Here is a 57,671-nt window from a genome sequence, read left to right as displayed (position 1 = left end):
CCAGTGGTGCCCTCGTCCACGAGAAGACCGGTGACGTCGACACCGTGGCCGGCGAGTTCCTCGCGCAGGGCAGGGCCGGCGGCGTCGGAGCCCACGCGTCCGACGAAGCGCGCATCCGCCCCGGCATGGGCCGCAGCCGCGGCCTGATTGGCACCCTTGCCGCCCAACCGGTAGCTGAGTGAGCGGGTATAAAGGGTCTCCCCCGGCTCGGGGAAGCGGTCCACGGTGACCGTGACATCCTGGTTGATGGAGCCGATTACAACTACACGTGCGGACATGTTGCCTCTTCCTTGTCAGTCCTGCGGCCCGAAAGCGGGCAGTACGCCCTTGGTGAGCAGGTAGCAGCCGTACGGCCGGGTCTCCTGGGTGTGAACCACGGCGGAGGCGGAGCGGGCGGCCTCGTAGAAGTCGAAACGTTCCATGGAGGCGCCGGAGATCTCGCGCCCCTCGAGTTCGGTGGCCACGGCAAGAACCTCGCGGGTGACCTCGCGCAGTTCGGTGTCCCCCGCACCGATCATGTAGCGCACGGGCGCTTCGACGAAGGTGTCGAGCGGCATGAGCTCGACCACCAGTCGCACCGCCTCCGGGCTGTTCAGGGACGGCATGGGGATGACCGGCCGGCCGGTGGCGTAGGCGGGGTAGTTGGAGTCGACGACGGCGATGACGTCGCCATGGCCCATACGGGCCAGCACGCCCAGCAGTTCGGGCGTCATGAGGGGGTTGATTCCTTTGAGCACGATTCTCTCCTTTGAGGGTATTGCCGATGGTGCTAGATCACCATAACCGGCTCTTCCGGTTTGAGGGCGCGAGGCGTGATCGCCCCGGGTAGGGTCCGCCGTACAGCAGCAGTCCCCTCCCCGCGTTCACCATAGGCCTCGAATTCAGCCCTTCACCGCGCCGGAGAAGGCGCCGGAGACGAAGTAGCGCTGGAACAGCAGGTAGACGATCAGCACCGGGATCGCCGTCATGATGATGAAGGCGTTCAGCGGGCCGTAGTCAGTGCCGTGCTGGGCGGAGAAATTCTGCACAGCCAACGGGATGGTAGCCATCGAACCAGATTGCAGGATCGTGGACGCCATGGCGTACTCGTTCCACGTGGATACGAAATCCAGGACAAACAGCGCGGCCAGCGTCGGCTTGATCAGCGGGCAGCAGATCTGCCAAAAGATGCGGAAGGTGGAGGCGCCGTCGAGCCGGGCGGATTCCTCGATCTCATCGGGTATAGCCCGGAAGGAGCCGTAGAGCATGAATACCTGATAAGGCACCCCGAAGGCGAGGTACGGCAGAATTAGGCCCACATAAGTGTCCAGTAGGTCCGCCTTCAGCAGCAGCTGGAACATGGGACCGAGGGCAACCTGGATGGGCACCATGGAGCCGACGGCGAAGACGGCGACGATCCACTTGGCCCGCCGCATGTGGATGCGGGCCAACGCATAGGCAGCGAGCGCTGCTAGCAGCAGGCCCAAGGGCACTTTGATGACCGAGACCAGCAGACTGTTACTGCCGCTGATCCACAAGTCGCCGGTGTCCACAGCGTCGGCGTAGTTGCTCCAGAGCCACTGCGAGGGCAAGCCGAGCGTAGATCCACTCGCCAGATCCGCCCGACTCTTGAAGGACGTGAGCAGCATGACGGCGAAGGGCACCAGCCAGAACGCCGCCGTGACGAGTAGTGCGACCCACAGGCCGATGGTGACCCAGTCGCGCGGGGGCCGGTTCGGCGCGGCAGCAGTCGCGCCGTCGTCGGGACCGGCAGTGGTGCGAGCAACGGGAATGGCAGTCATGTCAGTCCTCTCCTCTCATGGACCAGGCCAGGTAGGGGACCACCAGGCACAGCGAGAGAATCAGTAGGACGGTGGCGACGGCGCCGCCGGCCCCGAAGTTGTGGTTGGAGAAGGACTGCTGGTAGGACCACAGGGCCAGGACCTGGCTGGACTGCGCCGGCCCGCCCCCGGTCATGCCGACGACCAGGTCGTAGACCTTCAGCGAGTTGATGATGGTCAGGATGACGACGACGATCGTCGTCGGCCGCAGCGCCGGCCAGGTTACGTTGCGGAAGACCTGCCAACGACCGGCGCCGTCCACCTTGGCGGCATCCACGAGTTCTGCCGGTACCGACTGCAGTCCGGCGAGGAAGAGCACCATATTGAAGCCGACTCCCTGCCACACCGAGGCAACGAAGATGGAGTACAAGGCGGTACGCGGATCGCCCAACCATTCATGCGCCAGGCCGCCCAGGCCGATCGCCTCGAAGGCCTGGTTGATGACGCCCATGGTGGGGTTGTAGATCCACCGCCAGATGGCCGCCACTGTGATCGAGGCGAAGACACTCGGGATGTAGAAGATCGAGCGGAAAGCGTTACGCCCCCAGATGCGCTGATTGAGCGCAAGGGCCATCAGCAGGGAAAGCACCATGGGAATCGCGACGGAGAGCACCACCCAGATCATGGAGTTCCTCAGGGCGGTCCAGAAGACGGTGTCCTGGGTAAGCAGGTACCGGTAGTTCTTGAGTCCGACGAACTCCTGCGGGGCGGTGGCGTAGCCGGACCAGGAGAAGAAGGACAACCGTACCGAGTCGATCATCGGATACAGCAGGAAAATGCCGTACAAGAAAACCGCCGGCGCCAAATAGGGTAGGGAACGCAGCACACGGTGCTGCTTGATGGCCCGTGGAGGCGCGGAGGCCGTTTGAAGTGTTGCCATGGGGAGTTCTTTCGCTGAGGTTGTTGCACGGATCGGACCTGATCGGGCCCGACCATTCGCGCGGTACAGGCCCGATCAGGAGTTGGCGTCAATGAACTTCTGCATGGCGGGTCCCGCATCCTCGGGCAACATGTCACCTATGAGGACAGCGTTCTGGATGCGCCAGTATTCGGTCGTCTCGTCCAGGCTGAGGGCCTGGTCGAAGTTGTTGTACATCTCTTCGGAGGAGTCCAGGATCGGCGGCCAAAGCGCGTCGAGCGGATTGTCCTCCGAGACCTCGACGTCCTTGTTCACACTCACCGCAGCCCAAGCCCCGCCGCTACCGCTCATCTGCTCGGCCGAGGTGACAAAGTCGAGGAAGGACGCGGCCAGGTCGGCCTTTTCGGTGTTGGCGTTGATGTAGAAGCCCTCGCCGAATCCGTACAAGCGGCCGGTGCCGGTGGGGAAGGGGAAGATACCCACCTCTTCGGGATCCATGCCGTTATCCACGCACTGGGCATCGAACCAGGTGCCCTCCAGGGCCATGGCGGCCTGCCCGTTCCAGAACAGGAGGCTGGAATCGTCGTTGGAGATGGACATGTAGCCGTTGTTGAAGTAGTTGTCCGCCCAGGTCTTTAGTTCGGCAAAGGCCTCGGTAACACCAGCCTCGGTGTCCCAGCCCGTCTTGTCGGTGACCAGAGTCCGGGCGATGTCGGCGCCGCACTTGGTCTCTATCAGAGAGTCGAGCAGGCGCATAACGTGCCAGTTCACGGTACCACCGAACTCGATCGGCGTAATGCCAGCAGCCTTAAGAGCCTCACAGGCGGCGATGAGTTCATCGTAGGTAGTCGGCTCGGCGGTGATGCCAGCCTGCTCGAAGAGGGTTTTGTTGTAGTACAGGCCCTGCGCCTGCAAGGTCCAGGGCACGCCGTGGTAGCCGCCGTACTGGGTGATGCCCGCGAGAGAGGCCGCGGTGAAGCGGTCCTCCCAGCCGTACTGCGCGTAGTAGTCGGTCAGGTCCAGGCTCATGCCGGCATCAACGAGGTCACCGCCGAGTCCCGGGCCCTCCCAGTACCAGTAAATGTCCGGCCCAGCTTTGGTACCGGAGACCTGCCGCATGGACTCCTTCAAGTCATCCGTGGAGTGAGTCTCATAGTTGACCGTGATGTCGTTGGCCTCCTTGAAGGCAGCTACCAGTCGGTCTATGTCCTGCTTCTGTGAGTCCTCGAGCGCGCCCAGCCAGAGGGTGAGCGAGTCCGTACCGCCTCCCGACGATCCTCCTCCCTGGCGGCCGCAGGCGGCGAGAGCGCCGGTGGCGAGGAGGGCGGCGCTAAGGCCGAGGGCGTGGCGGCGGGTGAGCGTTGCTTTCATGATGTCCCCTTGACGGTGGGGCCGCCGTGCGGCGTCAGTGCTACACGACAGCGCGAAACGAATGCTCATTCAACAGTGAATGAATGCTGTTAAGCATAACACCCACGCCGCACCTGTCAAGGCCTCGCACACTCCAAACGGATACCGAATCCCCAACTCTTCCGTTTATACCCGGCAGGCGGAACTGCCGGTGGTCGATGCGCGCACAATCAGTTCCGGTTGCGGGACACCGACGTCGGCCTCCTCCCCGCCGGCACGGGACACGGCCCGACGCAGAGCGGCCTCCCCGATCCGCTCGAAGTCGATGCGCGCGGTCGTGAGTGGCGGATCCATGAACTGTGCATCGGGCATGTCGTCGAATCCCGCGATGGCGTAGTCGCGGGGCGCCAGGACGCCCCGCTGCCGCAGCTCGCTGATGAACCCCAGGGCGATAGTGTCACTTCCAGCGAACACGGCGGAAAACGATCCCACCTCAGCCCGCCGAGCACACTCGGCCCCGGAGGCGGCATCCCACTCCCGACTCTCCAGCACCGGCAGTCCCTCTAGGCCGGCCGCTTTCATTTCCGCCTCGTAGGCACGCCGACGGGCAAGCGCCTGTGCCCGGTCGGACGGCCCCGATACGTGCAATATCCGGCGATGCCCCAACGCGATCAGGTGCCGCATCACCGCGCAGGAGGCCTCATAGGAGTATGCACCGACGGCGTCGACGTCCCTGTCCGGCAATTCGGCCAGGGTCACCACCGGGACCGCGCCGTTGACGTAGTCAATGATCCGCTTGATGCTGCCGTAAGGGGAGCCCACAATAAGGGCATCCACGCGCATGGACAGTAACGTGTCCACCTCCGTCAGGAGAGCGGACCAAGACTCGGCACTCGCGGCGGGATCGCTCTCCATGTGGGAGATCATCACCGCCTGGCTGGCCTCCCGGGCCGCCCGCGTCAGGCCGCTCATGATCCCGGCATTACCGTAATTGAGCGGGCCGAGCAGCACCAGCCCGATCAGATTGGTGCGTTCGGCCTTCATCTGGAGCGGTAGGCGATTGCGCACGTATCCCAAAGCACTCACCGCGGCTTCCACGCGCTCCCGCGCGTCGGCGGAAACGTATCCGCCGTTGAAATAGCGCGAGACGGTCTGCGCGGAGACCCCGGCGGCACGGCCAACGTCGACCATGCTTGGGCGTCTGCCTGCCGCGCGAGCCATGCTGTTTGAGTTCCTCTCTCGGGTGCACCCGGCCGCACCGAGTCACGCCATAACCCGTATCTACTACACGCTCAGGATAACCAGCCCCTCGACCGCTCACCGCGACCCGCCATCGTCCAGGTCGCACTTCAGTCGCGCTGCCGTGAGGAGGGCGAATGATCCCGGCTGGGTATCCAGGCGCCTCAACCGCGCGGCACCCGTACGACGACGGCGTCACTCGCGCCGAGCGATTCTGCTCCTCTCAGCACAGTCTCACCGAGCATCCCGGCCACATCGACGGCCGTCCCGAGGTCGCGGTTCCCACGGTTCGTGAGCGTCCAGTAGTCGGCCGCATCGCCGCGGCGGACGGAAGCGATCGCCTGACCGCGCAGCGATTCGGGCAGATCCGGCTCGATCCCCGCTTCGGCGAGCAACTCCTCAACCAACCCGGCCAGGCCCTCGCCCTCCAGGCGCGTGGACACATAGGTCGCCGAGCCCGCACCCACCGTGCGCCGCGTGACGGCGGGTGTGCCCGGCTCAATGCCGCGGGCCCGCTCATAGCGACGCAGCACCCGGACGTCGGGATCAACAGTGTCCACCCGCTCGGTCCACATGCGCCCGATCGCGCCGCCGGACAGAGTCGCATGGTCGCCGTCGAGCAGGGGGCCGAACTCCTCCACGCGGATGCCCAGCAGCTCGCGCAGCGCGCCGGGGTAGCCGCCGAGGATGACGTGATCGTGCTCGTCCACCGTCCCGGAGAAGTAGGTGGTCACCAGGTGGCTGCCGCCCGCGACGATGGCGCACAGGCGCTCGGCCAGATCGGCGGGCATGACGTGCAGCAATGGCGCGACGACAAGGTCATAGCCCTCCAGGTCGTTGCGCGCTGTGACGACGTCGACCCGTAGCCCCGCTGCGACCAGCGCCCGGTACCAGTCCAGCGCCTGGCCGCGGTAGTCCAGGCGCGTGTGCGGCAGGAACTCCTGCGTCAGCGACCACCAGGACTCGTAGTCGAAGACGACCGCGGCGCGGGCGGGCAGCGCGGGACTGCCGGTTACCTCGGCCAGATCCTCCAGGCTCTTGCCCAGGGCGACGACGTCGCGGAACAGGCGCGAGTCCTCACCGGCGTGTGGGAGCAGGGCGGCGTGATACTTCTCGGCACCCGCGCGCGAGGCCCGCCACTGGAAGAAGCAGATGGCATCGGCGCCGTGGCCCAGGTGTGTCAAGGAGTCGCGCATCAGTTCGCCGGGCAGTTTGGACGGATTGACAGGCCGCCAGTTAACCGCCGAAGTTGAGTGCTCCATGAGCCACCAGGGCCGTCCCTGCATGATGGCGGAGGTGAGCGAGGCGGAGAAGGCGAGCTCATCGATGCCGCCGGGGCGCGGGTCCAGGTAGTGGTCGTTGGAGACAAAGTCGACGGCGTCAACCCAGCCGGATAGTCCATGGCGGCGGTGTCGCCCATGACCATGAAGTTGGTGGTGATGGGGATGTCTGGAGTGATCGCGCGCAACACCGCGCTCTCGGCGCGCAGGTAGTCGCGCAGCGCGTCGGAGGAGAAGCGCCGGAAGTCGAGCAGTTGGCTGGGGTTCGGCTCGGAGGCTGCCAGGCGGGGCGGAAGGATCTCCTCCCACTGATAGTAGGTCTGCGACCAGAAGGCCGTCCCCCAGGCGTCATTGAGCGCTTCCAGGGTGGTATAGCGCTCGCGCAACCAGGTGCGGAAAGCAGCGGCGGCATCCTCGGAGTAGTCGTAGGCATTGTGGCAGCCGAGCTCGTTGCTCACATGCCAGGCGATCAGCGCGGGATGGTCGCCATACCGCTCGGCCATGCGGCGCGTCAGTTCCAAGGCATAGCGGCGGAAGACGGGTGAGGTGGGGCGCGGCGGCACGTCGGAGGCAGGACCTGTGCCCCGCCCGCCGGTGCGCCGCCCCGGGGCGGGTCAGGAGACCGCGAAGCCCTGCTGGTTGCCGTAGGTGATGCAGGCCTGCTGCCAGGCGGACAGGCCGTCGGCGATGGAGGTGGTGCCCTTGGACTCGTAGGCCTTGCCGACCGAGTCGTTGAAGATCGAGTTGGCGTAGGCCTGGAAGGGCAGGAATGACCAGCCCTCGGTGACGGCTTCGGCGGATTCGGCGAAGACCTCATTGGCCTTCTGCCCGCCGAAGTAGTCAAATTGGGTGCCCAGGAACTCCTCGCTGGTCAGGTCTGCGGTGGTGGCCGGGAAAGCGCCGTTGGCGATACGGCTGGCGACTCCGGCCCCGGCGTTGGCGTACTCGATGAAGTGGTAGGCCAGCGCCTGCTTGTCGCTGGCGGCGGTCACCGCCAGCGAGGAGCCGCCCATCTCCGAGGAGGCGGTCTCCCCCGCTTCCCAGGACGGCAGCGGCGCCACCCGCCACTTGCCGGCTCCGGCCTCGACGCCGCCGACGAATGATGCCGGCATCCAGGCTCCCATGGCGAGGGAGGCGATGGTGCCGTCCCCCAGGCCCCGGTACCACTCGTCGGACCAGTCGGCGCAGGGGTACAGCAGCTCCTCCTTGATGAGGGTGGTCCACAGCTCGGCGTACTTCTGGGAGGCCTCCTCGCTGAAGTCAATGCCAACTGTGGTGCCGTCCACCGTGTAGGGGCGCGCCCCAGCCTGCCACAGCAGGGAGAGCGTCTTGACCGCGTCGCCAATGTCGTTGGCGATGTACTGCTTAGGATTGGCGGCATGGATGGCGCGGGCGGCGTCGAGGTACTCGTCCCAGGTGGTGGGGACCTCGACGCCGGCCGCGTCGAATACCTCCTTGTTGTAGAACAGCGCCATCGGCCCGGAGTCCATGGGCAGGCCGAAGATGCCATCAGCGGAGGCGACCGACGACCAGGGGCCGGAGGAGTAGGAGTCGGCCAGGTCGGCGGCGCCAAACTGGGTCAGGTCCGCGAGCGACTCAGACAGGGAGAACTGCGGCAGAGCGTAGTACTCGATCTGGCGATGTCGGGGATGCCGGACCCGGCGGAGATGGCGTTTTGCAGCGCCGTGTACTCCTCGACATTGGTGCCGGCGTTGACCAGCTCGACCTTCACATTTGGGAAGTCATGCTGGTACTCGGCGACGACGTCGGTGAGCGTAGGTTCCCAGGACCACACGAGCAGCTCCCCGCCGGCCGCGGCGGCGTCCGCCGCGGCCGAGGGGTCGACTTCCGCGGTACCACCCGTGTCCGAGTCGGAGCCGGAGCAGGCTGCGAGGGTGAGGGCTAGGGCAGAGGCCCCCAGAGCGGACAAGGCGCTGCGGCGGGTCAGATCAACGGACATGGTGCAACCTTTCCTCTTGATTCGAGCGGAGCGTCGGTAGTGGGGCGCGCGACGCGGTCAGGAGACCGTGAAGCCCTGCTGGTTTCCGTACGTGATGCAGGCCTCCTGCCAGGAGGCGAGGCCCTCGGCGATCGTGGTGGAGCCGCCCGTCGTGTAAGCCTTGCCCACGTGGTCGTTGAAGATCGAGTTCGCGTAGACCTGGAAGGGTAGGTAGGTCCAACCGGGCAGCACATCCTTGGCGGCCTGGGACAGGACCTCGTTGGCCTTCTGGCCCCCGAAGTACTCGAACTCCTTGCTCAGGAACTCCTCGGAGTCGAGCTCGGCCGTCGTGGAGGGGAAGGCCCCGCCGTCGATGCGGATCTGGATGCCGTCCTGGGCGGAACAGAACTCGACGAAGGAGTAGGCCAGAGCCTGCTTGTCGGAGGCGGCCATGACCGCCAGGGAGGAGCCGCCGTTCTCGGCGCAGGCGGGGGTGTCGGCGTCCCACCGGGGTGGGGGGCCACCCGCCACTTGCCAGAGGCGTTCGGCACGGAGGAGGTGAAGTTGCCGGGCATCCAGGCGCCGGTGACCAGCGTGGCGATGGTGCCGTCGCCCAGGGCCTGGAACCACTCGTCGGTCCACCCGGAGATCGGCGCGAGCAGCCCCTCCTTGATCATGGTGGTCTGGAGTTCGGAGTACTTCTCGGCCTCATCCGAGGAGAAGTCGATGGTGACGTTGGTGCCGTCAACCGTGTAGGGCTGGACTCCCGCCTGCCACAGGCCGGAGAGGGTCGCGCCCGTTACCGGAGACGTCGACCAACACGGATCCCGAGTGCGACATGTCGTAGTGGGCCGTAGGAGCAGGAACCCCATCGGCAGCCACCGCGGTCGCAGCATATGCGATGTTTGCGCAAACAGCAAGGCCGCCCGTACGTTCTCCGCATGCTGCCTCCCCAGCCTCGCCGAGCTGACGCGACTCGACACGCCGAGTACTGGATCACCGCCGGCCCACCCGGGATGCCGGGAGACCCTCCGGGGCCGTCGTCCGGCCCGCGCGCCATACAGACACGCTCAGATACGAAAGGTGGTCGGCAGCTGCTCGAGCTGCCGACCACCCCGTAGTCATCCCGGTGACGAACTCGCCACTCCGTTACACGGCACTGCGGCGCTTGCCGACGATGTCCACCGCGACGGCGAGCACCAGCACCAGACCCTTGATGGCCTGCTGCCAGGCGGAGTCCACGGCCATGATGGACAGCCCCATGTTGAGCACGCCCATGATCAACGCACCGATGATGGCACCCGATACGCGCCCCACGCCGCCGGAGACTGCGGCCCCGCCGATGTAGGCCGCTGCGATGGCGTCCATCTCATACAGGTTGCCAGCGGTGGAGACCGCAGCGCCGGCGCGAGAGGTGGTGACGATGGCCGCCAGCGAGGCGAGGAAGCCCATGTTGACGAAGACCAGGAAGTCCACACGCTTGACGTTCACGCCGGACAGTCGGGCGGCCTTCAGGTTGCCGCCGACGGCGTAGATGTGGCGTCCGAACACGCTCTTGTTCATGACGAAGGAGTAGATGAGGATGACCGCGCCGACGATCACCAGGACGATCGGCGTGCCGCCGGCCGAGTACGCGAGCAGCATGGTGAAAAAGCCGATCGCGGCAGCGAATACCACCAGGCGCAGCGCCACCACGCCGGCGGAATCCACCGCCCGACCCGCGGCGCGATTGCGGCGCCGCGAGCGCAGCTGGGTGAACACCAGGCCGGCGATGGCGAGCAGGCCGATGAGGATGGTGACGCGTCATAGTTCTTGAAGTACCCCAGCCAGGCTGGCAGCGAGCCGTTGGCAATGCTGACGAAGGGCGCGGGCAGCCCGGACACGGTGCGCTGTACCAGCACCACGGTGAGCCCGCGGAAGATGAGCATGCTGCCCAGGGTCACGATGAAAGCGGGGATCTCCATGATCGCCACCCAGAAGCCCTGCCAGCAACCGATGAGCAAGCCGATCACGATCGCCACCAGCACCGCGAGCGGCCAGGGCACGCCGGAGTTGACCACCAGCAGCCCGATGACGCCGCCCACGAAGCCGACGATCGAGCCGACCGACAGGTCGATGTGCCGGGCGATGATGATCATGACCATGCCGACCGCCAGGATCATCACATAGGCGTTCTGCTGGATCAGGCTGGCGACGTTGTTGGGTGCCAGCAGCAGCCCACCGGTCAGGATCTGGAAGAAGATGATGATGGCGACCAGAGCGGCCAGAATGCCGTACTGACGCAGGTTACGTCCCAGGGATTCGCGCAGCTTGGTGCCGGTTGAGCTCATTTGGTTCACTTCTCCGTCCCTTCCTGATCCATGTGCGGCGCGGGCTCCTGCCCGCCGGCGTCCTTCTCGATGGTCATGAGCTTCATAAGGTTCTCCTGGGTGGCCTCGGCGCGAGGCAGCTGCCCCGTGATCCGGCCTTGGCTCATCGTGTAAATGCGGTCGCATATCCCCAGGAGCTCGGGCAGCTCCGAGGAGATGACGAGAATGGCCTTGCCGGAGTCGGCCAGATTGTTGATGATCTGGTAGATCTCGTATTTGGCGCCGACGTCGATGCCGCGGGTGGGTTCGTCGAGTATGAGTACGTCGGGGTCTGAGAACATCCACTTGGCCAGGACGACCTTCTGCTGGTTTCCGCCGGAGAGGGAGCCGACCGGGGTGGTCAGCGAGGTCGTCTTGGTGCGCAGTTCGCGCCGGTAGCGTTCAGCCACCTCCGCCTCTGCAGCGTCGTCGACGATGCCGCGGGAAGAGACCTTGTCCAGGGCTACCGCCGTGGTGTTGGTCTTGACGTCCTGGATCAAGTTCAGGCCGAGTACCTTGCGATCCTCGGTGACGTAGGCCAGGCCGTTGTCGATGGCCTGCCGCACGGTGGCGGTGGAGATCTCCTTGCCGTCCTTGTAGACCTGACCGGAGATGTCGGTGCCCCAGGAACGCCCGAACAGGCTCATGGCCAGTTCGGTGCGCCCGGCCCCCATCAGCCCGGCGAGTCCGACGATTTCTCCGCGGCGCAGGGTCAGGGCGGCGTCGTCGACGACCGCGCGGGAGGTGTCGATGGGATGGTGCGCGGTCCAGTGCTCAATCCTGAGCACCTCCTCCCCTACCTGCGAGGTGTGCTCGGGGAAGCGACTGGACAGCTCGCGTCCCACCATGAGGCGGATGATCTCGTCCTCGTCAATCGCGCCTTCGCCGTGCAATGGGGCGGTGCCGACGGTGCGGCCGTCACGGATGATGGTGGTGCGGTCGGCGATGCCGGCCACCTCCGCCAACTTATGGGAGATCATCACCATGGTGATGCCGCGCTCGCGCAGCCCTCGCATTAGGTCGAGCAGGTGGGCGGAGTCGTCGTCGTTGAGGGCGGCGGTGGGCTCGTCCAGGATGAGCAGGCGCACATCCTTGGACAGGGCCTTGGCTATCTCCACCAGCTGCTGCTGGCCCACACCGAGGTCCGCAACACGGGTCTGCGGGCGGATGTTCAGGCCAACCTCCCGCAGCAGTTCGGCGGCCGCCTCGTTGGTGGCGTCCCAGTCGATGATGCCGCGGGTGGCCTTCTCATTGCCCATGAAGATGTTCTCGGCCACGGACAGATAGGGGCTCAGCGCGAGTTCCTGGTGGATGATGACGATGCCGACGGCCTCGGAGTCGCGGATAGAGCGGAACTCGCGGACCTGACCGTCGTAGACGATGTCGCCGTCGTAGGTGCCCCGGGGCCAGACCCCGGAGAGCACATTCATCAGCGTGGACTTTCCGGCGCCGTTCTCACCGCAGATGGCCAGGATCTCGCCGCGGCGGACCTCCAGATTGACGTCATCCAGCGCTTTGAACGCGCCGAAGGCCTTGGTGATGTGCCGCATTTCGAGGATGGCGTCCGCGGACGGCGGCGCTTCCTGGGCGAGCGCGGAGGCACGCGGGCTCTCGGACTCAGTAGCCATTACAGCCCCACCTCGCAGCGGTGTAGTAGCCGGAGTCGACCAAGACCTCGCGGACGTTGTCGGCGTCGACAGTCACCGGGTCGAGCAGATAGGACGGCACCACCAGTTGGCCGTTGTCGTAGGACTCGGTGTCATTGACCTCTACTTCCTGTCCCCGGGCGATCTGGTCGACCATGGTGGCGCAGCGCTCCCCCAGCAGGCGGGTGTCCTTGAAAACCGTCATGGCCTGGCGGCCCTTCACGATGTTGGACACGTTGGCCTGGTCGGCGTCCTGCCCGGTAAGAACGGGCCAGTTGTCGTCGTTGTAGCCGGCCGACGCCAAGGCCTGTCCGATTCCCAGGGCGATGGCATCGTTGGGAGAAAGGATGACGTCGACGCGCTTGGCGGTGGAGTAGAAGGAGTTGAGCCGGTTCTCCATCTCCGCCTGAGCAGTGGTGTTGGACCAGGCCTGGATGCCGATGGACTGCCAGTCGTCCACGCTCGAGGGCAGCTTGCCCGAGGGGCACACGAGCTTGCCGGACTCGATGTAGGGACTCAGCACATCCCAGGCACCTTCGAAGAAGAAGCGGGCGTTGTTGTCGTCCGGAGAGCCGGCGAAGGGCTCGAAGTTGAAGGGGCTGGACGCGTTCTCCAGGTCGAGAGCGTCGACGATGTACTGCCCCTGCATGGCCCCCACGTTGTAGTTGTCGAAGGTGACGTAGTAGTCGACTGCCTTGGTGTCCCGGATGAGGCGGTCGTAGGCGATGACCTTGATCCCGAGGCTGGCAGCGCTCTGGAGTACCGGCCCGAGCGCGGAGCCGTCGATCGCGCCGACGACGATCACCGCCGGCGACTTATTCAGCATAGTCTGGATCTGGGAGTTCTGCTGCTCGACCTTGTTGTCGGCAAACTGCAGCTCGACGGAGTAGCCGAGCTCCTCGAGCAGCCGTTTGAGGTTCTCGCCGTCGCGACTCCAGCGCTCCAGGTTCTTGGTCGGCATGGAGACGCCGATCAGCGCTCCTTCGCCGCCGCTGACGTCGCCGTAGTAGTCGGCCGTTCGCTCCGCGGTACACGCCGCCAGCAGCGCTGCCGCCGCGGCGGACCCTCCCACAATAAACGATCTGCGCGACAAATCATGCATTGAGGCCTCCTCGCCTCGGATCAGGTTGGCGAACCTTGCGGTCCATTTAGTTGCACGCTAGCACTTATACGGAGTCGCGACAACCCGCCGAGCAGCACCGAGGTCGCTCACGCCCCGGGAGCAGCCGAGACGTTGAGCCGCACCGGTACCAGACCCGACGCGCTTGCGTGTGGTGTGTCGGCGTGTGAGACTTTGTAACATCCTGATGACGAGCGCTTGCCCCTTTAGGAGTCACTGATGCGTCGTTTCCGTACGGGTTCATTCGGACTGCGTAGTGTTGCTGCAGGCGTTGTGGTGCTGCTGCTGGCTTGTGGGCCTCTGGTGGCGTGTTTGTCGGGTTCGGATGAGGGCAGTCTGGATATCCCTACTTATGACCCGGAGGCCTGGGCGTCGGCAGAGGCATCGGAGTCGGCTGCTGCTGCCGAGGCGTCAGCGTCGGCGGCAGCCTCGGTGGAGGCCGCAGGCATAGTCACTGCGGAGTCGCTGTCCACTGAGCGGCATGTGATCACGTCGATCCCGGAGGATCTGGATGAGAATCAGACCGAGATCCTCAAGGCGTTCGTCCACTATGACGAGGTGACCTGGAACGTCTGGTTCACCCGCACTGGCATCGAGGATGCCGAACCCCTCATGACCGCCGAGGCATACCAAAGACTTAAGAACAACGTGGACCAGACTGTCGCCGGACACACCGACGGTACGGTGAGAGTCGCGGTGACCTCGGTGTATCTGACGCCCCTCTACGATTCGCCGCCTAGCCTCGGGGTTTCGTGGTTGAGGGGCTGAGGCAGGGGTGAAGGTGTCGTTTCGCCTGGAATAATGCGGGTTGCTGAGATCCGTCATGTTTCAGGGGAAGGACACCTTCGAGGTGAAGACTACAGCAGGGTTGTACCCGTTGGTGGACGTCGAGACCGGCCGGGTCAACGCGCTCGCTCATGGTGGTGGAGTGCTGCTGACCGAGACGGTGCGCGCCTGCGGGCTGGACGTGCTGCTGTCACAGGCTCTGGCGCCGTAGTCCAAGCCGCTGGCGCGCCATGACCCGGCTAAGGTCGTCCTCGACCTGGCGCTGTCGCTGGCGGTCGGCGGCGACTGCCTGGCCGACGTCTCGCTCCTGCACGCCGAGCCGCAGGTGTTCGGGCCCGTGGCGTCGGCGCCGACGGCCGCTATCAGCGCCCAGCGGCCGCTGGTCATCGATATCGACGCCACCTTGGTCACCGCCCACTCTGACAAGGACGGGGCGGCACCGACCTTCAAGAATGGCTTCGGGTTCCACCCCTTGACCGCGTGGATCGACCATGGCCTCCAAGGGGCCGGCGAGAACGCCGCGATCATGTGCGGCCCGGAAACGCGGGATCGAATACCGCCGCCGACCATGAGGCTGTCATCGCCGCGGTGCTGGCCCTGGTGGGCCTGGGACCCAGCCCCGGACGCAAGGTGCTCGTGCGCATCGACGCCGCTGGTGGGACCAAGGCCACCCTGGCCGCCCTGGAGCGCAGACGGGTGTCCTACAGCGTCGGATTCACCCTGCCCAGTGACATGTCGCGGATCTACAGGCTGATCCCCGCCCAGGCTTGGACCCCTGCCTACAACGCCGACGGGGACCCCCGCGAGGCGGCGGACGTGGCAGAGCTGACGGACCTGCTCGACCTGGACGGGTGGGCCAAGGCCATGCGTGTCATCGTGCGCCGCGAAAGACCGCACCCCGGCGCCCAGCTCAGGTTCGACGACGTCGACGGCTACCGGCTGACCGCCTTCGCGACCAACACCAGGACCGGCCAGCTCGCCGACCTGGAGGCACGCCACCGTCAGCGCGCCAGATGCGAGGACCGTATCCGCTGCGCCAAGGACACCGGGCTCGATCACATGCCACTGCAGGCCTTCACGGCCAACCGCATCTGGTGCCAGGTCGCGGCCCTGGCCTGCGACGTTCTCTGAAACATCAAGGCTAGCCGCAGCCCCGAACCCTCCAGCCCCAAAACTCATCCCATCGGCTCATCCCATTGACGGACATTTCAACGCCCCATTGACGGGCGAAGCACACTGCATATACGCTAGTCAATACACGCGATGAAGCGTAACACGAAAGGACCCACCCTGATGACAACAAAGCATCCTAGCAGAAGAATTAGTGTCGCCTGCCTCGCGGCCGCCATATTCTTCACAATGTCAACCAATGTCGGAGCGATCGAACAGTCACCGGAACAGGTGACAGAAGATCTAGTTGCCGAAGCACTCGCAAACGTCAAGGACCATGATACGACCCTCATTTCCCAGCCGATCAACTCACAAGGAACTGGAATAACCAGTTTGGGCGGCGGAACGATTGATGTACCTGTAGACGGAAATGAAGGAATCACCTTCATCGACGAGGACGGCACATCGATTAACATCCAGCTCCCCGACATCGCAGACGCGGAAGGCGCCGAAGTTCTTAGCGATGGCACGGTGGTGTTCCCCGACGAGGGAGCCGCAAACTCCGTAATCATAACAGACCGCGGAGTTCAGATGCTCACTACGATCAATGACAGCGACGCCCCTACGCGATACTCGTACGACATCGACCTTCAATCCGACCAACACATTGAGCTCATTGATGGCGGTGCGGTTGTTGTCGACGAAGATGGGACAGCGGTCCTTGCTGCGGGCTCGGCATGGGCAACCGACGCCGAGGGGAAGAATATCCCCACCTGGTACGAGATTGATGGGAACACGCTCACGCAGGTGATCGACCATACATCCATAGAGGACACCGTTTACCCGATCGTAGCAGATCCGATCTGGCTTGCACCCTGGATGGTCAAGTGTCTTGTCGGCATCGGAATAGCAGGCCCGCAGATTACTGCGATCGCCTCAATGGGAAACCCAGCATCAATTCTCACAGCCTTCGGACGAGGAGCATTTGCCTGCGTAGTCGGGAGGTGAATCGAGATGATATTCATGCGACCGCGAGCCGCGGATCTTGCCTCCAGAATCCGAGTTATCGATGCGCAAATCGCTTCACACCCACTCGGCTCTGATCGAGTGCGTGCGGCCCACCGCATCATTGAGGAGTGCAATCGCGATGAGGATAGTGCGAGTCGCGAACTGGAGCGGATGGGCTTACCGAGTTTGCAAGAGCTCGGCTTACTCCAGGTCCGGCACACATTGAGTTGGTGGCGCCTTCACCGCAAGCGCAAGATACTGATCCGCCGTCTGGCGCGTCTGCACGGTTGACCCGCACGCGAGTTGCTTTCAACCATTGCGTTTTCACGTCTTGATACTTGAGGCCCGGTTGTACTCCGCATTCCTGCGCGACTACAACCGGGCCTTTTGCAACCCTCACCAGATCCGCACGCGATTCACCCCCGGCACCAGACCGGCCAGCGGCCCGGCCGGGTAGGCGGCATTATGCTCCTTGACCCGGCCAACCAGGTCGACGTCGGCGAAGGCCTCGGTGCCGTCGGGGTTCTCCCAAGCGGCATCCGGATACCAGGCCCGCCCCAAGTCCCGTCCGGCGATCGTCGTCGAGGCGGCCGCGGCAAAGGCCTCCGACAGCTCAATCACCAGTTCCAGGCCACCACCGTCGGCGTCCTCGATCACGACATTCACCTCTCCGAGGTGGACCGGCCGCGTCTCCCGCGTATAGGCGGGAGCGCCATTGCCGTAGACGTTGTCGCGCACGTGCACCGGCAGTTCCACGCCCTCGAAGCGCTCGTGGTCACCCTTGGAGGGGTCATTGACCTGCGCCAGATAGGCCTCCACCCCGTGGGGATGCGCATCGAACAGGGCGGTGCCGTCGCTGATCTTCCGGTGCGCGGGCGGATTCACGAAGCGGCCTCGCCCACGATGGACAGGAACAGGTTAGCGATGTAGCGGTCATCTCCGCCCCGGATGGCCGCATAGCCGGCGACCTGCGTCGAATGCGGCAGGTGATAGGGGGTGGGGCGCTCGATAATGGGCTGGTTGGCGACCACGCCGAGCAGCAGATTGTTGACATACGCCCCGCCCTGGGAATGCCCCTCCAGCGAGACCGGCGAGGCGAAGACGTTGTGGTCCACGAGGTAAGGGCCGTGGCTGACCTCAATGAACAAGTCGCGGGTGTTGCGGCGGTACACATTGCGCATCACGCGCGTGCCCTGTGCCTGCCAGTCCAGCCAGGTGCCCAATGTGCAGTCCTCGATCAGGTTGTGGCGCAGGACGGTGTCGATGGCGGCGTGGAGTTTGATGCCGGCGATCTCGTAGCCGTAGAACTCGCGCTTGGTGGCGATGTGGTGGATGTGATTGTCCTCGATCACGGAGAACACACAACCCAGGTGCCCGACGATGCCGGTCTGCCCGCAGTCATGAATGTGGTTGCGGCGCACCACGTGCGAGCCGATCAGCTCCTTGGACCAGCCCACCCGGCGGGCGGCGAACACCGCCTCCAGTTGGTACTGGTAGCCGGGCTTGTCCAGGCGCTCGGCCGCCCAGTTCGCCCCGGAGGAGTTCTCCTTGCCCAGGGAGATGGCGGAGCACTTGGCGTCGTGGATGTCGCAGTCCTCGATCACCCAGCCTTGGCCCAGTTGGGGCCGATCAGCCCCGGCTGGTCCGCCGTCGGCGGCGCCCACGGGGTGGCCGCCTGCGCTAGTTCCAGGCCGCGCACGGTGATGTAGTTGATATGGTGCGCCTCCGGGTAGAACACGCTACGCCGTACGTTGATCTCTACCAGCGACTGATTGGGGTCCGCCGCCCCGAAGTTCGCCCACACGGTGGTGGTCTCCTCCCCCACCTCGGCATACCACACGCGCCGCGTCCAGTCCGGATCGCGCACGGGCTCGGGCGTGCCGGTCCACTGATCCACGTCTTGCGTGCGCCGCGGCGGGGCGTCCACCTGCTCGCGGCTGGTCACCTCGAACAGGCTGCGCCCGTTCAGGTACACCTCCCCCAGATGCTTGCGCGGGGCCTGCCGGGAGGCGTAGACGATCCAGTCGCCCTCGATCTGCTCGGCGAAGGGGTTGAAGTCGCCGAACAGAGCGCACGGCAGTTCCACCCGCCAGACGCCGTCGCCCTCGTGCTCCCAACCAGTAACGATCTCGGAGCCCTTGATGACCGGATGTTCGCCGGGGGCGGCGGCGAAGGTGATGCACCGGTCGCCGTCGAGTCCCGTGCGCGGGGGCCGCACCCACTCCCGGTAGGTGCCCTCATGGATAAGCACGGTGTCGCCGGGCATGGCGGCGCGGGCGGCACGGTTGATGGTGCGGAAGGGGGCGGCGGCGTCGCCGGGGGCGGTGTCGCAACCGGCGGGGGATACGTGGAAGGTGGTGGGCATGTGGCGCTCGTTTCTGTGATTCTGGATGGCGGCTGGTCACGCTCAGCGCTGGGGGTGGACCATGCTCTTGAAGGTGGTGGGGGCGGGCTTGTCCCGCAGCGGTATTTCAGCGTCGGCCAGCCCGTAATGATCGGTGGCCAGGGTGTCGAGGTCGACCTTCCCGGAGGCGACCAGCTCGATGGCGGTGGGCCAGGTGTTGTTGTAGCGGAAGATGCCGGTGACGTTGACCTCGTGGCTGGTTATGTATGCCACCGGCAGGAGCATGTCGTCATCCCCCATGCCGATGATGATCGCGGAACCGCCCGCCTCAACACGTTTGATGCCGTCGACGACGGCCGCGGTCACGCCGGTCGCGTCGAAGAAGGCTGTGAAACTGCGCCCGTCGAGCGCGGCGTCGCCGGGGGCGCAGGCCTCGGTCGCGCCCAGCTGCACCGCGGCATTACGGCGCTGTTCCACGGGGTCGGTGACAACGACGGCGGCGGCGCCGTAGGCCCGGGCGACCTGAGCGACGATGGCGCCGATGGGGCCGGCACCCGCGATGAGCACGCTGTCACCCACACCGATGCGGGCCTTGCGCACCGCGGCGATGCCGACGCTCAGGGGCTCGAGCAGGGCGGCGGCGTCGAAGGACATGTCCTCCGGGACGGTGTGGGCGAAGTCGTCCTGAATCAGGGCGTACTCGGCGAAGCTGCCGTCGATGGGCGGGGTGGCGTAGAACTCGATGTGCGGACACAGGTTGTACTCCCCGCGCTTGCAGTACTTGCACACACGGCAGCAGCGCTGCGGCTCGATGGAAACGCGCTGGCCACCCGGGCGGGATCAACGTCGTCGCCGACGGCCACGATCGTGCCTGCGGACTCGTGCCCCAGAATCATGGGGGCGTTGACGACGAAGTCACCGATCCTGCCGTGCTGGTAGTAGTGGACGTCGGAGCCGCATACGCCCACGGACTCGATGCGGACGAGTACCTGATCCGGGTCCGGGGAGGGCACCGGCCGCTCCTCTAGGACCACGACGCCGCGCTCCCTCAGGACGGATGCGCGCATGGTTTCCGGCAAAACGGTTGGCTGCAAGGCCTGGGACATGTCTTCCTCTTTTCTACTGGGCGGTTGTTTCAGGTTGTGGTTATTTGCCGACCCCGGCGGTCAGACCGGCCACCATCTGCCGGCGCCCGAAGGCGTAGGCAACGATGAGCGGCAGGGCGGAGAGCACGACGGCGGCGAGGATGGCGGGCGTGTTGGAGGAGAAGGCCCCCTGGAAGTTCCACAGCGAGAGCGGCAGTACCCGCTTATCGGCGCTCTGGGTGAGCACCAGAGGAAAGAGGAAGCCGTTCCAGACGTTGAGGCGTCGTAGATGGCCACGGTTACCAGTGCGGGCCGGCACATGGGTGCTGCCAGGCGCCAGAGCATCTGCCAGTCGGTGGCGCCGTCGACCCTCATCGATTCGAACAGCTCCCGGGGCACGTCGCGCAGGAAGTTGGTCAGGATGAGCACCGAGATGGGGATGGCGAAGGCGACCGAGGGCAGGATGAGCGCCCACAGGGTGTCATACAGACCCAACTGCACGATCAGGTAGTAGACGGGCACGATCGTCGCCTGGATCGGGATGGCGATGCCCAGCAGGAACAGGGAGAAGATCCGGCTGGAGAAGGCGGTGCGGCTGCGCACGATCACGTAGGCGGCCATGAATGCGACCACCAGGATCACGGCGACGGTCGCCACGGTGACGATGACCGAGTTGAGGAAGTAGGTCCAGAAGTCATTGGCGAAGACCTGGATGTAGGCCGCCAGGGTCGGATTGCGTGGCAGCGACAGCGGGTTCTCGACGTAGTAGTCGGCCTGGGTGCGCAGGCTCGTGACAATGATGTAGTAGATAGGGACGACGGCGATCAGCAGCCAGATCCAGCCGAACAGACCACCGATCAGGTTGGGGCGGGTGCCCCCACGGAAGGCTTTCATCACACGGCCCCTTCCATGTCGCTCTCCATCTTCGAGCTGCCGGACACGTGGTTGAGCAGCCAGGCGATGAGCAGTCCCACGACGACGAGAATCACGCCGATCACGCTGGCCCCACCCATGTTGTAGGAGCGGAACCCGGTCAGGTACATGTCCAGGGGCAGCACGCGAGTGGCATTTCCCGGACCGCCTGCGGTCATCACGAAGATCAGGTCGAAGTAGGTCAGGGAGCCGGTGATCATCAGGGTGGAGGAGGTGATGATCGTGTTCCGCAACTGCGGCAGGGTGATGTAGAAGAAGTTCTGCACCCTGCCGGCACCGTCGATCATGGCCGCCTCGTAGATGCTGGCCGGGATCTGGCGCGCCGCCCCCTGATAGAGCAGGGAGTGGAAGGGGACGAAGCACCAGGCGATGACCACCATAATCGTGGGCAAAGCCAGGCGCGGATTGCCCAGGAAGTCCTGCGACAGGAACTCCAGGCCGAAGGCCCGCGACATGCCGAAGTTGGGGTCAAGGAGCGCGGTGAAGGCGATGCCCACCGCGGTGGCGCTGAACAGGAGCGGCAGGAAGTACAACACCGCCAGCACGGCGCGGTAGCGCTGCTGTCCGGCCATGAAGACTCCCAGCAGCAGGCTGATCGGAGTCTGGATGACCCAACACATGACCGTCATGATCAGGGTCAAAACGATCGCATGCTGGGTAGTGGCGTTGCCGAGCATTCGGGACCAGTTGCTCGTGCCTGCGAAGGACAGCGAGCCCAGGCCGTCCCAGTTCATGAAGGACAGCACGAATACGCCGATCAATGGTACGAGGGCGAAGCAGCCGAAGAAGATCAGTGCGGGCGCGGCGTACCAAGCGAGGGGCCCGCGCCTGCACCGCGGCCGGACGCCCGCCGGCGGGCAATGGGATTAGCCATGATTGATCCTGTGAGACATGTGTGCGGCTCCCCCGGCTCTCACAGGGTCGCGTTCATATTGGCGACGAACTGCTCGGGCGTTGTCTGCAGCAGGAATATCTGAGAGAGGTTGGTCAGCAGTTCCTGCGCCGCCGCCGAGGACAGCGCCTGGTCCCAGGACTGGGTGAAACTCCCGGCGTTCTTGACCATGTCATAGCCGTAAGCGAGATACTCGGCATGCTCGGAGGCGGCAATGGCATCGTCGGCGTCGAGAGCCGCCGGAATGGTGCCGGCCGCCACGAGCGCCGCGATGTATTCGTCGTTGTAAAGCTCCTCGTTCAGATAGTCGATGGCGATCTGCTGGACCTCTTCCGAACCGCCCGCGGCAACCGACCAGTAGTTGGCGGGGTTGCCAACGATGTTGGACAGATCACCGGTGCCGCCCGCGACCGAGGGGAAGTCCATGTAGCCGAGGTTGCCGGCGCCCATGAAGTCCGGGGCGTCGGTGAGGAAGTTCGCATAGACCCAGGAGCCCTGCAGGATCATCGCCGCCTTGCCGGTGTGAATCAGGGCGAGGTCGGCGCCGGAGTCGGCGTCTACAGAGCCGTAGGAGTCTCCGAAGCCGCCGGCCCTGACCAATTCCTGAATCTTCTCAAGCGCCCCGGTAATGGCCGGGTCCGACCAGGCGTCCGACTCCCCGGCGACGATCCTGGCGAAGGGCTCGGGGCCGCCGATGCGGTCCGTCAGGTATTCGATCCACATCAGGTAGGGCCACTGGGAGGAGCCCGCCTCCGCGAAGGGGATGTATCCGGCGGCGGTGAATTCGGGAACGAGGGCCAGCAGCTCATCCCAGGTGGTCGGCGGTTCGGCATCGATAGCCTCGAAGGCGGGCTTGGCGTAGTAGAGCATGACCGGCTGGGCGTTGTTGTTCGGCAGCGCATAGACCTTGTCATCGATCTTGCCGGGATCCAGTAGCGAGGGAACAATGCGTTCCTGCGCCGCGGTGGTGGTGTCGGTCAGCTCGATGACCTGCTCGTTGGCGACGTAGTCGGCCAAGGTTCCGCCCGCCCAGTTGTAAAGCAACGTTGGGGCATTGCCGGCGCCGACGGCGGTGCGGATCTTCTCCTTGTATGCGTCGTTGGCGAACCACTCGGTGGCGATCGGCTGATCAGTGTGGGCTGCATTCCAGCGTTCGAAGGACTCGCGGAAGGTCTGTTCCGGACCGCCGGTCAGGACCCAGGCGGTGGCGCCGTTTCCGGCAGAGGCAGTGGATCCGGGGCGGTTGCCGCATGCGGCGAGAGCCGCGGCAACGCCTGCCACTACCAGGCCACCGGTCATCTGCCTACGAGTGATCTTGCTCTGATGCATGGTTGCTCCTCTCGGGCCGAGTCGGCGCGGCGACAGTGCCGCACGACAGAAGTGGACAACAGCGTCCGCTCACGAAAACGTTTTCGTTTGTTTCACCGACAAACCGATCGTACGTCACCCTGATCGCGCCAAACAAGGCCAATTCGCGTCGCATTAAATCACGACTTGGTAACACTGGCGTCGGTGATGGCTAGCGAATGTGAAAATAAACGAAAACAACGGTTCACTCCGAAGAAGGCACCCATGACTCGCCCCCGCTCCTCCGGACCCACGCAGGCCGCCGTCGCCGCCCGCGCGGGAGTATCCGTGGCCACCGTCTCCAAGGCACTGCGCGCGGATCCTGTCATCTCCACGCCGACCCGTACGGCTGTGCTGGCCGCCGCGCGCGAGCTCGGCTATCGCACCCCAATCACCGCCTTGCCGGGCACCCCCGCCGACAATGCCACCCGCCCAGTCACGGCCGTCTTCGACACCGTGGATACCCAGTACGCCGCCTACGTGCTGCGGGGTCTGCTCGAGGAGGCCGAGCTCGACGGGGTCTGGCTGCGCGTTCGCCATATCGGCTCGTCAATGGACCAGCTCGATCAGGCGCACCTGCGCACGTGGGAGCGCAGCGTGCTGGAGGTGATGCCGTCCTCCTACGGCGTCGTGCTGGTAACCACCGGCGTGACCTCGGCAATGGTGGAGGCCTCCGGAGAGCAGCAAATCCCCCTGGTAGCCATTGACCCGGCCACCGCGGTTCCCGAGGGAACCTCCTCGATCGGCGCGACCAACCACCGCGGCGGACAGCAGGCCGTGGCACACCTGCTCGACCTCGGGCACCGCCGCATCGGCATCATCACCGGACCAACGGGATCCATACCCGCGAACGAACGGGTCGCCGGATACCGCAGCGCCCTAGCGACCGCCGGCATCGCCCCGGAACCCGAGCTGGTGCGCACCGGACGCTTCGACTACGACTCCGGCCTGGTCCACGGCGGGCACCTGCTGGACCTGGATGCACCGCCCACCGCCGTCATCGCCTGCTGCGACGCCGCCGCGGTCGGCGTCATCGAGGCGGCACGGCGCCGGGGTCTGCGCGTGCCCGAGAACCTGTCGGTGGTGGGCTTCGACGACACCCTCACCGCCACGGTCTGCTCCCCCAGGCTGACCACCGTTCACCAACCCCTGGTCGACATCGGCGCCGAAGCCATGCGCACGGTCATCCGCCTGGCCACCTCGCGTGGCTCCCGGGCCCTGTCCCCCATCGAGCTGGCCACCAGCCTCGTGGTGCGCGACTCAACCGCACCACCCCTGCACCCCTAATCGGCTTGTCAGAAAGGCAGTCCCAGCCTACACAGTAGGTGCGACAGGAGTCCGAGGTAACCGCGCGCCACTCCAGCTGAAGTACGACGGGAGGGCGCGATGGCGTCCCAGCGCACCCTCCCGCGGCGCCGACGGGTAGCGTCCCCCGACCGGCGCATCCCGTGGCCGGGTCGTACCGCCCCGGTTACGGGAGTATCAGGCCGTGCGGCGTCTCGCCCACAGCGCCGTCGCTCCGGTGAGCAGTAACAAGGCTGCAGCTGGCAGCGCCAGGAGTTCGGCACCGGTGCGCGCCAGCGGACCCCCACCGGCCTTCGGCGACGGCGCCGCGCCCACCACCGGGGTTGCACTTGCCGCCCCCGAAGGCGAGGGCAGACCGGCTGCGCTGGGCGCAGCCGAAGTCGCAGGTTCTGTAGCGGTGGCCGAGGGCTCCGCGGTGGACGTCGGCTCCTGTGTCGGTTCAGGCACGGTGCACTCCTGCGGCGTCGCCGGAATCTCCTGGCCGACGGCGGCGGCGTAGGCCCACTTACCGCGGTAGTACGGATCGAACAGCAACGGGTCGCCCTCGTAGAACCGCCACGACCCGGAGTCGACCAGCCCCCACAGTGTCACCGAGAACAGGTCCCGCTTGGCATCCTGCTCCGCGAAGATCTCGAACAGCCGCTGGTAGAAGCGCCCCTGGTCCAGCAGGGTCTGAGTGTCCACGGGCGTGCCGGTGCGAGTGGGGACGTCGAGCTCGGTGACCGCCTGCACCAGCGGCAGGTCGTCAAAGGCACTCATGGCCGCACCGAAGCCCTCGACGTCGTCGTCCAGCCAGGCGTGGAACTGGTGCCCGACGCCGTCGATGGGGACGCCGCGCGCCAGCAGCCGCTCAATGAGGGCGTGGTAGCGCCCGGTCTTGGAGGAGGCGTCGGTGCCGTACTGGGTGTTGTACTCGTTGATGAACAGCGTCACCGGATGCTCGGCGCCGGGGGCGGCGTAGGTGGTGTTGAAGGCCTCGTTGGCATAGATGAAGGCGTCGTCAATGAACTCCTCCCCCAGGACCTGGTACCAGTAGGAGTCGCGCAGCCCGCCGGTCTCGGGAGAGGGACTGTCCGCGATCACCTCGTTGACGACGTCGAAGGCCACCAGCGGGTTGGTGTCCGAGCCGAACCGACCGTACTTGTCGGACAGATACTTGGCCACATTGTTGATGTGGGTGCGCATCCGCTCGCGCAGCTCGGCGCGATCGGCCTCGGAGTCAGCCGACAGGAAGGTGCCGTCCTCGTGCTGGAACAGCCAGTCCGGGGTCTGGGAGTGCCAGACGAGTACGTGCCCGTACACCCTGCCGCCGTTCGCCTGTGCCCAGTCCATGACGGCATCGGCCTCGGCGTTCTCGGCGACGAAGCTGTGGTCGCTGTTGTACCAGGCCTCCGGCTTCATGAAGTTCTCCGGGGTGACCTGGTTGAAGTGCCGGTCGAGCAGCTCCAGGGACTCGCCCTGCAGCGTGTTTGCGGTCACCGCCACTCCCACCGGATAGGGCAGGGCGTCGATCAGGGAGGTGGAGTCGTCAACCGGGCCGCGTCCACAGGCGAAGGCGGTGATGGCGGCATCGTCAACGTAGAAGGACGCGGTGGGATCCTCCAGCTCGATGTAGATGGTCCCGTCGACACCCTCGGGAGGCGAGTAACTTCCGGTGAGCTGCACCCACTCATCGGAGTTCACTGCCGTCAGCGGGGTGATCTCGATGTACTGTCCGTCGCTCTGGGCGGCGGTGAGCTTAGCGCGGGTGGGGGCTGTCCCGTCCGGGAGGCGCACCCAGGCGGTGACTTCATAGGGCTGCCCCGCCTCCATGTAGTCCCCGATGGAGATCTCCACGCCGTGCCAGGCCTGGGTGCGGCCGGTTACATACAGGCTGTTCCACGGGCTGCGGCGGACCTCGTTGGTGGTTGTGGTGGTCACACCATCACCGCGTGGAGTCCAGGGCATATCGGGCTGACTGGACTCGAAGTTGGAGTAGCTGACCGCATAGGGCTGGGGTTCTGCCGGAGTTTCGACGGCGACCGCCCCCACCGTCAGTCCCGCGGTGGCGACGGCGGCCGCAGCAACCGCCCCAAGCAGGCGGGTTCGGCGGGCACGCCGGGTTGTCGTTATGCGCATGCGCTTGCCTTTGCTGTTGGCCTCTCTGCACGGACGAATGAAGACAACGCGGCCTTGACCCCATGTGGTGGTACGAACCGACATGGGCCCGCGCGTATGACACTCCGGGCAGGGAGGATGGCTAGGAAGGATGCCGGCCGACGCTGGCCCGCAGACATGACACTACACAAGCCGAAATACGACAGCAATGGTTTCGTTGTGTTTCGCTACGAATGCCTGAGTGACGGCCTGTTGTTCCCCATCGCGTCTTTACGGGAAGATCGTGCGCCCAGCGGCATCTGGAATCCCGCTATGGCGCAGGAAGTAGGTGCATACCTGATCCCGCCACTCGACGGCGTTGCACTCCTGGACCTGCCAGCGGCGGTCGACGTCCGCGCGGATGGCCTCGGGCACTTGTTCCCGCACCGTCTCCCAGTCCCGTCGCATGGCGCGCACCTGCTCGACTCCTTGGAAGTGGGTGTCATAGATCCGCTGTATCAGCGTCACCCCCGAGTGCGGCAGCACCTGGTCGTAGCGCAGGTGGTGGAAGAAGAGCAGCAGCCGCTCCGGACAATCCTCCAGTGACCGGTAGCGGGCCGCGAGCGCCGGCGGGTACTGCTCGGTGTAGCCCGAACCCGTGGGCGTGCGGTCAACACCGACGCCATCGCGGTCGGCGAAGTGGTAGGTGCCCCACGGGGAATACTCATAGCCATCGACGCTGGGGCCGTAGTGGCTGCCGGGAGTCACCATGAAGCCGACGCCGAGGGGGGCGGTGTAATTCTCGTACGCCTCCCGTGAGTTCAGCAGGATCCGTACCAATGCGTCATGCAGCGCTGCGTCTCCGGCGAAGGAGGCGGCAGCCCAATCCCGAGCGATGCATGCCGGGTCAGTATGCAGGTCCCACGCCAGCCGTCCGTAGCCGTAGAGGTTGGCCTGGGAGAAGGTGTTGCCGGTCCAGTTCCAGTCCCGCCCCACCCCGGCGACGGCAACGATCGCCGAACCGGATCGCCCCGCCAGGTCCTGGCCCAGGTCTGTACCACCGTCACCGGCGACGTCCAGATCCAGCACTTCTCTCCAGGCAGTGGGCAGGAAATAGGTGTCCCACTGGTGCCCGGTGTACTCCTGAGCTATCTGCAGTTCTAGAGCGGCCCTGGTGTGTCTGAGACCGAGCAGCAGTGGCGAGACCGGTTCGCGCACCTGAAAGTCGAGTGGGCCGTTCTTGATCTGCAGCAGGACATTATCGGCGAAGCTTCCGTCCAGGGGCATGAAGTGGTCGTAGGCCGCCCGGGCCCGGTCCAGGGTGCGGTCGCGCCAGTCCTGCCGGTGGTTGTACACGAAGCAGCGCCACATGACCACCCCTCCGTGAGGCGCGAGCACTTCTGCCAGCATATTGGCGCCGTCGGCATGATCACGCCCGTAGTTGAAGGGACCCGGGCGTCCCTCGGAATCGGCCTTGACCACGTACCCGCCCAGGTCGGGCACGGCGCTGTATACGTGCCCGGTGGTTTCCTGCCACCAGTGCCGTACACGCTCGTCCAATGGGTCGCAGGTATCCAGGCTCCCAGGGTCATGGGGGCGGCGAAGTCGACGGCGATGAAGGTGGTGACATGGCGACGGCGGAGTATATCGGCGATGGTCTGCACCAGGTCGAGGCGCTCGGTGAGCAGGGTCGCCTCGGTGGCGTGAACGTTGACGTTGTTCAGGCACACGGCGTTGACGCCTATGGACGCCAATAGCAGCGCATAGTCGTCGATTCGCTCCGCATCGGGTGCCAGGCCGCCAGCCTGAAAGAACACCGAGTCGCCCGCGTACCCGCGTTCGACGGTGCCCATGACTGGATGCGCTACGAGGTTGTCCCAGTGGTCGAGCATGCGCAGCGCCAGGTCAGGAGTACTGGTCGCCGCATCCCGCCCCGCCAGCATGGCCTCGGGGCCGAGTACGAGCAGCCGTAGCACCCCGTACAGGGCACCGGCTCCGTCGGCACCGACAACGGCGAGGCCGCCTGTTGCATCGCGGACGATGGTGTACCCCTCGGGTCCGGGGGGAGCGTCGGCCACGGCGGCGTGCGCTGGCCGACGCAGCGGGAGCGGGAGCCGATCCAGCTGGTCGACGGTGGCGATGAACAGGTCTGCGGCATCGGAAGCGGCGGGAGCGTCTGCGGCCAGCCGCAGCCAATCCTCCGCCGCTCGCACGACCAGGGGTTCCTCGCCCAGCGGTCGAGGCGTGTAACTGGCGAGCCAGGGTTTGGTAGCCGGTTCGAGCCACATGGGAGAACTCGTGGTGAACGGGGCTGTCGAGGTCATGTGGGATCTCCTGGTTAAGGGTTCTGGACGTCTCGGAGGACGCAACGTTCGTCAACAATCAAGCGCGTCTCAGCACGCATGCGCCTCCGGCCGGGATGGTCACCGGTGCGCCCGCGTATACCCGCGACCCGGTAAGCATGTCTGTGGCGTCTCCGGCTGGGGTCCAGTCCAGCGGCACCTGACCGTGGTTCAGCACGATGTCGAAGGTGCCGCGGGTGCCACTACGGCTGGTGTGTTCCAGTTCCTCGGCGAGCGGGTGGCCCGGGGAAGGTTCGATCAGCGAAGCGACTAAACGGCGGCGCCCAGCCTCGCTGAGCAATGCGCCGAGGCGGACCACGGTGCCTTCACCGAACTCGTTGCGGATAATGGCGGCGCCGCCCGCGAACCAGCCGGACTCCCAGGTTCCGATCACCCGCCCGCCGGTGGGACGCAGAATCTCAAATAGATGGTGGGCGGTATCGGTGGTGGCGTCGGGAAGGACCAGTTCGACGCCGTCGTCGGGCTCGCGGGCATCGCGCTCCTCGATCTGGCAGCCAAGCAGTGCGTCCACACGCTCGTCGATCAGGACGCGGCCGGTGGCGGCAGTCGCGAAGGACATGGGCCCGGCCACGAGTGTGCCGCCGGCGGCCACGTACCGCCGCAGGGCGTCGATGACGTCGTCGTGTGCCAGGTACAGGCTGGGAGCAATGATGATCTCGTACCGGGACAGGTCGTCCCTTCCATCGGTGATGTCCACCCCGCCCAGGTAGCGGGCCAGCGCCTCGTGCCATCCCTGGGCCTGCGAGACCAGGTCCCAGTGGTCGGAGAAGCCGTCGACTACTCGGCCGTACCACCAGGAGTCCCAGTCCATGAGGACTGCGGCCCGCGCCCGGACGCGGCTGCCCACGAGGTCGTCGAGTCGGGTCAGCTCTCGTCCTAGTGCGGCGACTTCACGGTATGTGCGGGTGTCGGTGCGGCCGCGATGGTCCAGGACTCCTCCGAACCACATCTCCGAGCCCGCCGGGGCGGTGCGCATTTGGAAGTGGAGCACCGTGTCGGAGCCCTGCGCGAGGGCCTGCAGGCTCCAGCGGCGTAGCACCCCCGGAGGTCGGGTGGGGTTGACGTCACGGCAGGTGGTGGCCACGGGCGCCTGCTCCATCAGCCACAGTGGCTTGCCGCGGCCGACGGCGCGCATGAGCGAGTGGTTGAAGGCCATTTCCGGCCAGGCGCGGTCGGTGCGCGGGTAGTTGTCCCAGGCGACGACGTCGAGCTCCCGGGCGAAGCGGAAGTAGTCCAGGTGCTCGTAGGCGCCCATTAGATTGGTGGTCACGGGGTGCTCGACATCGAACCGGCGCACCTGGTGGATCTCCGCCTCCATACAGGCGGCGAACTGCTCGGTCATATACCGCTTGTACTCCAGCGTGATGATCGGGAAGCCGCTGCGGTAGGGGCCGCCCCAGTGCTCGGTAAGCGCACTCGGAGCGGGAATCTGGTCGATGTCGGTGAAGCGGTGTGACCAGATCTGCGTGCACCAGTCGCGGTTGAGCTCGTCCAGCCCGCCGTGCGCCTGCAGCAGCCAACGGCGGAATCCGACCGTGCAGTGGTCGCAGTAGCAGGCACCGCCGTACTCGTTGCCGATGTGCCAGGCGAGCAATGCCGGATGTAGGTGATAGCGCTGCGCCAAGGCCTCGGCGATACTCCCGGAGTACGCGCGGAACACCGACGAGGTGGGGCAGAAGTGATGCCGCTGGCCATAGCCGTGACGCCGCCCCTCGAAGTCGACGCGCATGGTGGTCGGCTCGGCCGCCGCCAGCCACGGAGGCAGGGCCGCCGTCGGAGTGGCCAGGATGACGCCGAATCCGCGCGTGTGGACACGGTCCATGAGCGAGTCGAGCCGATCCCATTCGAAGCGATCAGGGCCCGGTTGCAGGCCCGCCCAGCCGAAGACGTTGAGGGTGAGCGTGTTGATACCGGCCGCGGCCAGCGCCTCCAGGTCGGAATCGATGGCGGCGTCGTCCCACTGCTCGGGGTTGTAGTCACCACCGTGCAGGATGTGCCCGGGTAAGTGCATTCATGCCTCCGGCGGAGTGTGCGTGCGGGGACAAGTGAACTGTTCGGTGAGTATGCGTCGCTGTCCGCGCGTGGCGGGCGCCGTCAGAGCGCACAGCGGCACCCAGAAGAGCATCAGAGTGGCGGGAGCGTGCAACGCGATGAGCAGGCCGGCAGCACCAATGCCCGCGAGGAGAAGAGTCCCAGCGGCATCGCGAATGGTCATCACGGCGGTCAGCACGAGCAGATCAGCAGTCTTGAAGTTGAATAGGCCGACAATCGTGCCCGCTCGCCCTACTACCAGACCGAGCACGGCGAGGAAGCTCAGGAGAGCGCCACGCATCCCCCCGGTGATCCCGGCCGCCGATCCGGCAAGTCCCAGTACGAGCATCACGACGAACGCGGCGATGGGGCCGAACTGGGCGATTGACCCTGTCCATCCGCGCCACAGCGCGGCGATGCGGCGACGCGCCGAGGGATCGTAGGTCCAACCCGGTCGGGTAACGGCGTAGACGACGGCGGGCAAGGCAGTGAGCGCCAACGCCCAGGTCGACGCCAGCACCAGCAGCGACCAGGCCGAGGTGCCATCGAGGATGAACATGCTTGCAGCCGCTGGAATGACCAGCGGCAGCGAACCCACTCCGAGAGCGGCCGCCTGGTAGATGATCGCGCTAGTCCGGACCAGCAGAGAGTCGGCATAGACGTCGGGGGCGGGAGCCTGCACGGCGTCGTCATCTCCGCTGGGCGACGCAGTCGGTGGGGTGGTGCGGGCGCCCCACCGTGGGGCGCCCGCACTCGGGTAGCGGTCAGCCATTGTTCTCCACGTAGGTGGCTCGGGCTGCGTTGAGGATCTCCATGTAGGAGGACACGCCCTTGGCCTCGCATTCAGTGACATAGGTGTCCCACTCGGACAGATCGCGCTGCCCAGTGATGAACTTCAGCGTCTCCTGCATGACGTAGTCCTGCAGCGGGGTGAGCAGGAGGGTCGCCTGCTCGCGCTGGGTCTCATCCAACGGCGCCGGCGGGTCAATCTCCTTCTGCGTATGGGTGGCTGCCATCTCCTCCTGCCAGGCAAGTTCCTTGTCCAGCATCATCGAGTGGAGCAGCTCGGTGGTGCCACCGTAGGCGAAAACACCGCCGGAGAAACCGTACTCGACGCGCAGGTCCTTGTCGCCGGCCGGATTCAGCCCGTTGTAGTTGATGTCATCCACCAGCGTGCGTGTGCCGTCGGCGTCCTTGTTATAGGTGGTTCCCTCCACGCCCCACTTAGCGAATTCCTCTCCCTCGTCGGAGTACCACAGCCAGTCGATGAACTGCATCATGGCCACGAAATTCGGGTCATCGGCCGCCTTTGCGGAGATCATAATGCCATTCTCAAGTCGGGTCCCGCCGATCAGCGCACCGGCGGGGCCGGCCGGCTGGAGGATCTTGACGACCTCGAAGTTGCCCTCGCCAAGCGTCTCCTTCATGGTGGTCTCGTAGGTGACGTCGTACTGGGAGTTCGTGCCGATGGCGATCGACTTGCCCGTGGTGAAGGTGTTGACGGCCGTGTCCTCATCTTGGGTGAAGGAGTCCGGATCGAGTACACCGGCATCAACCATGCCGCGGAGCATGGTGACCATCGCCTTGTAGTTGTCGGAGGTGCCGCAGAAGATGAACGAGTCTGAGTCCTCATCCCATTCGGCCATGGTGGTCATGCCCCAGGAGCCGCCGGACTGGGTGCCATAGGAGACCGCTGCAAGGTTGAGCATGCTAAGACCCTCGAATCGGTCGGAAATACCCTTCATGTCCGGGTGGCGTTCCTGCACCTTGGCAATGACGTCCTGCAGCTCCTCCCACGTGGTGGGCAGGTCCAGTCCCTGCTCGTCGAGGAGGTCCTTGCGGATCTCGAAGGTGTAGTCGGGCCAGATCTCCTCGTGCAGACCGGGCAGAACGTAGATAGAACCGTCGGCCTGACGCAGGGTGTCGAGTTCTTCATCCATCTCCCACTCTTTAACCTTCTTCTGGAAGTTGGGCATGAGGTCGAAGTAGTCCGACACCGCCAGGATCGCACCGGATGATACGAACGAAGACTCCTGCCCTGGATAGGTCTTGGGGATGATGTAGGGGCGTCGCCGGAGGAGATCAGTAGAGAGCGCTTCTGCTCATAGTCGGACATCGGCACGATCGTCATGTCGAGTGTGACATTGGTGCGCTTGGTGATCTCCTCCAGCAGCATCCAATCGGCCTTGTAGGGATAGTTGGGATGGTCCGAGAACAAGCAGCTGAAGGTGAGCGGCTGACTGGCCTTGAAGCTGGTGTCCGCGGCGAAGTCCTCCATGGCGGCGGCCGTATTGGTGACACCCTCGGCCGTCTCGCCGGAATCGGATCCCGAGCCACAGGCGGCCAGTGCGGCGGCTGCCGCGGTACTGAACAACAGGGCTCCGGCCCGCCGGCGAGTTATGGGGCGGGAAAGGAAATTAGGGCGCATCGTCGAATGCCTTTCTAGTGGTATTGGCCGTGACCGGCCTGGTGATGGATGAGTTGGGAGGAGTACGGATGGGCGGGTTATGGGGTCTGCGACGGGCGTCCGCCACCGGCCGCGTGCTGCCGTATCGGCCTTGATCAGCCCTTCACAGAGCCGAGGGTGACCCCGGTGACGAAGTACTTCTGGACAAAGGGGTAGACGCAAAGGATCGGCACTGAGGTGAGCACCATGGTCACCGATCTGAGGTTGGAGGAGATCTGGGTCTGGTCGGCGGTTCCTCCTCCGAGGGAGTCGGAGGTAGTCACTCCCGCCAGCATGTTTCGCAGGTAGATGGTTACCGGGAACAGGTTCTTATCGTCGAAGTACAAAAATGCCCCGAACCAGGCGTTCCAATTGGCTACGGCGTAGAAGAGGAGCATGGTGGCGATGATCGCCTTTGACAGCGGCAGCACGATGCGGAAGAGGATCCCGTAGGTCCCCAGGCCGTCGAGTTCGCCGGCCTCTTCAAGCTCATGCGGCAGCCCCTCAAAGAAGGACTTCATGACCAGCAGGTTGAACACGTTGATCGCATTGGGCAGCACCACCGCCCAGATCGTGTTCTTCATGCCCAGGTTGGTGATCAGGATGTAGTTCGGGATCAGGCCGCCGTTGAAGAACATGGTGAACACGGCGAAGCCGACCAGCGCATTGCGGCCCTTCAAGTCCTTCTTCGACAGCACGTAGGCGAATGCGGTGGTGAAGACCAGCGAGATGAAGGTGGCGACGACCGTATACACGATGGTGTTCCGGTAGCCAGTCCAGAAGGCCGAGTCCGACAGCACTACCTTATAGGTGGTGACGTTGAATCCCTTGGGAATGAGATTCACCTCGCCGGCGGAGATGGCGGCCTCGCTGGAGAAGGACTTAGCCACGACGTTCAGGAAGGGGAACAGCGTCACGAAGATGACGCCCAGAAGGATGAGCGTGTTAAGCAGACGGAAGACCCGATAGCTGCGCGAGTCATACTTGACGTTTTGAACAGGCATATCCGATCACCACAGACTCGTCTTGGCGAACTTGCGCGACGCGAAGTTGGCGGTCATGACCATGATCAGTCCGATCAGCGACTCAAACAGGCCGATAGCGGCCGCATAGCTGAAGTTGGATGATTGCAGACCCACACGGTACAGATAGGTGGAGATGACATCGCCGGTCTCGTAGGTGAGTGGATTGTAGATCAACAGGATCTTCTCGAAGCCCACCGCCAGGAACGAACCGACATTGAGGATAAGCAGCGTCACGATGGTAGGCCGGATGCCTGGCAGCGTAATGTGCCAGGTCTGCTGCCAGCGGTTGGCGCCGTCAATCTGGGCGGCCTCGTACAACGACTCATCAATGGTGGTGAGCGCCGCGAGGTACAAGATCGTTCCCCAGCCCACGGTCTGCCATACATCGGAGACGACGTAGATGGGCACGAAAGCCTTGGCCGTCTGGATGAAGTTGACCGCCTGGCCGCCCATGGCGGTGATCAGACTGTTGATCGGACCGTCCACCGCCACGACCTCCATGATGATCCCCGCAATGATTACCATCGATAGGAAGTGCGGCAGGTAGGAGACGGTCTGAACGATCTTCTTGAACCAAGTTCGGCGCACCTCATTGAGCAGCAGCGCCAAGATTATGGGCGCGGGGAATGAAACCAGCAGGGTTGAGAAACCGATGATCACCGTATTGCGGAACACCCGCCAGAAGGTGGGGTCCGAGATGAACATCTTGACATACTTCAGCCCGACCCATTCCTCGCCGTACATGGATCCGCCCGGCACGAACCTGCGGAAGGCAATGACATTGCCGACCATGGGCGCGTATCGAAAGACGATGAACCAGATCACCGGGATGACCACGAGCGTATAAAGTTGCCAGTCGCCCCTGCGACTACTCTTTCGCTTACCGGATCGTCCCGCACGTCTGCGGGGTCTTTTGCTGACGGCCGAAGTCGTAAGCATGGAGGGGGCACGTCGCCCCGCCGCCCGCAACGAGGGCGACTCTGCATCCACCACTTCCGCCACGACACATCACCTCCTTGTGACTTGACGATCTAGCGAACGTTTTCGCATCGACGTTCGCCAGCGACAGCCCCAGAGTAGCCTCCCATCCCTATCAGGTCAAGCCATTTGTCTTTCCATGTTTGAAATCTGGGATGCGAGATTTGCGCGCATTTTAGGGCTACTACGGACGTGGCGCGCCAGTTGCCCATTATTGCCAGGCAGCGAAACTTTTAGAGGGTCGGAGCTGAACAGCACTCACGAATCCACTGGAGTTGCCGGCGCAGGTAGTAGAACTCGCCACCCTCGTGACCGTTGTCGGGATAGATCTCAACTTCAGCCGGTCCCCCATACGCCGCAAGCGCCTGCTGCCCCCCGACTGTGGGACAGCAGGTGTCACGCAAGCCCAGACCCCACAGCGACGGGGCCTGGGCACGCCGAGCATGGTTCACGCCGTCTACATAGGACAGTGTGCGGAAGACGGCGTCGCGGCCGGTGCGACGCACCGCTAAGTAGCGCGTCAGTTCCGCGTACGGTTCTCCCTGCGCGATCTGGTATACGGCGGGCACATCGCACAGGAAGGGAACGGACACGGTGACTCCACGCAAGTTAGGAACCAGCCCCGCGACTGCGAGGGCGATGGCGCCGCCCTGCGAGTTACCCATCACGATGATGTTGCCGGCATCGATGTCTGGCTGCTCCCGCATGGCATCCACGGCGCGCACCGCGTCCGTAATCAAGCGGCGGTAGTAATATGTCTCAGGTGAGGTAATGCCGCGGGTGAGCACGCCCGGCGCCTCTGGAACGCCCGCATCAAGATCGGGCGTGTCTCCCCCACTTCCATATCCGAGCCCCTGCCCACGCACGTCAAGCAGCAGGTGAGCCACGCCAGCAGCAGCTACGTATGGATTCTCTCCCGGCAGCCCGCGCCCCCGGCCGTAACCCGGGATCTGAATCACACAGGGCAGCACCTCGCCTTCGCGGCTGGCCGGTCTGGACAACCAGGCCCGAACTCGCTGACCGCCGAATCCAGTAAAGGAGAAGTCCCAATAGCGAACTTCGGAGAGCGGTTGAGCGACGGGCGTACGCTCAACTCGCACGGCCGCAGGGTCATAGCTGCGGGCCTGGCTCAGCGTTCGCTCCCAGAAGTCATCAAAGTCCTCCGGTTCCGACACGGTCACCGGGGGTAGCGGGCCCAGCTGTAGGGGCAAAGTAGCCATGTGAACTGTCCTCCATGACGTGACGCACCTGCCGTCTACGCCCAACGCAGTCGAATTTCGGCAGTTTTCGCATCGTTTCGCGCACCTGGGAGTGTAGGCTGTTGCTCCTGTTCAGACAAGGACATCAGGATCAGGATGCGTTCCGGTAGTCGACACTCTCGCCTAATGCCTGAGTGGAGGCAGACCATTACGCTTACTGGGACAACACCTGCACAACCGGCTTCTGCTCTCAGCCAGTCGGTACCGATTCGAGAACGGAGGGCGCTGTGGTTTCGCGCGAACGCGTCACGCTTGACACCATTGCCGCGGCCGCGAAGGTTTCTCGTGCAACCGTGTCCAAGGCGATCAACGGCCGTCAGGACGTATCCGCCCGCACTCGTAGGCAGATTCTCAGTCTCGCCGAGGAGCTCGGTTACGAGGCGCCTACCCCAGCCGAACGCAACGCTCCCATCGTCACCATCGTTTTCGACACGCTTGACACCTACTACACCAATCGTGTGCTGGCAGGCGCGGTCGCCGCCGCACACGACCACGGAGTCATTCTCGACGTGCGCGCTTTCTCAAGTCGCCGGGAATCGGCTTCGCAGTCCTGGGTGCGTCGCCTGGTAGCCGAGGGGCATCTAGCACTCATCTTGGTGACCATGGAGCTCTCGTCCTCCCAAGTGCGAGCGGTCCGGACCCTACAACTGCCGGTGATCACCATCGATCCCGCTCAAGAGACCCCAGACGGTCTGTTGGAGATTTCATCAGCGAACTGGAACGGTGGCATGGCGGCCACACAGCACTTGCTCGCGCTGGGACACAAACGCATCGCTTTCATCGCAGGCCCGGAACGGTCGCTGCCCGCCCGTGAACGGTTGCTCGGCTTCCGTTCGGCCATGATGGATGCCGGGGTCGAGGTTGACCCCAGCCTCGTGCTGGGAGACAGCTACACCTATGCGAACGGTCTGCGTTCGGGCCTGAAACTACTGGATTTGGAGCCCGAGCGGCGGCCCACTGCGGTGGTGTGCGCATGCGATGTCTCCGCCATCGGGGTGTATGAAGCAGCTCGGGAACGCGGTTTGTCGATCCCCGGAGACATCAGTGTGGTCGGCTACGACGACACCTTCCTTGCCGAGTGCGCTGCTCCCCCGCTAACCACCATTCACCAGGCACTGGAGACCATGGGGGCGCGCGCCGTCGAGGCGGCGCTTGATCTCGCTGATGAGTCAGCCAGCAGCAGACGAACCATCGGTTCCGTCAAGATCCCCACCCGCCTGGTGGAACGGAGTTCGACGGCGCCGCCGCGGGGGTAGCGGCGACGCCGTCGAGCCGGGCGAAGAGCTCCCTCCGACGGTGCCCGGACACCGTTCAGGCGCTCTGCTGTGATGCCGCCACGATGGCCGCGGCCGCATCGTAGGCGGCACGCACCTCGGGCTGAGGCTCGGCGACCAGATGCTCTACCGGCCCGAGTTCCCAGACGGGCGGTTCCTCACCACCAGCGAGCACCCAGGCGGCCTGCTTCGCAGCGCCATTGGCCACGTACTCGCCCGGCTCGGGCACGTCCACCGGGACGGCAAGCACGGCAGGAGCGAGCTCACGGGCGCAGGCCCACTTCACTCCCCCGCCCACGAGCGTGACCGCGTCGATCGCGACGCCCTGGCTGCGCACCGCGTCTACGCACGCCCCCATCAGGCACAGCAGCCCCTCGACGGCGGCGCGCGCATAGTTCGCGGGGGTCAGCGAGGACAGTGTCATGCCGGTGAGCATGCCGGTGGCCTCCGGCAGGTTCGGGGTGCGCTCCCCCTCGAGGTAGGGCACATGCACCAGACCGGCGGCCCCGGGCTCGGCAGACAGTGCGAGCCGGTCGAACTCCTCGTACGACACCCCCAGCACCTGCTTGGCGGCATCCAGGATGCGGGCGGCGTTCAGTGTGCAGGCCAGCGGCAGGAAGGCACCGGTGGCGTCGGCGAATCCGGTGACCAGCCCGGAGGCGTCGTGGGTAGGGGTAGCCGAGACTGCGGCGACCACGCCGGAGGTTCCCAGCGAGACACTGGTGGCGCCCGGACGCAGGCCGAGTCCGAGGGCGGCGCCCGCATTGTCCCCGCATCCGGGCCCGAGCACCAGGTGGGTCAGATCGCGCTCCTCCCCAGACGGCGTCGTGAAGATGCCGCCGCGGGCGGCTTCCTCGTGCGGGCCGACCACGCGCGGCAGCACGATGCCGGCCACCTCCTCCTCGCTGCGGCGCAGGGCGCGTGCAAGCAGGTCGCGGCGATAGGTGTTGGTCACGGAGTCGAAGTAGCCGGTGCCGGAGGCGTCGGAGCGGTCGGTGACCAGGGTGTCGAGCGAGCTGGCACCGGACAGCTTCCAGGTAAGCCAGTCGTGCGGCAGGCAGATGGCGGCGATGCGAGCGGCATTCTCGGGCTCATGGTCGGCCAACCAGCGCAGTTTGGTAATGGTCAGGGAGGCGACCAACACGGAGCCGACAGCGTCGGCCCAGGCGCGGCGGCCGGCCGCCTCGTCGCCGTCGCCGAACTCACGGATCAGGTCGCGGGCGGCGCCGGCGCTGCGGGTGTCGTTCCACAGCAGCGCAGGGCGGATTACCTGGCCATCGGCGTCGAGCACCACCATGCCGTGCTGCTGGCCGCCCACGCTCAGGGCGGCAACGTCGTCGAGCCCGCCGACGCCGTCGATCACTTCGTTGAGTGCGGTCCACCAGTGATCGGGGTGGACTTCGGAGCCGTCCGGGTGCGAGGCCTTGGCCTCACGCACCAGGACGCCGGTGGCGGCGTCACGGACGACTAGCTTGCAGGACTGCGTCGAGGAATCGACGCCGGCGACGAGAGGCATGGGCTTCCTTCCACATTGAAGGCCGGCCGGCCGTGAGCCGATTGCTCAGCCCACGGCCGGCCACCGATTGAACTTCGGGTACGGGTTGTATTAGTCGAAGGTGCGCTCAGCTGATGAGGTGCTGAACGGCCTTCTCGTAGAGGTCGACGAAGTGGTAGTCGCGGGCAGCGGCGGCCTCGGCGTCGAAGTCCTCGTAGGCGCTGCGGTCGGCGAGCAGATCGGCGATCGTCTCTCCCTCGGCCAGAGTGGGCTCACTGAGCTCGTAGATGCCAGAAAGCTTCAGGGCCTCCTGGACGGCCGGGTCGGCGCGGAAGGCGCGGGCCTTCTCCGCGAGCTGGAGGTACATCTCCATGTTCGCTGCCGCGGACTCCCACACGCCGTCGATGCCGTCGGTGCGCGAGGCTTGTAGTCGAAGTGGATGGGTCCTTCGTAACGGGGACCGCCACCGGGGAAGCCATTGACCAGCAGGTCGACGGTGAAGAAGGCGCTGAGCAGGTCGCCGTGGCCGAAGACCAGGTCCTGGTCGTACTTCAGGCCCTTCTGGCCGTTGAGGTCGATGTGGAAGAGCTTGCCGGCGTTCAGCGCCTGTGCCAGGGCGTGGGTGTAGTTCAGACCCGCCATCTGCTCGTGGCCGACCTCGGGGTTCAGGCCGACGATGTCACCATTGTCCAGCTCGGCAATCAGTGCCAGGGCGTGGCCGACGGTGGGCAGGAAGATATCACCGCGGGGCTCATTCGGCTTGGGCTCCAAACCGATGCGCAGGTTGTAACCCTGGTCCTTGATGTACTGCGCGACGGTGTCCAGCCCCTCCTTGTAGCGGTCGAATACGGCCCCCAGGTCCTTGGAGGAGTCGTACTCGGCACCCTCGCGGCCACCCCACATGACGAAGGTGGTGGCGCCGAGTTCGGCGGCCAGGTCCACATTGCGCAGGATCTTGCGCAGCCCGAAGCGCCGGATGGAGCGGTCGTTGTTGGTCAGGCCGCCGTCCTTGAAGATCGGGTGGGTGAAGGTGTTGGTGGTGACCATTTCAATGGTCAGGCCCGTGGCGTCCACCGTGTCCTTGAGCTTGCCGACGATTTCGGCGCGCTCGGCATCAGTGGCATCGAAGGGAAAGACGTCGTTGTCGTGGAAGGTAATGCCCCAGGCGCCCAACTCGGCGAGCTTCTCGGCGTACTCCCAGGGCTTCAGGGCGGTGCGGGTGGTGTCGCCGAAGGGGTCGGCGGCCAGCCAGCCGACGGTCCACAGACCGAATGAGAACTTGTCTTCCTTAGTGGGCTTACGAACCATGGTTCCTCCTCGAGCCGGATTTTGTTCGCTCACGCAACTATGCCACGGGTGTGCGGTATGGTCAAGGTGTGTCTCAAACCCGCATGACGTCAGCGTCGCCGTCCCTCGCCCCCCGTACCCCGGCCTCCGCAGCCCCCGTCTCCGCCCGGCAGTCCAGCCTGCGGACGGCGAACCTGGCCCTGCTGGCCAGGCACGTATTCGCCGCTCCCGCGCCAGTCTCGCGCGCCGATGTTGCCGCCATCACCGGCATGACTCGCTCAACCGCGTCTCGGTTGGCCGATGATCTGGTCGCGGCCGGCATCCTGACCGAGCTGGATCCCTCTCCGGCCTCCGGACCGGGCCGGCCGGCGGTGCCGCTGGCCCCGGCCCTGGGCACCTACGTGGCCATCGGCCTGGAGGTGAACGTCTCCCGGATGGCGGTGCGCGCGATTGATTTGTCCGGTGAGGTTCTGGCCGAGCGAGTGGTGCTGGGCGACTTCGAAGCCTCCGATCCCGCCGAAGTCCTCCCCCAACTGGCGAGGCTGACCCGTGATGTGCTGAATCTCGACGCCGTACGGCGAGCCCGCAAGGTGGGGGCTGCCATCGCTCTCCCCGGTCTGGTCTCACACGAGACCCTGCTGCGTGCTCCCAACCTGGGTTGGGAACGGATCGATCCACGTCCATTCCTGGCCGAGGTGCTCCAGCCCGACGGCCTGGTGCTGCATCTGGCAATGAGGCCAACTTCGGGGCCCTGACCGCGGGGCGCGACCGGCCCGCGGCGCTCCATTCCTCCCCCTCTTTCATCTACCTGTCCGGGGAGAACGGCATTGGCGCGGGGATTGTGCGCAACCATCAGGTCATGCTGGGGGTCTCTGGCTTCGCCGGGGAGGTAGGGCACATCCAGGTGGATCCGACCGGCCCGCTGTGCACCTGCGGCAACCGCGGCTGCGTCGAACGCTATGCAGGGCGCCGACTCATTCTGGCAGCCGCCGGGCTGGAGGCAACGGCCGGACCGCAGGAGTTGGTGGCGGCCTGGGAGGCGCAAGCGCCCGCCGCGCGCCGGGCCGTCAGCGACGCCGCCCGGGCACTCGGCGTCGGACTGAGCGCCGCCATCAACGTCTTGGACATTCCCACGGTGATCCTGGGCGGGCACCTGGCCCCGCTGGCGGACATCTTGCGCCCCGAGTTGGAAGCGGAGCTACGGCAGCGGGTGCTGTCCTCGCGCTGGTCGGTGCCAGAGGTGATCACCACCTCGCAGGACCAGACGCCGGCGGTCACCGGCGCGGCCTGGTCCCTGTTGGAGGAGGTCGTCGCCGACCCGGCCGCGTGGATGTGAGCTGCGGCCGTCCATGCGCCCGGCGCCACCATGCCACGGGCGTCACAAACACGCATTTGCCCCCATACGCACGAGTTTTGGAGTTCTGCACGGCTTAAACACCTGCAAACCTCCAAAAACTCGTGTCGTTGAGCCGAACTCGTGTTACAGGCGCTGAAGGCAGTCAACGTGGCGACGCCTCCCCGAGTCAGTCCTTCAGAGTGACGACCTCATCGACCTTCACATGCTCGGGAGCGAAGGTGCCCAGCTTATTGTCGGCCGGGTATCCCAGGGCGACGCCGACGGCGAGCAGTTCCTGGTCGCTGATGCCCATGACCCGGCGGACGTCGTCGGGGTACTTGACGAGTTCATAGGCGTTGATCGCGCCGAGTCCCTGGTCGAAGGCCGCTAGGACGAGTGTCATCGACAGGCCGCCGAGGTCGTGGATCGACACTGCGAGGAGCCGACCGGAACGGTCAGATAGGCAATCGCCTGGGCATTGAAGAGGCGGGATTGGGAGGCGGCAAAGGCCCGTCCTTCGTCACCGAAGTACTCCCCGATCTGCGCGCCGAGTCCGGCCATGTTCGCCTGAGCGTCCGGCGACCAGTCGGTGCGGTGCATGACCGGGAAGTCGGAGTGCCCCCCATCGCCGGCGTCGACGTGTGCCCGGTGCTGCGCCTTGATATCGGCCAGAGTCGTACCCGTGGCGATATAGATGCGCCAGGGCTGGGAGTTCACCCACGACGGCGCCGTGAGTGCGGCTCGGGCAATGTCCAGCAGATCCTCGCGGGCCACCGGCTGATCGGTGAAATCGCGGACCGAATGACGCCTGTTGATGACCTGACTGAACTCCATCAGGGACTCTCGCTCTCTGTCGATCATGTCTGTGGCTACGCGCTTACGCGTGTAGAGACCGCAACCACCGTGACAGACACACTATTCCCGCCGACTCGCGGCATGGCGGCCGGGGACCTGCGGGGCCCCCGCCCGGCCGCTGCGCCGTCGTCGGTCCGTCAGCGCTGGACGCGGGCCCCGCCGCCCGCAGCGAGCCGCAATACCTCGGCCTTGGTGGCCATGGTGGTGTCACCGGGTGTGGTCATGGCCAGGGCGCCGTGAGCCGCACCGTACTCGACGGCGGTGGCCAGGTCCCCGGTATCGAGCAGCCCGAAAATGAGGCCGGAGGCGAAGGAGTCACCGCCGCCGACGCGGTCGAGGATCTCCAGGCCCGGCCGCTGGGTGGAGCGCACGAAACCGTCCTGCCGCGACCAGGCGATCGCGGACCAGTCGTTGACCGTGGCGGTGCGCACCTGGCGCAAGGTGGTGGCCGCGACCTTGAAGTTGTCGAAGTCGGCGGTGACCCGCTCGATCATGTGCTCGAAGGCGGTGGTGTCCAGCTTGGACAGGTTGGCGTCCACGCCCTCCACCTCGTAGCCGAGGGAGGCGGTGAAGTCCTCCTCGTTGCCGATCATGACATCCACCAGCCGGGCCAGACGCCGGTTGACCTCCTGGGCCCGCTCAATGCCACCGATCCCCTTCCACAGGGAGAGTCGATAGTTCAGGTCGTAGGAGACGATCGTGCCGTGGCGGTGGGCGGCGTTCATGGCGGCCTCGGCGACCTCGGCGGCCGACTCGGACAGCGCGGCGAAGATGCCGCCAGTATGCAGCCAACGCACCCCGAGAGTGCCGAACAGGTACTCGAAGTCGACGTCGTCGGCCCGCAGTTGGGCGATGGCGGTGTTTCCGCGGTCGGACACTCCAACGGCACCGCGCACCCCGAAGCCGCGCTCGGTGAAGTTCAACCCGTTGCGCACGGTGCGGCCAATACCGTCGTAGGGCGCCCAGGTGATCATGGGATCGACACCGCCGGCCAGGATCATGCCCTCGATCAGATGACCGACCTCATTGTCCGCAAGCGCAGTGACCACGCCGGCGCGCAGGCCGAAGCAGCGGGACAGGCCACGGGCGACGTTGTACTCGCCGCCGCCCTCCCACACCTCGAAGCGACGGGCGGTACGCACTCGCCCCTCACCCGGGTCCAGGCGCAGCATCACCTCACCCAAGGAGACGACGTCATAACGGCACTCCTCGGCGGGACGCGGGCAGACCGGCCCGGCAGCAACAGTGGTTTCGGTGTCGGTGCTCATCGGCCGCACTCCTTCGCAATCTGAATCGCCTGGGCAGACAGGCGGGTGATCTGCTCCCAGTCGCCCGCAACGACCAGGTCCTTCTTGACCATCCAGGAGCCGCCGCAGGCGCGGATCACGTCAACGGACAGGTACTCGGCCAGGTTGTCGGCGTTAACCCCGCCGGTCGGGACGAACCCCAAGCCGGGGAACGCGGCGGAGAGCGCCTTGATTGCGGGCACACCACCGTTGATCGAAGCGGGGAAGAACTTGACGGTGTCGATGCCGAGCTCGAGGGCGGCCATGATCCAGGAGGCGTCCGAGCAGGCGGGCAGCGAGATGATCCCGGCGTCGAGAGTGGCGCGTACAACGTCGGCGCTGAAGCCCGGGGAGACGATGTACTTCGCACCTGCGGCCACGGCGGCCTCGACCTGCGCGGTGTTGATGACGGTGCCGGCTCCAACCGTCAGTCCCTCGACCTCCTGCATGGCACGGATGGCATCGGCGCCCGCGGCGGTGCGGAACGTGACCTCCGCCGTCGTGATGCCGCCGGCCACCAGGGCCTTGCCGACGTTGACTCCGTCCTCGGCGGAGTCAACGACGACCACGGGCACCACCGGGTTGGCGGCCAGTAGCGCAGCGAGGGGCGACTTCGCTGCCGCCTCATCCCGCTCAGTTGCTCCGCTTGTTTCTCTACTCGGTTGCATCATTGCTGTCTCCTCTCCGCGCGTATCCCGGTTCGCAGGCGCGTTGTCTCCACCGGGCTCGACACGCCACTTGTGCCGGTTTCGACATGCTACTCGTGCCGCCGGATCGACCGACCCCGCGGGGCGGGGCGGGACTTGAGCTTGGCGGTGGCCTCGTACAGGCCGTTGATGTAGGTGGCTCCCAGGGCGCGGTCATACAGCGGGTAGCCGGGACGGCCTGTCTCGCCCCAGATCATGCGGCCGTGGTCGGGGCGCACGTACACGTCCGGGCAGGTGTCGTAAATGGCCTCGACGATTGCGGCCATGTCCAGGCTGCCGTCGGCGGACAGGTGCTGAGCCTCTTGGAAGTGCTTGGGACCCAGGTGCTTGACGTTGCGCACATGGGCGGCTGCGATGCGGCCACGCTCGCCGAATTCGCGGAAGATGGCGGGCACGTCGTTGTCGGGGTTGGAACCGAGCGAGCCGGAACACACGCACAGGGAGTTGGCCGGGGAGTCGACCAGGCGGACGATGGCGTCCAGGTCGTCGCGGTTCTTGCACACGCGCGGCAGGCCGAACAGGTCCCAGGCGGGATCATCGGGGTGGACGGCCAGGCGGATGCCCACCCTCTCGCAGGTGGGGATGACGCCCTGGAGGAAGTAGCGGTAGTGCTCGCGCATCTGCGCGTGGTCGATGCCCTCGTACAGGGAAAGCACCTCCTCCAGCCGACCCAGCCGCTCGGGCTCCCAGCCGGGCAGGGTCAGTCCGCCGGAGGCACGCTCGGTCATGGTGACGATCTCGCGCGGCCCCATGCCCTCGACGTCGGCGTGGTTGTAGTACAGGCAGGTCGATCCGTCGGCGTTGCGGTGATACAGCTCGGTGCGCAGCCAGTCGAACACCGGCATGAAGTTGTAGATGACCACCTTGACACCGAATGCCGCCAGGTTCTCCAGGGTCTGGCAGTAGTTGGCGATGTAGGTGTCCCGGCTGGGCAGACCCAGTTTGATGTCCTCGTGGACATTGACCGACTCGATGACCTCGCACTCCAGGTGCTGGGCATGCACCTGATCCACCAGCGCCCCGATGTCCTCCCGGCCCCAGACCTCGCCCGCGGCGTACTGATCCAGCACCCCCATGATGCCGGTCATGCCGGGAACCTGGCGCACATGCTCCAGAGGGATGGGGTCGTAGGCCTCCCCGTACCAGCGGAAGGTCATTTTCATGGCAGCATCTCCTCCTCAATGGTGGCGCGCACGGCACCGGGACCGGCAAAAAGCTGGGTCGTAAGCGCCTCGATCTTGGCAGCCAGCGGGGTGGTGTACAGGTCCAGGGCGAACAGGGTCGGATCGGACAGGATCGGTTGCAGCGCGGCGTGAACGACTCCGACCTCGGCGGATCCGTCCAGGCGCAGGTCGGCCACATGGGCGTGGAGCTCCTCGTAGCGGGGGTCGGAGGACGGGGTGAAGGGGGCGCCGTCGTCGGCGATGCCGGTCAGATAGCGGCACCACAGGGCGATCACCAACGGGATCGCCGTGAGTGTGTCCATTTCCAGGCCGCGGTCGCGGTAGCGCAGCAGGGTCTGGCCGAAGCGAATGGGCAGCTTCTGCGAGGTGTCCATGGCGATGCGGGCCGGATCGTCGGGCAGGTAGGGGTTGGTGAAGCGGGTGCCGAGCACCTCGGTGAGGAAGTCCGCGGGGGCGACCACGCCGGGATCGGAGACCACCGGCAGGCCCTCGTCCCAACCCAGCCGGTTCACGAGCGCCGCCAGGGCCGGATCGCGCATCTCGGCGTCGATGGTGGGCATGCGCAGCAGGCAGCCGGCGACGGCCAGAGCGGTGTGCAGCGGGTTGAGGCAGGTGGTCACCTTCATGTTCTCGAAGTCGTCACACACCTCGCGCGCGACGACGTGCGCCCTGGCCTGTTCGAATGGCGGGCGAGCCGCGGCGAAGGCGTCCTCGATGATGAGGTACTCGGTGGGTTCGGTGTTGACGAAGCCGGCCTGAGGGGTGCGCCCGTGGGCGGTCAGCCCCATGTCGGTGAAGCCCAGCCGAGCCAGGTCCTCGCTGACAGCTGGGCTGGGGCGGGGGGTGATCTTGTCGATGACGGTGATGGGGAAGGCCACGCGGGTCGGATCGGCGAGCCAGTCGAGAAAGACCTCGGGCGCCGTGCCCGCATCGACCCAACCGCGGGCGACGACGTCGATCGCCTCGCGCAGTCGGTCGCCGTTGTGGCTGAAGTTGTCGCAACTCATCAGGGTGATGGGGGCGCCGCCGGCCTCGTAGCGAGTCAGCAGCAGCCCGGCCAGCAGCGCCATGGCGTGCGACTGGTATCCGCGGGGTCCGGTGGCAACGGCGTCGGCGACCTCGGGCAGGAGTCGGCCTGCGCCGTCGTGGACGGCGTACCCCTTCTCGGTGATGGTCAGGGAGACGAGGGTGACCTCGGGGTCGCCGGCGAGCATGAAGAGGCGGGCGAGATCCGCCTCGCGCCGCGTCGCCAGCCCCTCGGACAGGCCGGCGATGGCGCGCAGGTCGCGACCGCCATCGGGGTTGAGGGTTACAGACAGGGTGAGCAGGTCGTGGGCGCCGAGCCGGGCATCGAAGCCGGCCGGGTCGGTGGTGACGACGCCGGTAATCGGCCAGTGGTGTCCGGCGGCAATAAGGTCGTCGGCAATGCGGGCCAGAAAGACGCGGAAAATGTTGCCGGCGCCCAGGTGCAGCCAGCGCGGCCGGGCGCGGCCCGCCGCCTGCATGGCGGCGACGTCGAACGCGGGCACCGCGACGCCGGCATCCCGGTACGCGTCCCGATCCTGCAGACCGTCAATGGTCAGTCTCATGAGTTGCCGACTCCCTTACGGTAGATTGGCTCATCATTCACATCGGGCGGAGCCCGCTGCCAGCATAAACAAGCGCACTAAAGGTATCCACATAATCACCCAGCACAAACGTTGTTGCCAATAATTGCACACAATATGCAGAAGTACGCCCTTCCAACCCGTCTCGGCTCACACCGAGAGAACAACGCCGCCGCATGATGGCCCCTGCGGCAAGCGCCATCGTCGATACGGCCCTGGACCACCCGACTCGTACTTACCGCCATTGCCGCTCAAAACGCCAACGTCGAAGAATTCACAGCAGCCAACACCAAGTCGACGTACGAACGCCGCCACAATTACCGGGTTCAACACCACACACAATACGCCGCACCTCCGTGGACACGGCTCCCGAGAACACAACTCCCGCATGCGCCGGCATACCACGTCCCCTACCCTTCGAAACGCGATAAGGACGTAGACCTGTGGCACCGGCCGGACCACCCTGCTCAGCGCTACGCCGCCGGTGCCACAGGTCCGAACCATCGATCACTCCGCGGCATGATCTGCATGGGCTTCCGCGACGTAGTTGTCCCACGCACGGATGCTATCGTATTCCACTCCGCTGAGTTCCTTCACCACCCTCTTCGTCTCCGCAGTCGCATCTGCCGTAGATCCGCCGGCCTTAAGACGGTCGATCTCGTCAACGATGATCTGGTGGGTCTCTCGGGTGAGCTTGAACGTAAGCGCCGTGCCGAACGCAATAAGTATCAAGACCGCTACCCCAATCGACAGGATAGCCACGATCATGTGCTGAGCCGACGCGGTCTGTTCGGTCTGACCCTCAATATAGCCGGATGCGTCCAGCAGCACACCTACAATCATCGTTGCCAACGCCACCGTAGACTTACGGACGAAGGTCATTACGGCGGCAAACACACCGGCACGCTTGTGTCCGGTGACCATCTCATCCACGTCAGGGATAAACGGGAAGATATTCCAGGGAACGAACACGTACATCGGACGGCCAATCTGATAGATAACGCCAATCACGATGAGCCATGTCGTCATGTTCGAGGGGTTAGTCGTAGACAGTAGCCACCAACCTGCAGAACTCGCCAACACGATCGTGAATGCTATGGACCACAGTTGCCTCGCAGTGATCTTAGTGAAGAGATACCCACAGAACATCGTCACAAATATGCCAAGGAAGCTCAGGGAGGAGACGTTTGCAGCCACGGACGAATCGCGCCCCAGAACAGAAACCACGTAGTAGACGAAGACGGCACTCCACGTGTCCATCGACGTGAACGAGAACAGGTAAATGACAAACTGCTTGCGGAAGCTCTTGATGCGCAACGTCGATACATAGTCCTTCAGGGCAGACTTAAGACTGAACTTCTCCTGCCCCTGGTCAAGCAAAGCAGCCTCACGAGCATCCACGAAGTGCTCCCACGTGGTACCCCAAGAAATGGCGATGCAGATAGCGAAGATCGTTGCGAAAATAAAGCCATTCACTAGATAAGGGGTCGCGGAGTTCTCCCCCAACAGCTTGAACAACCGACCCGGCACGAACGTCGCTAGGAATGTGGCCAACCCCGACATGACCAGCCGGGCCGACGACATCTTTGTGCGCTCAACATAATCGGTCGTCATTTCATTGGGAAGCGTCTCCCAAGGAATGAGAACCATCGCAACAACGATCTCAAAGAGCAGGTACGTGGTCAGATAGTACCAGTAACTCATGCCGTCGACCCACAGGATGGCGAACACGAAGATTGCCGGTATCCCGATCAACAAGAAGAAGTGGCGCCTTCCGAATCGCTGCCCGATCCTAGTGCGGTAAAGCTGGTCAGTCACATTCCCCATGACCAGGCTCGTAACTGCGTCAACCAGCTTGGCGATCGCAGGATGGAAGCCCCCTGTGTCGCAGACAAGCCGGCATATGTCGTATAGAAGAACAGCAGCCAAGCACCCACGATGGCGACGGCTCCGCCACCCATCAGGTCGGTCACACCGAAACCGATGGCCCTCCCGAGCCCGATTCTTCCGCGCGGCGTATAGATGCGACTATTACGGTATTTCTCGTCCATCACTATATCCTGTCGTTAACAATCCAATAGACGAAGCCAGCACTTCAGGCGCGCGCCATCCATGCTCACAAGTACGAGGTGCGACTTCGGACGGCGCACACCTTCTCGCCATCTATCAGGCAGATACGACCCGCACCGGTGCGCCGCCCGCCACATGGATGCGCAGTTGGCGCCGGTCCCCCTTGGGCAGACGCACGTAGAGCTCCTCCCACTCGGGCTTATAGGAGCCTTCGAACGCAACGGTGAGGTCCACAGCCTCTTCGGAAGCTTCCTGCGTCCAATGGACTTTCAGCCACTCTCCGTCGAGATAAGCGTTGGTCTTTCCGTCGTCATCGTAAAACACGCCTTCGGCGCGATCCCCTACAACTGGCGGGAATAGGTTCAGGGTACGCTCGTCATCCTTCGCCTGTGCCGATTGCTCGGGGATGCCGCCTGTCGGAATCGCTGAACCGGCACGCACCAGTGCGGGAAGGCGATCAAGCGGTGCGTCCAGGAAGACGTGGGTGCGTGTAGCCCGATAGTGGTCGCCGGTGTAGGGGTCGTACCATCCGCCGGCAACCTGGGGCAAATAAACCTTGCGACGACGCTGCCCAGGCTCCGTTACTGCGGCGACGAGGATATCGTGCCCGAGGAGGAAGTCGTCGGTGTCTTTCCAAAGCTCAGGATCACTCTCGTCGATCGTGAACGTCGGATGGAGTATCGGTTCGAAGTTCTCCGACGCCTCATGCAACAGGTTGTACATGAACGGAGCCATGCGAGTACGCAGGTTGATCGTTTCCCGCACCGAGTCGAGTGTCTCCAGGTGGGTCCACGGCTCGTTTACGGTCTGGTCATCATGCCAGGAGTTGAACAGGAAGCGCGGGCTCGTGATTGCATGTTCAATCCAACGCGTCAGCAGCTCGGCGTCTGGAGCCGGTCCAGCGAATCCACCGACATCATGACCGGTGTTGTACATGCCCGACAGGGTCATACTCAGGCCCTGACGAATATTGCCCTTGATCGTCTGCCATGAGGTGTAGTTGTCACCGGACCACGTCTGTGCATAGCGCTGGATGCCAGGTCCGCCGGAACGGACTACCGAGAACTGACGACGCTCTGGATCGAACTCCGACTGGGCGTCCAGCGACGCCCGAATCATGAGCATCGACTGAACCGGTCGCATCAGGCCGACTGGCAGCGGATCGCCGAACCCGTCGCAGATGGCATTCTCGTCCCATACCTCGAACTCGTTGTTGTCATTCCACGCGACGTCGATGCCGTATTCTAGCAGTTGCTCCTTGACCTGTTTCTTCCACCACTCGACAGCCTCGGGGTTGGTGAAGTCAAGATGCGAGCCCTGCTCGTCCCAGAACGCACTGACTTCAGGACCTCCTGTGCGTGGATCCTTGATGAAGAGCCCGAGCTCCTTCATTTCCTCATACATCGGGTGATCAATAAGGAAGCAGGGCTTGATATTAGCGGTGAAATTCATACCGGCGTCATGGAATGCCTTGATCGTGGCTGCTGGATCCGGAAACTTGTCTCGATTCCAGTGGAAATAGTACCGCTTACCGTTGATCGAGGTGTAGCCGCTGCCCATCTGGAAGGAGCCACACGGGATGCGGTGTTTTTTCACTAGGTCGATGAATTTCAAAAGCTGGTCGGATGCATCGGGAGCATCCGGGTATGTCATCGTTGATTGGGAATAGTTCAGAGTCCACTTCGGTGGGAACTGGGGACGACCCGTCAGGCGCACGAATGCCCGGGTGACATCTTCTACGGCGTCTCCAAACATGAGATAGTAATCGATATCGCCGTCGTCGGCCCTCCAGGTGCGGAAGCGCTTGTGATAGTTATCCTTGGTCTTCCCCAAGTCATACGACCCGTGAGCTAAGTTGTCGTAGAACACTCCAAAGCTTCCATTCGGGGTCTTCGTTATGGTGAACGGCGTGTGCTTGTAGAGCGGATCAGTCAGTGTCGAGTCGTAACCCATCGCGTCCTGGCATGATAACTCGTAGCGACCGTTCATCCGGTCGAGTGGCCCGGTCTTGTCACCGAGGCCGAATATTGGGTTAGACTCATCCATGTACTGGAAGTGCGCCACGTCGGTGCGATACGGAAACGCGCTCTCGCGCCCTTCTACAGCGTCCGATCCTAGGTAGTACGCACCGGTCGCCCTGTCGCTTACCAGCGTATGCCAACCATCTGCGCCCTTCCACGAGGCATCTATACGGAATGGGTCAGAGCTTACGGTGAGCCGTATGCGGCCAGATTCAATGGTTGCGGAACCATCTTCCTTTACAACAGCGGTCACGGGCGGCCGAGGAAAGCCTGAGGTATCTGAACGGTCTCGCCCCTCCCACGGAACGTCGTCATCTCCGGCAACGACAGTCCATGTGCGGGTCAACCGGCTCTCGCCGTCTCGGCGAATCCATACACGCGCCAAATCATTGTCCAGGATCTCAATGTCGATCGAGTGCCGCCCGTCGAGCGTACCGCTCAACCCGGACGGGGTTGTCACACAACTGGTCAGTTTGTTCAGCAACTGCATTGGTGCTTGAACTCCTTCTTCTGCGTCACTACGCGGAGTGGCGCCAAGCTCCCCGCGTGTCGGTGTGTAGTTGAGCTCGCATCTCGGTGCGGTTGCGCTCAAATAGTCGTTTCACCACCCGGGCCACAGCGCCGCGAGTGAAGAGTACGTTCATCCGAGCAATCCTTCAGAGCGCCATTAGATGTGTTTCGAACTCGGCATCAGTCTCCCTCCGCAGCACAACTGGGCGCCGTGGTTGCCAACAGTTGCCGCTTGGCAACAATCGTCCTTTGCCCGGCAACAGACTCGATGTGCCTGCAGCGTGCACCGAGTTCTTCTTGTCGGTCTGCTGGGCGATCCGTCGCGACGGCAGCTAAATGCGGCTCGGCGGATTCAGGGGTGTGGGCCGGGCCGTCCGGACCGGACGCTCCACATGCGAGCCTGGGCCGCGACGCGAGACGGACGGCGTCTTCATGTCTACGAACAAGCCGTCTACTACGCCGGTAAGCGCCCTACCACGTCACTTAGCTGTTCGTTGAATAGTTCCGGATCCTTCAACACAGGCCTGACAGGCGTAGTAGACGCCGAAGAGACGTACTCAACGGTCAATCGGCGCAGTAGACGACGCGGTTGCGTAGGGCCAGGAGCCGATGCCCACACCGCCAACCACCACGCCCACACACAACGACCCTCTGGGTTTAGCCATTGCCAGTAACAGGTGACCTTGTCTCCGGCCACCATGTTTGGCAACTTATGGCAACTTGCTGGCATGGCTTGGGTTAGGTTGTGTGATGGTGGGGTTGCCCGCCGCGAATTGACTCCGCGCGGCTGAGGCCCGCCGCAGGGTCACAAATTCCGGTCCGATAGGTGAAGGAGCCTCTCATGCTGTCCGTGCGCAACTCCGCCTCACGCGACGTCATGAGTCTGGACGGCGTATGGCGCTTCCAGCTCGATTCCGGCGATGTTGGCCAGACCGAGGGCTGGTTCGCGGCGCCGCTGCCCGCGGCCCGTCCCATGCCGGTGCCCGCCTCCTACAACGACGTCACCATCGAGCCCGAGATCCATGACCACGTGGGCCCGGCCTGGTATGAGCGCGACGCCGTCGCCCCGCACAATCTGGGCCGGGATCGCCTCATCCTGCGCTTCGGTTCCGTCACTCATGACGCACGCGTATGGGTCGACGGCGTGGAGGTCGCCGAGCACCTGGGCGGTTACCTACCTTTCGAGGCAGACATCACCGAGCAGGTGACGCCGGGGCAGACGTTCCGCATCACCGTGCGGGTGGACAACCGACTGTCCTGGCAGTCAATACCCGTAGGATTCCTCGAGGAGGACTCCCAGGGGCGTCCCGTACAACGCTACTTCCACGACTTTTTCAACTACGCGGGCATCCATCGCCCGGTCAAGCTGTACACCAGGCCCTCGGTTGCGGTCACCGACGTCACCATTGTCACCGCCTACGCCAACGGGCCCGAGGGCACCATTGGACGCTGCACCTACACCGTTGAGGCGGAGGGCGCAGAGCACGTGTACGTGATCGTCAAGGACGCCGACGGTGCTCCGGTGGCCCGGGCTGACGGCGCCACAGGCGAGGTGATCATCCCCGATGCACATCTGTGGCGGCCCGGCGCCGGCTACCTGTACACGCTGGAGACACACGCCGTCGGCGAGGAGGGCGAGGACGTCTACCCGCAGCGCTTCGGAGTGCGCACCGTGGAGGTACGCGACTCACAGTTCCTCATCAACGGTGAGCCCTTCTACTTCCGCGGCTACGGCCGCCACGAGGACAATCTCATCCGCGGCAAGGGGCACGACCCGGTGCTGATGAGCCACGACTTCGAGCTGATGGAGTGGCAGGGGGCGAACTCCTTCCGCACCTCCCACTACCCCTATGCCGAAGAAGTCATGGACTACGCCGACGAGCGCGGCTTCGTGGTGATTGATGAAACGGCCGCGGTCGGCCTAAATACGGCCATCGCCGGCGGCATCTTCGGAGGCGAGCCGATTCCCCTTTTCAGTGAGGACCACGCCAACGCGCGCACCCAGGCGGTTCACGCCGACCACATTCGCGAGTTGATCGCCCGGGACAAGAATCATCCGTGCGTGGTGTTGTGGTCGCTGGCGAACGAGCCGGAGAGCCACACCGAGGAGGCGCTGAATTACTTCAAGCCGCTCGCCGCAACGGCCCGCGAGGCGGATCCGAGCCGACCGATCGGCTATGTGAATGTCATGATCTCCACTCCGGACCGCGAGCGGATCGTTGATCTGTTCGACGTGGTCATGCTCAACCGCTACTACGGCTGGTATGTCAACAATGGAGACCTGGCGGGCGCCGAGGCGGCGCTGCGGGCGGAGATCGATGCCTGGATCGAGCGGGCGCCGGGCAAGCCGATCCTGTTCACCGAGTACGGTGCGGACACGCTGGCCGGCATGCGGGACCTGCTACGCCGTCCCTGGTCGGAGGAGTTCCAGACGGACATGCTTGCGATGTACCACCGGGTCTTCGACTCCTACGAGGAAATCGTGGGCGAGCAGATGTGGAACTTCGCCGACTTCCAGACCGGCACCGGCACCACCCGGGTCGGCGGGAACAAGAAGGGCATGTTCACCCGGTCACGCGAACCCAAGCAGAACGCGTTCGTGGTACGTGAGCGCTGGTTGAGAATGCGTGAGAAATCGGGATTCTGACGGAGTCGGAACGGCGTTTGAAGGAGGAAAGTGAATGACCGTGGCGGACACGACCGACACGTATACGACCGAGGCGACCTCGCCGTCGGCACCGCGCAAGCCGGTCACGATCTATGACATCGCCGCCGCAGTGGGCGTGGCACCATCCACCGTGTCCCGGGCTCTGTCACGTCCCGGCCGCGTATCCACCGAGACCGCTGCACGCATCCATGAGGCGGCCGAGGCACTCGGCTACAAACGCACCCGACCACGTCGCCCTGCCGACTCGGCGGAGGAAACCTATGTAATCGCCTTGGCGATTGCCGATGTCGGCAACCCGTTCTTCAGCCGGGTCATGATCGGCCTGCAAAAGTCGGCCCGCGCCAATGGCTACACCGTGCTGCTGGTCGACTCCCGGGAGAATGCCGCCGAGGAACGCGCGGCTATCGGGAAGGTGCTGCACTTGATCGACGGGATCGTCCTGGCCTCGTCCCGTATGAGCAACTCCGCTATCCAGCAGTTCAACCGAGCCATACCGGTGGTGTCGTTGAACCGGCGGGTCCCCGGTGTCACCTCGATCCTGTCGGACTCTGTGCAAGGGATGCACACCGTGGTCGAGTACCTGGCTGCCCATGGGCATCGAGAACTGACCTACCTGGCCGGGCCGCCGGAGTCATGGTCAAACGGCACCCGCTGGGAGGGGCTGACCCGTGCCTGCCATGTCTTCGGCCTGCGCCCGCATCGGATCGGCCCCTTCTCCCCCACCGTCGGTGGTGGACTGCATGCCTTGGAGGTGTGGAGTCGCCACCCGACCACCGCCGTCGTCGGCTACAACGACCTCCTGGCGATCGGCTTCATGAAGGCGGCGCTCGCCCGCGGGCTGCGCGTGCCTGAGGAGGTGTCGATCATCGGCGTGGACAACGTGGACCTTTCCGCCCTGACCGACCCGGGGCTCACCACCCTGGCGGCCGGGGCGCGGCGGCTGGGCACGCTAGCGGCGACGGCGATCGTCGGGCACCTACGCCATCGGTCCCAGCCGCAACCGGCGGTCACCATGTTGGAAATGTCCCTGCAGGAGCGCCAGAGCGTCGGCCCGGCGCCCGGAGCGGCACCTGTTCTGCCGGAGATCACCTGAGCCCGTCGTCGTCACGCCCGGCGCCGACTCCCCGCGCGCGAGTCGACCACGACCGGCGTCGTCCGCTTCCATGCCCCCAGTATCAAACACCAGTCATATAGGAGACCGCCGTGTCCGCCTCAACAGCGTCCCAGCCCCTCACTCTCGACCCCGACCGACTGCTGCCCGCCGACCCGACCACCCGTGCGGTCGCACGCGAACTGTTGGCACAGGTGGCCGAGGCGCCGATCATCTCCCCGCACGGGCACGTCCCGCCCGAGTGGCTGGCACAGGACATCTCCTTTGCCGACCCCACCAGCCTGCTGCTCACCCCGGACCACTACACGAATCGGCTGCTGCACTCCCTGGCTGGGGTGGAACTGGCGGATCTGGGCGTCCCGGTGGGAAGCGGGCTGAGCCCGGAGCAGTCGCGGATGGCATTCCGGCTGCTGTGCGAGCACTGGCACCTGCTCGCGGGCACACCGGTGCAGACCTGGTTCACCGAGGTCTTCCACGACGTGTTCGGGGTGCGAGTGCGGCCGTCGGCCGCCACCGCGGACGCCATCTACGACCAGATCGACGCCGCCCTGCAAACCGAGCGCTTCACGGCCCGGGCGCTGTACGAGCGCTTCAACATCGCAGTGCTGGCGACGACGGACGATCCCTGCTCGGACCTGGCCGCCCACCGCGCCCTCACCGCCGATCCGGATTGGAACGGCCGAGTGATCCCGACGTTCCGGCCCGACGCCTACCTGGAGCCTGCCCGGCCCGACTGGCGGGCACTGACCGAGGCGCTGGGACGAGCTGCCGACCAGGACGTGTCCACCTATGCCGGGCATGTGGAGGCGATGCGGCGTCGGCGGGCATTCTTCAAGGCGTGTGGAGCGGTCTCCTCTGATCACTCGCATGCGGATGCGGGCACCCAGCGCCTGGAGGACGCGGAGGCGGAGGTGTTGTACGCACGCGCTCTGGCAGGGCGGATCGATGCCGGCGACGCCGCCCGGCTGCGGCGGCACATGCTAAACGATCAGGCGCGCCTGGCGGTGGACGACGGTTTGGTGATGACGCTGCACCCGGCCGTGTTCCGCAACCACGACTCCGGGGCACTGGCCCGGTACGGCGCGGACGTGGGCGGGGACATCCCCACAACGGTGGAGTTCACCCGCGCCCTGCAGCCCCTGCTGGACGCCTACGGCAACGCCGACGGCTTCCACCTGATCCCCTTCACCATGGACGAGTCGGTCTACTCCCGCGAGCTGGCGCCCCTGGCGGGCTGGTACCGGGCGGTGTACGTGGGGGTGCCGTGGTGGTTCATCGACGAGCCGGATGCGATCGTGCGCTTCCGAGAGGCGACGACCGGTGCGGCGACCTTCTACAAGACCTCCGGCTTCATCGACGACACCCGAGCCTTCTGCTCGATCCCAGCGCGCCATGGCATTGCGCGCCGCTGCGACGCCGGTTTCCTGGCACGGCTGGTGGTCGAGCACCGACTGGGTATGGACGAGGCGGCGGCCGTGGCCCACGATCTCGTCGACACGATCCCCCGCCGCGCCTTCAAGCTCGGCTGAGAGCGGCGTCGGCTCAGCGGCCCGGCTGCTGCGGCAGGTCGTACTGCTGCTGCGCGGCGGCGTTGCGGGCAGCCGCTTCTGACGCCTACCACGACGAGCCCGCTAATACCCACCCCCGATACCGACAACCGCGATCCCCCAG

At 65.0% G+C, this 57,671-nt stretch carries 49 protein-coding genes and 5 pseudogenes (1 of these 54 running past the window's edge); 11 read left to right on the top strand and 43 right to left on the bottom strand.

Annotated elements, in window-relative coordinates; genetic code table 11:
• The 11 genes and pseudogenes from BW737_RS06925 to BW737_RS06885 form a co-directional block, all read right to left on the bottom strand.
• Window positions 1-278 carry the 5' end (the start) of a PfkB family carbohydrate kinase gene (locus BW737_RS06925; protein ID WP_086615001.1) on the bottom strand. 640 nt of this gene lie to the left of the window's left edge, so the window shows 278 of its 918 coding nt (coding positions 1-278); it begins with the start codon at window positions 276-278; its stop codon lies beyond the left edge, outside the window.
• Between the two features lie 15 nt (window positions 279-293).
• Window positions 294-737 (bottom strand): RbsD/FucU family protein, encoded by a 444-nt coding sequence (locus BW737_RS06920; RefSeq protein ID WP_086615002.1) that lies wholly within the window; start codon window positions 735-737, stop codon window positions 294-296.
• A gap of 144 nt (window positions 738-881) precedes the next feature.
• Window positions 882-1,781, bottom strand: coding sequence for a carbohydrate ABC transporter permease (locus tag BW737_RS06915; RefSeq protein ID WP_086615003.1), 900 nt, complete (start codon window positions 1,779-1,781; stop codon window positions 882-884).
• Window position 1,782: 1 nt separating this feature from the next.
• Complete coding sequence (locus BW737_RS06910) at window positions 1,783-2,646, bottom strand: carbohydrate ABC transporter permease (protein ID WP_257210577.1); 864 nt, start codon at window positions 2,644-2,646, stop codon at window positions 1,783-1,785.
• Between the two features lie 129 nt (window positions 2,647-2,775).
• Complete coding sequence (locus tag BW737_RS06905) at window positions 2,776-4,050, bottom strand: ABC transporter substrate-binding protein (protein WP_086615005.1); 1,275 nt, start codon at window positions 4,048-4,050, stop codon at window positions 2,776-2,778.
• Window positions 4,051-4,215: 165 nt separating this feature from the next.
• Window positions 4,216-5,220: a LacI family DNA-binding transcriptional regulator gene (locus tag BW737_RS06900; RefSeq protein WP_180272116.1), complete on the bottom strand. Its 1,005-nt coding sequence runs from the start codon at window positions 5,218-5,220 to the stop codon at window positions 4,216-4,218.
• Window positions 5,221-5,432: 212 nt separating this feature from the next.
• Window positions 5,433-6,266, bottom strand: coding sequence for a beta-galactosidase trimerization domain-containing protein (locus tag BW737_RS16790; protein ID WP_257210588.1), 834 nt, complete (start codon window positions 6,264-6,266; stop codon window positions 5,433-5,435).
• 87 nt (window positions 6,267-6,353) lie between these two features.
• A pseudogene (locus BW737_RS16785) lies at window positions 6,354-7,051 on the bottom strand (beta-galactosidase); the annotation flags it as partial.
• 111 nt (window positions 7,052-7,162) lie between these two features.
• On the bottom strand, window positions 7,163-8,107 hold the full coding sequence (locus BW737_RS06890) for an extracellular solute-binding protein (RefSeq protein WP_338063883.1): 945 nt from the start codon (window positions 8,105-8,107) through the stop codon (window positions 7,163-7,165).
• A 20-nt stretch (window positions 8,108-8,127) separates the two neighbouring features.
• Complete coding sequence (locus BW737_RS16780; protein WP_218961822.1) at window positions 8,128-8,508, bottom strand: hypothetical protein; 381 nt, start codon at window positions 8,506-8,508, stop codon at window positions 8,128-8,130.
• 57 nt (window positions 8,509-8,565) lie between these two features.
• Entirely contained in the window at window positions 8,566-9,018 is a 453-nt protein-coding gene (locus BW737_RS06885) for a hypothetical protein (RefSeq protein ID WP_086615007.1), read from the bottom strand.
• A 27-nt stretch (window positions 9,019-9,045) separates the two neighbouring features.
• Here BW737_RS06885 and BW737_RS06880 point away from each other — a divergent pair, with 27 nt between their 5' ends.
• On the top strand, window positions 9,046-9,243 hold the full coding sequence (locus BW737_RS06880; RefSeq protein ID WP_143233315.1) for a hypothetical protein: 198 nt from the start codon (window positions 9,046-9,048) through the stop codon (window positions 9,241-9,243).
• A gap of 393 nt (window positions 9,244-9,636) precedes the next feature.
• On the opposite strand, the gene BW737_RS18035 is transcribed toward BW737_RS06880, so the two are convergent.
• From BW737_RS18035 to chvE, 4 genes are all read right to left on the bottom strand, one after another.
• Window positions 9,637-10,179: an ABC transporter permease subunit gene (locus BW737_RS18035; protein ID WP_338063882.1), complete on the bottom strand. Its 543-nt coding sequence runs from the start codon at window positions 10,177-10,179 to the stop codon at window positions 9,637-9,639.
• The gene (locus BW737_RS18030) at window positions 10,086-10,817 is read right to left on the bottom strand and encodes an ABC transporter permease subunit (protein ID WP_257210575.1); all 732 of its coding nucleotides are present in this window, start codon (window positions 10,815-10,817) and stop codon (window positions 10,086-10,088) included. Before BW737_RS18030 ends, BW737_RS18035 begins: the two co-directional genes overlap by 94 nt.
• Before the next feature lie 5 nt (window positions 10,818-10,822).
• Window positions 10,823-12,385 carry a multiple monosaccharide ABC transporter ATP-binding protein gene (gene mmsA, locus BW737_RS06870; protein ID WP_257210586.1) on the bottom strand — a complete coding sequence of 521 codons (1,563 nt, stop codon included), beginning with the start codon at window positions 12,383-12,385 and terminating at the stop codon, window positions 10,823-10,825.
• 67 nt (window positions 12,386-12,452) lie between these two features.
• Complete coding sequence (gene chvE, locus BW737_RS06865; protein ID WP_086615010.1) at window positions 12,453-13,583, bottom strand: multiple monosaccharide ABC transporter substrate-binding protein; 1,131 nt, start codon at window positions 13,581-13,583, stop codon at window positions 12,453-12,455.
• A 291-nt stretch (window positions 13,584-13,874) separates the two neighbouring features.
• Between chvE and BW737_RS06860 the strand changes: the two genes are divergently transcribed.
• From BW737_RS06860 to BW737_RS06845, 3 genes and pseudogenes are all read left to right on the top strand, one after another.
• Window positions 13,875-14,369 (top strand): hypothetical protein, encoded by a 495-nt coding sequence (locus tag BW737_RS06860; RefSeq protein WP_143233314.1) that lies wholly within the window; start codon window positions 13,875-13,877, stop codon window positions 14,367-14,369.
• Window positions 14,370-14,424: 55 nt separating this feature from the next.
• A pseudogene (locus BW737_RS18025) lies at window positions 14,425-15,515 on the top strand (IS1380 family transposase); the annotation flags it as partial.
• Window positions 15,516-15,680: 165 nt separating this feature from the next.
• Entirely contained in the window at window positions 15,681-16,505 is an 825-nt protein-coding gene (locus tag BW737_RS06845; protein WP_143233313.1) for a hypothetical protein, read from the top strand.
• Window positions 16,506-16,901: 396 nt separating this feature from the next.
• Here the strand turns inward: BW737_RS06845 and BW737_RS16775 are convergent, their stop codons facing one another.
• From BW737_RS16775 to BW737_RS06815, 8 genes and pseudogenes are all read right to left on the bottom strand, one after another.
• The gene (locus BW737_RS16775) at window positions 16,902-17,390 is read right to left on the bottom strand and encodes a hypothetical protein (RefSeq protein WP_218961821.1); all 489 of its coding nucleotides are present in this window, start codon (window positions 17,388-17,390) and stop codon (window positions 16,902-16,904) included.
• Window positions 17,387-18,109 (bottom strand): right-handed parallel beta-helix repeat-containing protein, encoded by a 723-nt coding sequence (locus BW737_RS16770; protein WP_218961820.1) that lies wholly within the window; start codon window positions 18,107-18,109, stop codon window positions 17,387-17,389. Before BW737_RS16770 ends, BW737_RS16775 begins: the two co-directional genes overlap by 4 nt.
• Window positions 18,106-18,870, bottom strand: coding sequence for a DUF1565 domain-containing protein (locus tag BW737_RS16765; RefSeq protein WP_218961819.1), 765 nt, complete (start codon window positions 18,868-18,870; stop codon window positions 18,106-18,108). The genes BW737_RS16770 and BW737_RS16765 overlap by 4 nt, the downstream gene beginning before the upstream one ends.
• A 42-nt stretch (window positions 18,871-18,912) precedes the next feature.
• Entirely contained in the window at window positions 18,913-19,503 is a 591-nt protein-coding gene (locus BW737_RS06830; RefSeq protein WP_338063881.1) for a zinc-binding dehydrogenase, read from the bottom strand.
• Between the two features lie 63 nt (window positions 19,504-19,566).
• Window positions 19,567-19,916 (bottom strand): annotated as a pseudogene (locus BW737_RS16760) (alcohol dehydrogenase catalytic domain-containing protein); the annotation flags it as partial.
• A gap of 99 nt (window positions 19,917-20,015) precedes the next feature.
• Window positions 20,016-20,828 (bottom strand): carbohydrate ABC transporter permease, encoded by an 813-nt coding sequence (locus BW737_RS06825; protein WP_257210574.1) that lies wholly within the window; start codon window positions 20,826-20,828, stop codon window positions 20,016-20,018.
• On the bottom strand, window positions 20,828-21,628 hold the full coding sequence (locus BW737_RS06820; RefSeq protein ID WP_257210573.1) for a carbohydrate ABC transporter permease: 801 nt from the start codon (window positions 21,626-21,628) through the stop codon (window positions 20,828-20,830). Before BW737_RS06820 ends, BW737_RS06825 begins: the two co-directional genes overlap by 1 nt.
• Before the next feature lie 152 nt (window positions 21,629-21,780).
• The gene (locus tag BW737_RS06815) at window positions 21,781-23,088 is read right to left on the bottom strand and encodes an extracellular solute-binding protein (protein ID WP_086615016.1); all 1,308 of its coding nucleotides are present in this window, start codon (window positions 23,086-23,088) and stop codon (window positions 21,781-21,783) included.
• Window positions 23,089-23,331: 243 nt separating this feature from the next.
• Here BW737_RS06815 and BW737_RS06810 point away from each other — a divergent pair, with 243 nt between their 5' ends.
• Window positions 23,332-24,393: a LacI family DNA-binding transcriptional regulator gene (locus tag BW737_RS06810; protein ID WP_180272113.1), complete on the top strand. Its 1,062-nt coding sequence runs from the start codon at window positions 23,332-23,334 to the stop codon at window positions 24,391-24,393.
• Between the two features lie 195 nt (window positions 24,394-24,588).
• On the opposite strand, the gene BW737_RS06805 is transcribed toward BW737_RS06810, so the two are convergent.
• The 9 genes and pseudogenes from BW737_RS06805 to BW737_RS06770 form a co-directional block, all read right to left on the bottom strand.
• Window positions 24,589-26,529: an endo-1,4-beta-xylanase gene (locus tag BW737_RS06805; RefSeq protein ID WP_180272112.1), complete on the bottom strand. Its 1,941-nt coding sequence runs from the start codon at window positions 26,527-26,529 to the stop codon at window positions 24,589-24,591.
• A gap of 249 nt (window positions 26,530-26,778) precedes the next feature.
• Window positions 26,779-27,483: a hypothetical protein gene (locus tag BW737_RS16755; protein ID WP_257210585.1), complete on the bottom strand. Its 705-nt coding sequence runs from the start codon at window positions 27,481-27,483 to the stop codon at window positions 26,779-26,781.
• A gap of 39 nt (window positions 27,484-27,522) precedes the next feature.
• Window positions 27,523-28,379, bottom strand: a pseudogene (locus BW737_RS18020) (alpha-glucuronidase); the annotation flags it as partial.
• Between the two features lie 490 nt (window positions 28,380-28,869).
• The gene (locus tag BW737_RS06795) at window positions 28,870-30,861 is read right to left on the bottom strand and encodes a beta-galactosidase (protein WP_086615019.1); all 1,992 of its coding nucleotides are present in this window, start codon (window positions 30,859-30,861) and stop codon (window positions 28,870-28,872) included.
• A complete protein-coding gene (locus BW737_RS06790; RefSeq protein ID WP_086615020.1) occupies window positions 30,862-31,653 on the bottom strand; it encodes a hypothetical protein in 792 nt (263 codons plus the stop codon).
• Window positions 31,646-32,938 (bottom strand): extracellular solute-binding protein, encoded by a 1,293-nt coding sequence (locus tag BW737_RS06785; RefSeq protein ID WP_257210584.1) that lies wholly within the window; start codon window positions 32,936-32,938, stop codon window positions 31,646-31,648. Before BW737_RS06785 ends, BW737_RS06790 begins: the two co-directional genes overlap by 8 nt.
• Before the next feature lie 505 nt (window positions 32,939-33,443).
• Window positions 33,444-34,331 carry a carbohydrate ABC transporter permease gene (locus tag BW737_RS06780; protein WP_086615022.1) on the bottom strand — a complete coding sequence of 296 codons (888 nt, stop codon included), beginning with the start codon at window positions 34,329-34,331 and terminating at the stop codon, window positions 33,444-33,446.
• Between the two features lie 6 nt (window positions 34,332-34,337).
• Entirely contained in the window at window positions 34,338-35,189 is an 852-nt protein-coding gene (locus tag BW737_RS06775; protein WP_218961814.1) for an ABC transporter permease, read from the bottom strand.
• A 374-nt stretch (window positions 35,190-35,563) separates the two neighbouring features.
• Window positions 35,564-36,550: an acetylxylan esterase gene (locus tag BW737_RS06770; protein ID WP_086615023.1), complete on the bottom strand. Its 987-nt coding sequence runs from the start codon at window positions 36,548-36,550 to the stop codon at window positions 35,564-35,566.
• A gap of 173 nt (window positions 36,551-36,723) precedes the next feature.
• On the opposite strand from BW737_RS06770, the gene BW737_RS06765 reads away from it, so the two are divergent.
• On the top strand, window positions 36,724-37,845 hold the full coding sequence (locus BW737_RS06765) for a LacI family DNA-binding transcriptional regulator (RefSeq protein ID WP_086615024.1): 1,122 nt from the start codon (window positions 36,724-36,726) through the stop codon (window positions 37,843-37,845).
• A 55-nt stretch (window positions 37,846-37,900) separates the two neighbouring features.
• Here BW737_RS06765 and BW737_RS06760 read toward each other — a convergent pair whose 3' ends face one another.
• Both BW737_RS06760 and xylA read right to left on the bottom strand, forming a co-directional pair.
• Window positions 37,901-39,379 carry a xylulokinase gene (locus tag BW737_RS06760; RefSeq protein ID WP_086615025.1) on the bottom strand — a complete coding sequence of 493 codons (1,479 nt, stop codon included), beginning with the start codon at window positions 39,377-39,379 and terminating at the stop codon, window positions 37,901-37,903.
• A gap of 106 nt (window positions 39,380-39,485) precedes the next feature.
• Window positions 39,486-40,666 (bottom strand): annotated as a pseudogene (xylA, locus tag BW737_RS06755) (xylose isomerase).
• Between the two features lie 83 nt (window positions 40,667-40,749).
• On the opposite strand from xylA, the gene BW737_RS18015 reads away from it, so the two are divergent.
• Window positions 40,750-41,400 (top strand): MarR family transcriptional regulator, encoded by a 651-nt coding sequence (locus BW737_RS18015; RefSeq protein ID WP_257210572.1) that lies wholly within the window; start codon window positions 40,750-40,752, stop codon window positions 41,398-41,400.
• A gap of 86 nt (window positions 41,401-41,486) precedes the next feature.
• Entirely contained in the window at window positions 41,487-41,981 is a 495-nt protein-coding gene (locus tag BW737_RS18010; RefSeq protein WP_257210571.1) for an ROK family protein, read from the top strand.
• 187 nt (window positions 41,982-42,168) lie between these two features.
• On the opposite strand, the gene BW737_RS18005 is transcribed toward BW737_RS18010, so the two are convergent.
• The 9 genes from BW737_RS18005 to BW737_RS06715 form a co-directional block, all read right to left on the bottom strand.
• The gene (locus BW737_RS18005) at window positions 42,169-42,414 is read right to left on the bottom strand and encodes a nitroreductase family protein (protein ID WP_257210570.1); all 246 of its coding nucleotides are present in this window, start codon (window positions 42,412-42,414) and stop codon (window positions 42,169-42,171) included.
• A complete protein-coding gene (locus BW737_RS06745) occupies window positions 42,381-42,815 on the bottom strand; it encodes a nitroreductase family protein (RefSeq protein ID WP_257210569.1) in 435 nt (144 codons plus the stop codon). The genes BW737_RS18005 and BW737_RS06745 overlap by 34 nt, the downstream gene beginning before the upstream one ends.
• Before the next feature lie 158 nt (window positions 42,816-42,973).
• The gene (locus BW737_RS06740) at window positions 42,974-44,104 is read right to left on the bottom strand and encodes a sugar kinase (protein ID WP_086615026.1); all 1,131 of its coding nucleotides are present in this window, start codon (window positions 44,102-44,104) and stop codon (window positions 42,974-42,976) included.
• Window positions 44,101-44,793, bottom strand: coding sequence for a bifunctional 4-hydroxy-2-oxoglutarate aldolase/2-dehydro-3-deoxy-phosphogluconate aldolase (eda, locus tag BW737_RS06735; RefSeq protein ID WP_256329512.1), 693 nt, complete (start codon window positions 44,791-44,793; stop codon window positions 44,101-44,103). Before eda ends, BW737_RS06740 begins: the two co-directional genes overlap by 4 nt.
• 86 nt (window positions 44,794-44,879) lie before the next feature.
• On the bottom strand, window positions 44,880-45,992 hold the full coding sequence (gene uxuA, locus BW737_RS06730; RefSeq protein ID WP_086615027.1) for a mannonate dehydratase: 1,113 nt from the start codon (window positions 45,990-45,992) through the stop codon (window positions 44,880-44,882).
• On the bottom strand, window positions 45,989-47,602 hold the full coding sequence (locus BW737_RS06725; RefSeq protein ID WP_086615028.1) for a mannitol dehydrogenase family protein: 1,614 nt from the start codon (window positions 47,600-47,602) through the stop codon (window positions 45,989-45,991). The genes uxuA and BW737_RS06725 overlap by 4 nt, the downstream gene beginning before the upstream one ends.
• Window positions 47,603-48,127: 525 nt before the next feature.
• Window positions 48,128-49,438, bottom strand: a complete 1,311-nt coding sequence (locus tag BW737_RS06720) for an MFS transporter (RefSeq protein WP_257210568.1) — start codon at window positions 49,436-49,438, stop codon at window positions 48,128-48,130.
• Window positions 49,435-49,671: a hypothetical protein gene (locus tag BW737_RS16745; protein WP_218961812.1), complete on the bottom strand. Its 237-nt coding sequence runs from the start codon at window positions 49,669-49,671 to the stop codon at window positions 49,435-49,437. Before BW737_RS16745 ends, BW737_RS06720 begins: the two co-directional genes overlap by 4 nt.
• Window positions 49,672-49,786: 115 nt before the next feature.
• Window positions 49,787-52,201 (bottom strand): glycoside hydrolase family 31 protein, encoded by a 2,415-nt coding sequence (locus BW737_RS06715; protein ID WP_086615029.1) that lies wholly within the window; start codon window positions 52,199-52,201, stop codon window positions 49,787-49,789.
• Window positions 52,202-53,062: 861 nt separating this feature from the next.
• On the opposite strand from BW737_RS06715, the gene uidA reads away from it, so the two are divergent.
• The 3 genes from uidA to uxaC all read left to right on the top strand — a co-directional run bounded on the left by uidA (window position 53,063) and on the right by uxaC (window position 57,529).
• Window positions 53,063-54,868 carry a beta-glucuronidase gene (gene uidA, locus BW737_RS06710; RefSeq protein ID WP_086615030.1) on the top strand — a complete coding sequence of 602 codons (1,806 nt, stop codon included), beginning with the start codon at window positions 53,063-53,065 and terminating at the stop codon, window positions 54,866-54,868.
• A gap of 34 nt (window positions 54,869-54,902) precedes the next feature.
• On the top strand, window positions 54,903-55,982 hold the full coding sequence (locus BW737_RS06705; protein ID WP_086615031.1) for a LacI family DNA-binding transcriptional regulator: 1,080 nt from the start codon (window positions 54,903-54,905) through the stop codon (window positions 55,980-55,982).
• A gap of 110 nt (window positions 55,983-56,092) precedes the next feature.
• On the top strand, window positions 56,093-57,529 hold the full coding sequence (gene uxaC / locus BW737_RS06700) for a glucuronate isomerase (protein ID WP_086615032.1): 1,437 nt from the start codon (window positions 56,093-56,095) through the stop codon (window positions 57,527-57,529).
• Window positions 57,530-57,671: the final 142 nt, after the last annotated feature.

The organism is Actinomyces ruminis (assembly GCF_002154335.2).
Taxonomy (GTDB): domain Bacteria; phylum Actinomycetota; class Actinomycetes; order Actinomycetales; family Actinomycetaceae; genus Actinomyces; species Actinomyces ruminis.
The sequence above is the reverse complement of the archived record's forward strand: the minus strand, read 5'-3'. Positions and strand labels throughout refer to the sequence as shown.

Excerpts from the sequence above, each read along its gene's own strand:
- BW737_RS06915 (WP_086615003.1), bottom strand. The coding sequence starts at position 1,781 with ATGACTGCCATTCCCGTTGCTCGCACCACTGCCGGTCCCGACGACGGC.
- BW737_RS06905 (WP_086615005.1), bottom strand. The coding sequence starts at position 4,050 with ATGAAAGCAACGCTCACCCGCCGCCACGCCCTCGGCCTTAGCGCCGCC.
- BW737_RS06900 (WP_180272116.1), bottom strand. The coding sequence starts at position 5,220 with ATGGTCGACGTTGGCCGTGCCGCCGGGGTCTCCGCGCAGACCGTCTCG.
- BW737_RS16780 (WP_218961822.1), bottom strand. The coding sequence starts at position 8,508 with ATGTCCGTTGATCTGACCCGCCGCAGCGCCTTGTCCGCTCTGGGGGCC.
- BW737_RS18030 (WP_257210575.1), bottom strand. The coding sequence starts at position 10,817 with ATGAGCTCAACCGGCACCAAGCTGCGCGAATCCCTGGGACGTAACCTG.
- mmsA (WP_257210586.1), bottom strand. The coding sequence starts at position 12,385 with ATGCGGCACATCACCAAGGCCTTCGGCGCGTTCAAAGCGCTGGATGAC.
- chvE (WP_086615010.1), bottom strand. The coding sequence starts at position 13,583 with ATGCATGATTTGTCGCGCAGATCGTTTATTGTGGGAGGGTCCGCCGCG.
- BW737_RS06845 (WP_143233313.1), top strand. The coding sequence starts at position 15,681 with ATGACAACAAAGCATCCTAGCAGAAGAATTAGTGTCGCCTGCCTCGCG.
- BW737_RS16765 (WP_218961819.1), bottom strand. The coding sequence starts at position 18,870 with ATGCCCACCACCTTCCACGTATCCCCCGCCGGTTGCGACACCGCCCCC.
- BW737_RS06830 (WP_338063881.1), bottom strand. The coding sequence starts at position 19,503 with ATGTCCTTCGACGCCGCCGCCCTGCTCGAGCCCCTGAGCGTCGGCATC.
- BW737_RS06825 (WP_257210574.1), bottom strand. The coding sequence starts at position 20,828 with ATGAAAGCCTTCCGTGGGGGCACCCGCCCCAACCTGATCGGTGGTCTG.
- BW737_RS06815 (WP_086615016.1), bottom strand. The coding sequence starts at position 23,088 with ATGCATCAGAGCAAGATCACTCGTAGGCAGATGACCGGTGGCCTGGTA.
- BW737_RS06810 (WP_180272113.1), top strand. The coding sequence starts at position 23,332 with ATGACTCGCCCCCGCTCCTCCGGACCCACGCAGGCCGCCGTCGCCGCC.
- BW737_RS06805 (WP_180272112.1), bottom strand. The coding sequence starts at position 26,529 with ATGCGCATAACGACAACCCGGCGTGCCCGCCGAACCCGCCTGCTTGGG.
- BW737_RS06795 (WP_086615019.1), bottom strand. The coding sequence starts at position 30,861 with ATGCACTTACCCGGGCACATCCTGCACGGTGGTGACTACAACCCCGAG.
- BW737_RS06790 (WP_086615020.1), bottom strand. The coding sequence starts at position 31,653 with ATGGCTGACCGCTACCCGAGTGCGGGCGCCCCACGGTGGGGCGCCCGC.
- BW737_RS06780 (WP_086615022.1), bottom strand. The coding sequence starts at position 34,331 with ATGCCTGTTCAAAACGTCAAGTATGACTCGCGCAGCTATCGGGTCTTC.
- BW737_RS06770 (WP_086615023.1), bottom strand. The coding sequence starts at position 36,550 with ATGGCTACTTTGCCCCTACAGCTGGGCCCGCTACCCCCGGTGACCGTG.
- BW737_RS06760 (WP_086615025.1), bottom strand. The coding sequence starts at position 39,379 with ATGCCTCTCGTCGCCGGCGTCGATTCCTCGACGCAGTCCTGCAAGCTA.
- BW737_RS18015 (WP_257210572.1), top strand. The coding sequence starts at position 40,750 with ATGACGTCAGCGTCGCCGTCCCTCGCCCCCCGTACCCCGGCCTCCGCA.
- BW737_RS06745 (WP_257210569.1), bottom strand. The coding sequence starts at position 42,815 with ATGGAGTTCAGTCAGGTCATCAACAGGCGTCATTCGGTCCGCGATTTC.
- BW737_RS06740 (WP_086615026.1), bottom strand. The coding sequence starts at position 44,104 with ATGAGCACCGACACCGAAACCACTGTTGCTGCCGGGCCGGTCTGCCCG.
- eda (WP_256329512.1), bottom strand. The coding sequence starts at position 44,793 with ATGATGCAACCGAGTAGAGAAACAAGCGGAGCAACTGAGCGGGATGAG.
- uxuA (WP_086615027.1), bottom strand. The coding sequence starts at position 45,992 with ATGAAAATGACCTTCCGCTGGTACGGGGAGGCCTACGACCCCATCCCT.
- BW737_RS06725 (WP_086615028.1), bottom strand. The coding sequence starts at position 47,602 with ATGAGACTGACCATTGACGGTCTGCAGGATCGGGACGCGTACCGGGAT.
- BW737_RS16745 (WP_218961812.1), bottom strand. The coding sequence starts at position 49,671 with ATGGACGAGAAATACCGTAATAGTCGCATCTATACGCCGCGCGGAAGA.
- BW737_RS06715 (WP_086615029.1), bottom strand. The coding sequence starts at position 52,201 with ATGCAGTTGCTGAACAAACTGACCAGTTGTGTGACAACCCCGTCCGGG.
- uidA (WP_086615030.1), top strand. The coding sequence starts at position 53,063 with ATGCTGTCCGTGCGCAACTCCGCCTCACGCGACGTCATGAGTCTGGAC.
- BW737_RS06705 (WP_086615031.1), top strand. The coding sequence starts at position 54,903 with ATGACCGTGGCGGACACGACCGACACGTATACGACCGAGGCGACCTCG.